This window comes from Pseudomonas sp. 05N36, from assembly GCF_056397385.1.
Genome location: NZ_JBFTNH010000009.1, coordinates 56,450 through 113,387, shown reverse-complemented (window position 1 = coordinate 113,387; position 56,938 = coordinate 56,450). Strand labels below are relative to the sequence as shown.

53 protein-coding genes and 1 tRNA gene (2 of these 54 cut by a window edge) are annotated in these 56,938 nt (G+C 59.1%); 30 read left to right on the top strand and 24 right to left on the bottom strand.

Annotation, left to right across the window (positions count from 1 at the left end):
* Positions 1-1,337, top strand: partial view of an exodeoxyribonuclease I gene (gene sbcB / locus AC1DIH_RS14025; protein ID WP_477772115.1) — the 3' portion only. It extends 91 nt beyond the left edge of the window; the window shows 1,337 of its 1,428 coding nt (coding positions 92-1,428); its start codon lies beyond the left edge, outside the window; it ends in the stop codon at positions 1,335-1,337.
* A gap of 99 nt (positions 1,338-1,436) precedes the next feature.
* On the opposite strand, the gene mvaT is transcribed toward sbcB, so the two are convergent.
* Positions 1,437-1,811, bottom strand: coding sequence for a histone-like nucleoid-structuring protein MvaT (gene mvaT / locus AC1DIH_RS14020; RefSeq protein WP_005790963.1), 375 nt, complete (start codon positions 1,809-1,811; stop codon positions 1,437-1,439).
* 340 nt (positions 1,812-2,151) lie between these two features.
* On the opposite strand from mvaT, the gene purU reads away from it, so the two are divergent.
* Positions 2,152-3,000, top strand: coding sequence for a formyltetrahydrofolate deformylase (gene purU, locus AC1DIH_RS14015; protein WP_427531717.1), 849 nt, complete (start codon positions 2,152-2,154; stop codon positions 2,998-3,000).
* 80 nt (positions 3,001-3,080) lie between these two features.
* Positions 3,081-3,287: a hypothetical protein gene (locus AC1DIH_RS14010; RefSeq protein WP_477772114.1), complete on the top strand. Its 207-nt coding sequence runs from the start codon at positions 3,081-3,083 to the stop codon at positions 3,285-3,287.
* Positions 3,288-3,332: 45 nt separating this feature from the next.
* On the opposite strand, the gene AC1DIH_RS14005 is transcribed toward AC1DIH_RS14010, so the two are convergent.
* The 5 genes from AC1DIH_RS14005 to AC1DIH_RS13985 form a co-directional block, all read right to left on the bottom strand.
* The gene (locus AC1DIH_RS14005) at positions 3,333-4,328 is read right to left on the bottom strand and encodes a lysylphosphatidylglycerol synthase transmembrane domain-containing protein (protein WP_477772113.1); all 996 of its coding nucleotides are present in this window, start codon (positions 4,326-4,328) and stop codon (positions 3,333-3,335) included.
* The gene (locus AC1DIH_RS14000) at positions 4,325-5,101 is read right to left on the bottom strand and encodes a DUF2334 domain-containing protein (protein ID WP_477772112.1); all 777 of its coding nucleotides are present in this window, start codon (positions 5,099-5,101) and stop codon (positions 4,325-4,327) included. Before AC1DIH_RS14000 ends, AC1DIH_RS14005 begins: the two co-directional genes overlap by 4 nt.
* Positions 5,094-6,182, bottom strand: coding sequence for a glycosyltransferase family 4 protein (locus AC1DIH_RS13995; RefSeq protein WP_477772156.1), 1,089 nt, complete (start codon positions 6,180-6,182; stop codon positions 5,094-5,096). The genes AC1DIH_RS14000 and AC1DIH_RS13995 overlap by 8 nt, the downstream gene beginning before the upstream one ends.
* 216 nt (positions 6,183-6,398) lie before the next feature.
* On the bottom strand, positions 6,399-8,288 hold the full coding sequence (locus tag AC1DIH_RS13990; RefSeq protein ID WP_477772111.1) for a methyl-accepting chemotaxis protein: 1,890 nt from the start codon (positions 8,286-8,288) through the stop codon (positions 6,399-6,401).
* Positions 8,289-8,742: 454 nt separating this feature from the next.
* Entirely contained in the window at positions 8,743-9,198 is a 456-nt protein-coding gene (locus tag AC1DIH_RS13985; RefSeq protein WP_477772110.1) for a DUF721 domain-containing protein, read from the bottom strand.
* A gap of 306 nt (positions 9,199-9,504) precedes the next feature.
* On the opposite strand from AC1DIH_RS13985, the gene secA reads away from it, so the two are divergent.
* The 4 genes from secA to AC1DIH_RS13965 all read left to right on the top strand — a co-directional run bounded on the left by secA (position 9,505) and on the right by AC1DIH_RS13965 (position 15,271).
* Entirely contained in the window at positions 9,505-12,240 is a 2,736-nt protein-coding gene (gene secA, locus AC1DIH_RS13980) for a preprotein translocase subunit SecA (RefSeq protein ID WP_477772109.1), read from the top strand.
* A 138-nt stretch (positions 12,241-12,378) separates the two neighbouring features.
* Positions 12,379-13,596 carry a bifunctional glutamate N-acetyltransferase/amino-acid acetyltransferase ArgJ gene (gene argJ / locus AC1DIH_RS13975; protein WP_477772108.1) on the top strand — a complete coding sequence of 406 codons (1,218 nt, stop codon included), beginning with the start codon at positions 12,379-12,381 and terminating at the stop codon, positions 13,594-13,596.
* Positions 13,597-13,697: 101 nt separating this feature from the next.
* Positions 13,698-14,330, top strand: a complete 633-nt coding sequence (locus AC1DIH_RS13970) for a glutathione S-transferase family protein (protein WP_477772107.1) — start codon at positions 13,698-13,700, stop codon at positions 14,328-14,330.
* On the top strand, positions 14,327-15,271 hold the full coding sequence (locus AC1DIH_RS13965) for a Nudix family hydrolase (RefSeq protein ID WP_477772106.1): 945 nt from the start codon (positions 14,327-14,329) through the stop codon (positions 15,269-15,271). Before AC1DIH_RS13970 ends, AC1DIH_RS13965 begins: the two co-directional genes overlap by 4 nt.
* Before the next feature lie 130 nt (positions 15,272-15,401).
* Here the strand turns inward: AC1DIH_RS13965 and AC1DIH_RS13960 are convergent, their stop codons facing one another.
* Genes AC1DIH_RS13960 through AC1DIH_RS13950 form a run of 3 tightly spaced genes read right to left on the bottom strand, consistent with a single transcriptional unit; the run spans position 15,402 to position 18,988 of the window.
* Positions 15,402-15,983 (bottom strand): cob(I)yrinic acid a,c-diamide adenosyltransferase, encoded by a 582-nt coding sequence (locus tag AC1DIH_RS13960; protein WP_477772105.1) that lies wholly within the window; start codon positions 15,981-15,983, stop codon positions 15,402-15,404.
* A 2-nt stretch (positions 15,984-15,985) separates the two neighbouring features.
* Positions 15,986-18,025 carry a sensor histidine kinase gene (locus AC1DIH_RS13955; protein ID WP_477772104.1) on the bottom strand — a complete coding sequence of 680 codons (2,040 nt, stop codon included), beginning with the start codon at positions 18,023-18,025 and terminating at the stop codon, positions 15,986-15,988.
* A 45-nt stretch (positions 18,026-18,070) separates the two neighbouring features.
* Positions 18,071-18,988: a putative 2-dehydropantoate 2-reductase gene (locus tag AC1DIH_RS13950; RefSeq protein WP_477772103.1), complete on the bottom strand. Its 918-nt coding sequence runs from the start codon at positions 18,986-18,988 to the stop codon at positions 18,071-18,073.
* A gap of 142 nt (positions 18,989-19,130) precedes the next feature.
* Here AC1DIH_RS13950 and AC1DIH_RS13945 point away from each other — a divergent pair, with 142 nt between their 5' ends.
* Both AC1DIH_RS13945 and AC1DIH_RS13940 read left to right on the top strand, forming a co-directional pair.
* Positions 19,131-19,616, top strand: coding sequence for a YajQ family cyclic di-GMP-binding protein (locus AC1DIH_RS13945; protein ID WP_019693270.1), 486 nt, complete (start codon positions 19,131-19,133; stop codon positions 19,614-19,616).
* A 139-nt stretch (positions 19,617-19,755) separates the two neighbouring features.
* Entirely contained in the window at positions 19,756-20,592 is an 837-nt protein-coding gene (locus AC1DIH_RS13940; protein ID WP_477772102.1) for a mechanosensitive ion channel family protein, read from the top strand.
* A 243-nt stretch (positions 20,593-20,835) separates the two neighbouring features.
* Here AC1DIH_RS13940 and AC1DIH_RS13935 read toward each other — a convergent pair whose 3' ends face one another.
* A complete protein-coding gene (locus tag AC1DIH_RS13935; RefSeq protein ID WP_477772101.1) occupies positions 20,836-22,167 on the bottom strand; it encodes an OprD family porin in 1,332 nt (443 codons plus the stop codon).
* 926 nt (positions 22,168-23,093) lie between these two features.
* Between AC1DIH_RS13935 and AC1DIH_RS13930 the strand changes: the two genes are divergently transcribed.
* On the top strand, positions 23,094-23,519 hold the full coding sequence (locus AC1DIH_RS13930) for an HIT family protein (RefSeq protein ID WP_477772100.1): 426 nt from the start codon (positions 23,094-23,096) through the stop codon (positions 23,517-23,519).
* 3 nt (positions 23,520-23,522) lie between these two features.
* The gene (locus AC1DIH_RS13925) at positions 23,523-23,729 is read left to right on the top strand and encodes a SlyX family protein (RefSeq protein ID WP_427531689.1); all 207 of its coding nucleotides are present in this window, start codon (positions 23,523-23,525) and stop codon (positions 23,727-23,729) included.
* Between the two features lie 96 nt (positions 23,730-23,825).
* On the opposite strand, the gene AC1DIH_RS13920 is transcribed toward AC1DIH_RS13925, so the two are convergent.
* The gene (locus AC1DIH_RS13920; protein ID WP_427536117.1) at positions 23,826-24,428 is read right to left on the bottom strand and encodes a cold shock domain-containing protein membrane protein; all 603 of its coding nucleotides are present in this window, start codon (positions 24,426-24,428) and stop codon (positions 23,826-23,828) included.
* A 657-nt stretch (positions 24,429-25,085) separates the two neighbouring features.
* Here AC1DIH_RS13920 and AC1DIH_RS13915 point away from each other — a divergent pair.
* The 18 genes from AC1DIH_RS13915 to nadA all read left to right on the top strand — a co-directional run bounded on the left by AC1DIH_RS13915 (position 25,086) and on the right by nadA (position 39,559).
* Positions 25,086-25,433, top strand: coding sequence for a ribbon-helix-helix domain-containing protein (locus tag AC1DIH_RS13915; RefSeq protein WP_477772099.1), 348 nt, complete (start codon positions 25,086-25,088; stop codon positions 25,431-25,433).
* A 167-nt stretch (positions 25,434-25,600) separates the two neighbouring features.
* Positions 25,601-25,822, top strand: coding sequence for an FmdB family zinc ribbon protein (locus AC1DIH_RS13910; RefSeq protein WP_010457489.1), 222 nt, complete (start codon positions 25,601-25,603; stop codon positions 25,820-25,822).
* A 108-nt stretch (positions 25,823-25,930) separates the two neighbouring features.
* Positions 25,931-27,706, top strand: a complete 1,776-nt coding sequence (aspS, locus tag AC1DIH_RS13905; RefSeq protein WP_427531683.1) for an aspartate--tRNA ligase — start codon at positions 25,931-25,933, stop codon at positions 27,704-27,706.
* A 128-nt stretch (positions 27,707-27,834) separates the two neighbouring features.
* Positions 27,835-28,581 (top strand): YebC/PmpR family DNA-binding transcriptional regulator, encoded by a 747-nt coding sequence (locus AC1DIH_RS13900; protein ID WP_019693261.1) that lies wholly within the window; start codon positions 27,835-27,837, stop codon positions 28,579-28,581.
* Positions 28,582-28,739: 158 nt separating this feature from the next.
* Positions 28,740-29,264 carry a crossover junction endodeoxyribonuclease RuvC gene (gene ruvC / locus AC1DIH_RS13895; protein ID WP_019693260.1) on the top strand — a complete coding sequence of 175 codons (525 nt, stop codon included), beginning with the start codon at positions 28,740-28,742 and terminating at the stop codon, positions 29,262-29,264.
* Between the two features lie 118 nt (positions 29,265-29,382).
* A complete protein-coding gene (gene ruvA / locus AC1DIH_RS13890) occupies positions 29,383-29,991 on the top strand; it encodes a Holliday junction branch migration protein RuvA (RefSeq protein ID WP_054593714.1) in 609 nt (202 codons plus the stop codon).
* Complete coding sequence (gene ruvB, locus AC1DIH_RS13885) at positions 29,992-31,053, top strand: Holliday junction branch migration DNA helicase RuvB (RefSeq protein WP_477772098.1); 1,062 nt, start codon at positions 29,992-29,994, stop codon at positions 31,051-31,053. It begins immediately after the preceding gene.
* A gap of 138 nt (positions 31,054-31,191) precedes the next feature.
* On the top strand, positions 31,192-31,659 hold the full coding sequence (gene ybgC / locus AC1DIH_RS13880; RefSeq protein WP_103315013.1) for a tol-pal system-associated acyl-CoA thioesterase: 468 nt from the start codon (positions 31,192-31,194) through the stop codon (positions 31,657-31,659).
* Entirely contained in the window at positions 31,649-32,344 is a 696-nt protein-coding gene (gene tolQ / locus AC1DIH_RS13875; RefSeq protein WP_427531677.1) for a protein TolQ, read from the top strand. Before ybgC ends, tolQ begins: the two co-directional genes overlap by 11 nt.
* Positions 32,345-32,367: 23 nt before the next feature.
* Entirely contained in the window at positions 32,368-32,820 is a 453-nt protein-coding gene (gene tolR / locus AC1DIH_RS13870) for a protein TolR (protein WP_162174768.1), read from the top strand.
* Positions 32,820-33,899 carry a cell envelope integrity protein TolA gene (gene tolA / locus AC1DIH_RS13865; protein ID WP_427531675.1) on the top strand — a complete coding sequence of 360 codons (1,080 nt, stop codon included), beginning with the start codon at positions 32,820-32,822 and terminating at the stop codon, positions 33,897-33,899. Before tolR ends, tolA begins: the two co-directional genes overlap by 1 nt.
* Before the next feature lie 17 nt (positions 33,900-33,916).
* A complete protein-coding gene (gene tolB / locus AC1DIH_RS13860) occupies positions 33,917-35,197 on the top strand; it encodes a Tol-Pal system beta propeller repeat protein TolB (protein WP_477772155.1) in 1,281 nt (426 codons plus the stop codon).
* Positions 35,198-35,249: 52 nt separating this feature from the next.
* Positions 35,250-35,747, top strand: coding sequence for a peptidoglycan-associated lipoprotein Pal (gene pal, locus AC1DIH_RS13855; RefSeq protein ID WP_019693252.1), 498 nt, complete (start codon positions 35,250-35,252; stop codon positions 35,745-35,747).
* A gap of 6 nt (positions 35,748-35,753) precedes the next feature.
* Positions 35,754-36,587, top strand: coding sequence for a tol-pal system protein YbgF (gene ybgF / locus AC1DIH_RS13850; protein ID WP_477772097.1), 834 nt, complete (start codon positions 35,754-35,756; stop codon positions 36,585-36,587).
* Between the two features lie 169 nt (positions 36,588-36,756).
* Positions 36,757-37,404: a 7-carboxy-7-deazaguanine synthase QueE gene (gene queE, locus AC1DIH_RS13845; RefSeq protein WP_477772096.1), complete on the top strand. Its 648-nt coding sequence runs from the start codon at positions 36,757-36,759 to the stop codon at positions 37,402-37,404.
* A gap of 1 nt (position 37,405) precedes the next feature.
* Positions 37,406-38,098 (top strand): 7-cyano-7-deazaguanine synthase QueC, encoded by a 693-nt coding sequence (gene queC / locus AC1DIH_RS13840; protein ID WP_477772095.1) that lies wholly within the window; start codon positions 37,406-37,408, stop codon positions 38,096-38,098.
* Between the two features lie 63 nt (positions 38,099-38,161).
* Positions 38,162-38,237: transfer RNA gene (locus AC1DIH_RS13835), tRNA-Lys, on the top strand.
* 263 nt (positions 38,238-38,500) lie between these two features.
* Entirely contained in the window at positions 38,501-39,559 is a 1,059-nt protein-coding gene (gene nadA, locus AC1DIH_RS13830) for a quinolinate synthase NadA (protein WP_054593706.1), read from the top strand.
* Positions 39,560-39,716: 157 nt separating this feature from the next.
* Here nadA and AC1DIH_RS13825 read toward each other — a convergent pair whose 3' ends face one another.
* The 12 genes from AC1DIH_RS13825 to arcD form a co-directional block, all read right to left on the bottom strand.
* Positions 39,717-40,205, bottom strand: a complete 489-nt coding sequence (locus AC1DIH_RS13825; protein ID WP_019693244.1) for an RDD family protein — start codon at positions 40,203-40,205, stop codon at positions 39,717-39,719.
* 97 nt (positions 40,206-40,302) lie between these two features.
* Positions 40,303-40,515, bottom strand: a complete 213-nt coding sequence (locus tag AC1DIH_RS13820; RefSeq protein WP_007931076.1) for a cold-shock protein — start codon at positions 40,513-40,515, stop codon at positions 40,303-40,305.
* A 401-nt stretch (positions 40,516-40,916) separates the two neighbouring features.
* Positions 40,917-42,041: a glycine cleavage system aminomethyltransferase GcvT gene (gcvT, locus tag AC1DIH_RS13815; protein ID WP_477772094.1), complete on the bottom strand. Its 1,125-nt coding sequence runs from the start codon at positions 42,039-42,041 to the stop codon at positions 40,917-40,919.
* Between the two features lie 41 nt (positions 42,042-42,082).
* Positions 42,083-43,459 carry an L-serine ammonia-lyase gene (locus tag AC1DIH_RS13810; protein WP_477772093.1) on the bottom strand — a complete coding sequence of 459 codons (1,377 nt, stop codon included), beginning with the start codon at positions 43,457-43,459 and terminating at the stop codon, positions 42,083-42,085.
* 203 nt (positions 43,460-43,662) lie between these two features.
* Complete coding sequence (gcvP, locus tag AC1DIH_RS13805) at positions 43,663-46,512, bottom strand: aminomethyl-transferring glycine dehydrogenase (RefSeq protein ID WP_477772092.1); 2,850 nt, start codon at positions 46,510-46,512, stop codon at positions 43,663-43,665.
* Between the two features lie 9 nt (positions 46,513-46,521).
* Entirely contained in the window at positions 46,522-46,905 is a 384-nt protein-coding gene (gcvH, locus tag AC1DIH_RS13800; protein WP_477772091.1) for a glycine cleavage system protein GcvH, read from the bottom strand.
* 426 nt (positions 46,906-47,331) lie between these two features.
* The gene (locus AC1DIH_RS13795; RefSeq protein ID WP_477772090.1) at positions 47,332-48,840 is read right to left on the bottom strand and encodes a sigma-54-dependent transcriptional regulator; all 1,509 of its coding nucleotides are present in this window, start codon (positions 48,838-48,840) and stop codon (positions 47,332-47,334) included.
* 114 nt (positions 48,841-48,954) lie between these two features.
* Positions 48,955-49,314, bottom strand: coding sequence for a DUF5064 family protein (locus tag AC1DIH_RS13790; RefSeq protein ID WP_477772089.1), 360 nt, complete (start codon positions 49,312-49,314; stop codon positions 48,955-48,957).
* A gap of 57 nt (positions 49,315-49,371) precedes the next feature.
* A complete protein-coding gene (arcC, locus tag AC1DIH_RS13785) occupies positions 49,372-50,301 on the bottom strand; it encodes a carbamate kinase (RefSeq protein ID WP_054593698.1) in 930 nt (309 codons plus the stop codon).
* A gap of 152 nt (positions 50,302-50,453) precedes the next feature.
* A complete protein-coding gene (locus AC1DIH_RS13780) occupies positions 50,454-51,464 on the bottom strand; it encodes an ornithine carbamoyltransferase (RefSeq protein WP_477772088.1) in 1,011 nt (336 codons plus the stop codon).
* Positions 51,465-51,535: 71 nt separating this feature from the next.
* Positions 51,536-52,792, bottom strand: a complete 1,257-nt coding sequence (gene arcA / locus AC1DIH_RS13775) for an arginine deiminase (protein WP_477772087.1) — start codon at positions 52,790-52,792, stop codon at positions 51,536-51,538.
* Positions 52,793-52,838: 46 nt separating this feature from the next.
* A complete protein-coding gene (gene arcD / locus AC1DIH_RS13770) occupies positions 52,839-54,266 on the bottom strand; it encodes an arginine-ornithine antiporter (RefSeq protein WP_477772086.1) in 1,428 nt (475 codons plus the stop codon).
* 496 nt (positions 54,267-54,762) lie between these two features.
* Here arcD and AC1DIH_RS13765 point away from each other — a divergent pair, with 496 nt between their 5' ends.
* Positions 54,763-55,626 carry a DNA-3-methyladenine glycosylase family protein gene (locus AC1DIH_RS13765; RefSeq protein WP_477772085.1) on the top strand — a complete coding sequence of 288 codons (864 nt, stop codon included), beginning with the start codon at positions 54,763-54,765 and terminating at the stop codon, positions 55,624-55,626.
* Between the two features lie 143 nt (positions 55,627-55,769).
* On the opposite strand, the gene AC1DIH_RS13760 is transcribed toward AC1DIH_RS13765, so the two are convergent.
* Positions 55,770-56,938, bottom strand: the 3' portion of a protein-coding gene (locus AC1DIH_RS13760) for a CoA transferase (RefSeq protein ID WP_477772084.1). It continues 181 nt past the right edge of the window; 1,169 of the gene's 1,350 nt are visible here — the last part of the coding sequence; the start codon falls outside the window, past its right edge; its stop codon occupies positions 55,770-55,772.

Below are 56,938 nucleotides of genomic sequence, written 5' to 3'. Positions count from 1 at the left end.
TCGAGCTCAACGAGATCGACGAGCCGGTCAATCTCTACTGCCAGCCGAGCGACGACATCCTGCCTCACCCGGCGGCATGCGTGATTACCGGCATCACCCCCGGCCGCCTGGCCGAGCAAGGCCTGAGTGAGGCCGACTTCATGACCCGGGTTCATGCGCAGCTCGCGGCCCCCGGAACCTGTGGTGCCGGTTACAACACCTTGCGCTTCGATGATGAAATGACCCGTTACAGCCTGTACCGGAATTTCTTTGATCCGTATGCGCGGGAGTGGCAGGGCGGTAACAGTCGCTGGGATCTGATCGATGTGGTGCGCGCGGCGTACGCGTTGCGCCCGGACGGAATTGTCTGGCCTGAAGAGGAAGGGCGCGTCACGTTGAAACTCGAACGCCTGACCGCCGCCAATGGCATCGACCATGGCCAGGCTCACGATGCGTTGTCCGATGTGCGCGCGACGATTGCCCTGGCGCGGTTGATTCGCGACAAGCAGCCAAAACTCTACGACTGGCTGTTCAAGCTGCGCAGCAAGCAGAAGGTCATGGATCAGATCCGTCTGTTGCAACCGATGGTGCATATCTCCGGGCGTTTCTCGGCAGCTCGCAGCTATGTCGGGGTGGTCTTGCCGTTGGCCTGGCACCCGCGCAATCGCAACGCACTGATTGTCTGTGACCTGCATCTCGACCCGCAGGGGCTACTCGACCAGGACGCCGAGACCTTGCGTCAGCGTTTGTACACTCGCCGCGAAGATCTGGCCGAAGGCGAATTACCGGTGCCGCTCAAACTGATTCACATCAACCGTTGCCCGGTGGTGGCTCCGTTGTCAGTGTTGCGCGCCGAAGACCGGCAACGATTGCAACTGGACATGGCGCAGTATGAGGCACGCGCACTGCGTCTAAGTGACGCACAGGAAGTATGGCGAGATAAAGTTCTGGCCATTTATGCCCGCGAGGATTTCACGCCGAGCGAGGACCCCGAACAACAGTTATACGACGGCTTCATTGGTGATCGGGACCGGCGTTTATGCGAACAAGTCCGAAATGCGGAGCCGATGCAATTAGCGCAAGAGCAATGGCCGTTCGATGATGAACGTTTGCCGGAATTATTATTTCGTTATCGTGCCCGTAACTTTCCCGAGACCTTGAGTCATGAGGAGCACGAGCGCTGGAAATTATTCTGTCAGCAACGTTTGTCAGACGCGCAATGGGGAGCGCCCAATACCTTGCAGGGGTTTAATGAGGCAATGGCGCAATGGTCGCTTAGTGCTACAGCGATTCAGCAACAGGTACTGGACGAGTGGCGTGAGTATGTCGACTCATTACGCAAGCGTTTGGAGCTTTGAAACAATCTGTACAAATACCTGAACGCGGGGCATAAAAAACGCCAGCGGACGCTGGCGTTTTTGGGTGCTCGCAAATGAACCTGCGAAGCGGGTTGCGGCTTAGCCCAGCAGGGTAGCCCAGCCTTCAACCACGTCACCGCCCCACTTGGCTTTCCACTCTTTCAGCGTCTTGTGGTTGCCACCTTTGGTTTCGATGACTTCGCCGTTGTGCGGGTTCTTGTATTGTTTAACCTTGCGAGCACGCTTGGTGCCGGTAGTTTTTACAGCGCCGCGTGGTGCTTTAACTTTGGACTCTGGATCCAGCAGGGCGATGATGTCGCGCAGGGACTTGGAGTATTCGCCCATCAGGGTACGCAGTTTGCCTTCGAATTCCAGCTCGGTTTGCAGTTTGTCGTCTTGGGACAGGTTCTTCAAACGGGCTTGCAGCTCTTTGATAGCTTCTTCGGTGGCACGGTATTCGTTGATCAAGGACATGAGGACTACCTTATGTTGGGCGCTGGATGACAGGGTACAGTGGCGCAATAATAGTCAGGGTGTTTCATCAAGTAAACATTTAAGCCGGCTTTTATTTAATTTAATTAGAGTGTTCAGCAAAAAAAGCCTCACGCCGCTGTTAAAACATGTCAGGGTTTCATCACAGATACTCACAAAAGCCCGCTTGCGTATTTCGCCAATAGAATATTGTTGAGCGTTCAGAGGCCGCCAATCGGTAGGGCGAGGCAGTGCATTACCGGGCCTGGTGTCAGGAGTACTGCAGTTTTGCTGCGCAATCGCTAGAATGGCGGCCTTTGCGAAGTTCTGGAGTTTCCCCCCCATGCGCACTTTTCGGCTAGTGATTGCTTGCCCGGACCGCGTCGGTATCGTTGCTAAAGTCAGTAACTTTCTGGCGTCACACAATGGCTGGATCACTGAAGCGAGCCATCACTCGGACACGCTCAGTGGCTGGTTCTTCATGCGTCACGAAATTCGTGCCGACTCGCTGCCGTTCGGCCTTGAGGCGTTTCGTGAGGCCTTTGCACCGATCGCCGAAGAGTTCTCGATGGACTGGCGCATCACTGACACTGCGCAGAAAAAACGCGTGGTATTGATGGCCAGCCGCGAATCCCACTGCCTGGCCGACTTGCTGCACCGCTGGCACAGCGACGAGCTGGACTGCGAAATCTCCTGCGTGATTTCCAACCATGACGACCTGCGCAGCATGGTCGAGTGGCATGGCATTCCTTATTACCATGTGCCAGTGGACCCGCAGGACAAAGAGCCGGCCTTTGCCGAAGTGTCGCGCTTGGTCAAACAGCATGACGCCGAAGTGGTGGTGCTGGCGCGTTACATGCAGATCCTGCCGCCGGAACTGTGCACCGAATACGCCCACAAGGTGATCAACATTCACCACAGCTTCCTGCCATCGTTCGTCGGCGCCAAGCCGTACCACCAGGCGTCGATGCGTGGCGTGAAACTGATCGGTGCGACCTGCCACTACGTGACCGAAGAGCTGGACGCTGGTCCGATCATCGAGCAGGACGTGGTGCGCGTGAGCCACAGCGACAGCATCGAAGACATGGTGCGTTTCGGCCGTGACGTCGAGAAGATGGTCCTGGCCCGCGGCCTGCGCTATCACCTGGAAGACCGCGTGTTGGTGCATGGCAACAAGACCGTAGTGTTCTGATTGATCGGTACTGATTGAAAAAAACAGGGCCTGAGCGTTCAATCGCTTCAGGCCCTTTTTTTCGGAGTGAGGTAGGGGAGATGGCTGATCCACTGGATAAGGCAACATCCAAAGCCCCCGCGACATTGGGCGAGGGGTGCCTGAGTCGGTACGACCCGGATGAGCTGAGCCCTGAAGACGGCACGGAGTTTCCCGGCGCTGCGCAATTGTGGGAGCAGTTGAAGCCAGTCGCTGACGATGAAACTGCGAGCCCTGAAAAGACTTCGAGCGCAACACTTAACCTGTAGCAGCTGCCGAGCCCGCGAGGCTGCTGCTACGGATTGCGTACTAGCCTAAGCCTGTTTGAACTTCATCAATTTGTTCAGCAGTGGTTTCCCGGCCATCACCAGGAACACCGGTGCGCCGGCCAGCAAGTAGAAGTAATAGGTCACTGCTCGCCAGATCAGAATCGCGGCCGCCGCCGTCGATTTTCCCACCATGGGCGCCAACAGCGCTGCCGACGTCAGTTCCGCCGCGCCGGCACCGCCCGGCAACAGGCTGAACTGCCCGGCGCTGAGTGAGAGCATCTGGATCAAAAAGCTCCAGGCCCACTGAAGATCCGTGCCCAGCCCCCGCAAAGCCAGATACAACACGCTGTAGCGCAGTAACCAGTGCACGCAAGTCAGCGCAAATACGCTGATCAGTGTGCGTGCAGGCAACTTGAGTGTTTCCGTGAAGGCCGCAAGAAAGTGCAGCAGCTTGCGTGCCCAGCGGCGCCGGGTGGCAGCGTTGAGCTTGAAGTGCTTGAGCACGCGCCCGCTGAGGCGAATCAGCAGGCGATGGTAGCGTGCCACCATCACGCAACTGAACAGGCCGCCGACCATCGAAATGGCGCTGAATGTCAGCATCCACTCCAGATTCCGACTCAGGTGCTGAAACAGCGCATACACCACGATGGCGATCAGCGCGCAGAGAAAGAACAGCAAATCGCTCAACTGATCCATGGCGAACACCGCACTGCCATGGGCCGGGCGCACACCATGGCGGGCCAGCAGGGCCATCAGTGTCAGCGGTCCACCGCCGCCGCCCGGGGTCGCGCAAATCGCGAACTCGGTGGACATCACCACCCCAAGGCATTTCAGGCGGCCTATCCGGCTGCGCTGTTCACCCAGCAACAAGCGCAAGCGTATTGAGTTGGTGAACCAGCAGAGCAGGATCATGCCCGGCATCGTCAGCAACAATGTCGGCGGAAAGTGCTGCAGCCGTGGCCATAGTTCATTGGCGCCGAGCAATAGCGGAATCAGCACCGCGCAGAGCAGGGCGGCGACCAGCCACAGGACGCGACTCATGCGGCGCGACCGACCTGAGCGCTTTGCGTGCGCAGCCACCGGGCCTTGGTCATTGGCACTCGGCCGTCATTGAGCAAGCGTTCGAGGGTCTGCAGCCAGTAAGTGCGGGAGAACTCATGGCGCAGGTCGACCGGGTGTACGCCCAGGCGAATCACCGGGGCGTGCTGCCAGCGCAGTTCGCGTTGAGCGCTGACAATCTTCGACACACCACGACGCCAGGCACTGCGCGCGCTCCAGACCAGGCCTGGGGCGTTGACCCGGGAGAAATCCGGCAGGCGATACAGGTGCTGCGGATCACTGGTATAGCTCAGCGGTAACTGGCACAGGGCCTGACGCGTGCCTTCGCTCATCAGCCAGGCCGGTGCAACAAACCCCTCCAGTGGCCAGTTGTAACGGCTGAACAATTCGATCCCGGCGAGCAGGCGGGCCAGCGCAGCCGGTTGCGAAAGACTGTAGAACTCGCCTTCATGGGTGTAGACCCGGCGCATGAACCAGTCACGGGGGCGCGCCGTTGGCGGGCTGTCATCGCAATGGTAGTAGCCGTGAAGTGCCAGTTCGTCACCGCGCTCGATGCGGCGGGTCAGCATGCTCCGAAAATCCGGATGGCTATCGAGGTGGTGGTGTTTATGAAAGTCGGGGACGACCAGCCAGGTCATCGGCACTTCACCGAGCGCGTCCACCGCTTCGACAAACGGCTGATAGTCGGCCCAGCTTTGCGGGGTGACGTCATGCAGCACCAGTAGCAGGCTGGGCGTGTTCATGGCGTCAGCCATTGCTCAGCAGCGACAAAGGGGCGCCGAGGACTGCGTAATAGTGACCCAGCAGGCTGTTGACCACTGAATCCCAGGCGTAATGCTGTTCGACATGGCGGCGGGCGGATCGACCGAGATCGTTATGCTGAGCAAACAGTTCGCGCACTGCGTTGGCCATCGCCACTGGATTGTTGGGGGCGCAAAGTATGCCGCAGCGCTCGTTGATGATTTCGGTGAAGGCGCCCGCTGCCACTGCGACCACTGGAATGCCACAGGCCATGGCTTCGAGAACGACCAGGCCAAAGGTTTCCTGATCGCCTGCATGCAGCAAGGCATCGGCGCTGGCCATCAGCCGGGCCACCTGTGGTGCAGGGCAGAACTCATCGATCAGCGTGACGTTATCCGGTACCTGTGCCGACACCGAGGTGCCGACCAGCAGCAGGTGATAACGGTTTCCCAGACGCTTCATGCAATTGAGCAGGACGGGAATGTTTTTCTCCTTGGAACCTCGCCCGGCGAATATCAGCAGTCGAGTGTCTTCGGCGATCTTCAGCTTCGCCCGCAGATCCGGGTCACGGGCGTCTGGATTGAAGGTTTGCAGGTCCACGCCCAAGGGTTGGACGTAAACGTTTTTGACCCCAAGCCCCATGAGCTTGTCGGCCATGATCTGGCTCGGCGTCAGCACCCGGTCAAAGTTGCCGTACAGCTTGCGGATATACGCTTCGACATTCGGCGTGACCCAGTTGCCCACCCGGTTGCTCGCCAAATGCGGCAAGTCGGAGTGATAGAAGCCAATCACTGGAACATCCAGTTCGCGCCGCGCATCCAGTGCTGCCCAGGCTGTCAGGTAAGGATCGCCGACTTCTATCAGGTCCGGTTGCAGATCGTGCAGGGCATTGCGCCAGGGCGTCAGTCGTAGCGGGAAGCGATAGCCTTTGCCGAAGGGCAGGGCCGGGGCGGGCACCGTGTAGACACCGTCCTGCTCGCTCCGCCGTGCTCCCGGGACCAGCAAGCTGTGACGAATCCCCGGCTTGCGGCCCAGGCGGCGGTGCTTGGCATCCAGATAAGTCCGCACGCCACCGCTGGCCGGTGCGTAGAACATGGTGATGTCAGCGATATGCACGATAACCCTCCGTTCTATCCATTGTTCTCCTTAGGGATGACCCTTATGAAGAATAGATGTTCGGTTGGGGATGTGTGGCGGGGTGTCAGTGAGGTGTTGTGGTGGTTGACAGGCCGCTATCGCGAGCAGGCTCCCACAGGTTCACTGCGAACCTTTGTGGGAGCGAGCCTGCTCGCGATGGGGCCAGATCAGGCGCTAGATACGGAAACTGCCTACCAACTGCTTCAACCGCGCCGCTTGCTGCTCAAGATCGGAACAGGCGCGCAACGTCGATTGCAGGTTTTCCACGCCTTCCTGATTCAGCGTGTTGATTTCGCTGATGTCGACGTTGATCGACTCGACCACGGCGGTTTGCTCTTCGGTGGCGGTGGCCACTGACTGGTTCATGCCGTCGATCTCGCCGATGCGCAAGGTCACGCTGTTCAGGCGCTCCCCGGCGAGGTTGGCGATCTCGACGCTGTCCTGGCTGTGACGCTGGCTGTCGCTCATGGTGCTGACCGACTCGCGGGCGCCGACTTGCAGCTCCTCGATCATCGTCTGAACTTGCTGCGCCGATTCCTGGGTGCGGTGCGCCAGGTTGCGCACTTCGTCGGCAACCACCGCGAAACCACGCCCGGCTTCGCCAGCCCGCGCCGCTTCAATCGCCGCGTTGAGGGCCAGCAGGTTGGTTTGCTGGGAGATGCTGGTGATCACTTCGAGAATCTGCCCGATGTTCACGGTCTTGCTGTTCAGCGACTCGATGTTGGTACTGGAGGCGCTGAGCATGCTCGACAGCTGATTCATCGCCGCAATGCTGCGGTCGACCACTTGCTGGCCGTCTTCGGCCAGGCTGCGGGCATCGCTGGCCTGGTGCGAGGCCTGCGCCGCGTTACGGGCGATTTCCTGAGCCGCCGCGCCCAACTGATTGATCGCCGCTGCCACGCTGTTGGTCCGGCTCGATTGTTCGTCAGAGTTGAGCATTGACGAGTTCGATGCGCTGACCACTCGCAGAGCGACTTCGTTGACGTGCTCGGTCGCCGACGACACTTCGCGGATCGAACCGTGGATCCGCTCGACGAAGCGGTTGAACGCACTGCCGAGGATGCCGAACTCGTCCTGGCTCTGGATGGTCAGGCGGCGGGTCAGGTCGCCTTCACCGTCGGCAATGTCCTGCATCGCGCGGGTCATGACGTGCAATGGCTGGATCAGGATACGGATCAGCATCCCGAGCAAGGCGATGATGATTGCCACGGCAATGACCGTGGCAATGATCGCCGAGGTACGGAAACTGCTGAGCATCGCGAAGGCTTTGTCTTTGTCCACCGACAGGCCGACGTACCAGTTGACCGATGGCAGGCCTTTGATCGGCGTGAAGGTGACGATGCGGGTTTTGCCGTTGACCTCGACTTCACTGATGCCGCCACCGATACGCGGGGTGTTCGTCGGGTAAGCCTCGCTGAGGGATTTCATCACCATGGTTTTGTCGGGGTGAACCAGGATCTTGCCATCGGCGCTGACCAGGAAGGCGTAGCCCATGCCACCAAAGTCACGCGCGGTCAGGGTCTCGATCAGGGTTTGCAGGCTCAGGTCACCGCCGACCACTCCCACGCTTTGTCCGGCTTTTTTCGAGGCGGTGGCGATGGAGATGATGGTCTGGCCGGTCGCCGCATCGATATACGGTTCGGTGAGTGTCGAGCCGTTGCTGTTTACTGCGCCTTTGTACCAAGGGCGAACTCTTGGGTCGTAGCCGTCCGGCATCTTGGAGTCCGGGCGGTTGATGAACGTGCCGCTGGCATCGCCCAGGTATCGGGCCATGAAGGTCGACGCCAGGGCATTTTGCTCAAGCAGGTTGGCAACGTTGTCGTGTTCAGGGTTGAGGGCGATGTTCTGGGCCAGGTTTTCCACCATGAGAATCCGCCCGGCGAGCCAGGACTGGATATTGGAGGAAGTGACATCGCCCATCTCATGCAGGTAATTGTCCAGGTCCTGGCGAATCGCGTTGCGCTGTAGATAGTCGTTGTACAGCGTGAACGAAGCGAAGGCGGCAATGACGATGAGCGCGGCGGCAAGCAGGATCTTGTGGCTGAAGCGCAGGTTTTTGTTCATGGCTTGGGGTGTCCGCTGAGGTCTTATTGTTGGGGCGTGTTGCTTTGAAAAGCGCGCAAACCGGGCGCTGTCGCACATAAGCTGATATTTGCGACTGTTCTTAGGGAGTTATCGGACCCGATTTTTCAGTCTGGTCTCTTGCTTGGATCTATCGGCTGCGCCGGACCAAAGCTTAACCAGAAGCGACGAAATGCCTGACTCATTGCAATTCGTTATCGGCGCAGGCCTTGAAGTCGGCGATGCGACAGGCGGTCAATCAGCTGGGGTGGCAACGGGGCTGCGGCTTGATGGGCTCGTTGCCGGGCGGCAGCAAACGCCGCTGACTATCTTTTGGATGCGCGCGGTCAAAATGTGGGAGCGGGCTTGCTCGCGAAGACCATCGATCAGTCAGCATTAATGTTGAATGTTGGACCGCTTTCGCGAGCAAGCCCGCTCCCACATTATGAAATGTGTGTCAGGTCTTGGGTTTTGCGTGCGCCGCCAGTCGTTCCAGCGCTGCACGCAATTTCGGATCGGTGATGCCATCGGCCGTAGCCTGAATGGTCGCCGCCGCATCGCTCGACAGATCCATGGTGTGGCCGGCGGCCCCTTGCTGCACGGTCGGTGGTTGCACCTTGAACAGGATTCGCGTCAGGCTGGCGAATTCGTCGAACATCTGTAATTGCCGTTGCAGACGCTTCTGTTGATACCGCAGGCGGGTTGCCCAGTGACCGTCAGTGACGATCAGCAACAGGCTGCCCTCGCGCCACGACGCCACATGACAATGTTCACGGGCAGCCGGCTGCAGCTGGCTTTCCAGCAAACGCTGTAGATGACCCAGGCGTTGTGCGTGGCCGAAAATGGCTTTTAACGGTTTGGCTTCGCGAAGCAGAACGGCGGGTGCTCTGGCCGTAAGAGGGCGAAATGCCATGATCAGACACCTGAAGTAACAGAGCCGCCATGGTAGCAGAAAGCACTGGATGCACCCGAGCCATTGCTTTGTGAGCGCTTTACTCATTAAATCAACGAGTAACTTCTGGCGTGAATGGCTTGAAGTTCAGCAAAATGCCCTTATTTTAAGTGAGCCCCGTAACAGCGCCGTGCATGCATCGTGGAACAACGCCACTTTCCTCACCATCGTTTCCGGGTAGAATGCTCGTTCGCATGCGGCCATGAGGGCTGCACGGGCGACTCACGGGGCCGCCCTCCATCCCTTTGTGTGGAAGATCCTGCCGATATGTTTGCACCTTTGTTAAAGAAACTTTTTGGAAGCAAGAACGAGCGTGAAGTCAAACGCATGCTCAAGACGGTACAGATCGTCAATGCCTTCGAAGAGCAAATGGTGGCCCTTTCGGACGATCAACTGCGTGCCAAGACCGATGAGTTCAAGGCCCGTATCGCCAAAGGTGAAAGCCTCGACAAACTGCTGCCCGAAGCTTTTGCGGTTGCCCGCGAAGCCGGCAAGCGGATTATGGGCATGCGCCACTTCGACGTTCAGTTGATTGGTGGCATGACCTTGCACGAAGGCATGATTGCCGAAATGCGTACCGGTGAAGGCAAGACCCTGGTGGCGACACTGGCGGTTTACCTGAACGCGCTGTCCGGCAAGGGCGTGCACGTTGTGACCGTGAACGACTACCTGGCTCGTCGTGACGCCAACTGGATGCGTCCGCTCTACGAATTCCTCGGCCTGAGCGTTGGCGTGGTGACGCCGTTCCAGCCGCCGGAAGAGAAGCGTGCTGCCTACGCCGCCGACATCACCTACGGTACCAACAACGAATTCGGTTTCGACTACCTGCGCGACAACATGGCGTTCAGCATGGAAGAAAAATTCCAGCGTGAACTCAATTTTGCCGTGATCGACGAAGTCGACTCGATCCTCATCGACGAAGCCCGTACCCCGCTGATCATTTCCGGTCAGGCCGAAGACAGCTCCAGGCTCTATATCGAGATCAACAAACTGATCCCGCAACTGGAACTGCATATCGAAGAAGTGGAAGGCGAAGTCACCAAGGCCGGTCACTACACCATCGACGAGAAGACCCGCCAGGTCGAACTCAACGAAGCCGGTCACCAGTACATCGAAGAAGTGCTGACCCGTATCGGTCTGCTGGCTGAAGGCGAGAGCCTGTACTCGGCGCACAACCTGGGCCTGCTGACCCACGTTTACTCCGGTCTGCGCGCGCACAAACTGTTCAATCGCAACGTCGAATACATCGTCCAGGACGGTCAGGTCGTACTGGTCGACGAACACACCGGTCGTACCATGCCGGGTCGCCGTCTGTCCGAAGGTCTGCACCAGGCCATCGAAGCCAAGGAAAACCTGAACATCCAGGCCGAAAGCCAGACCCTGGCGTCGACCACGTTCCAGAACTACTTCCGTCTCTACAGCAAGCTGTCCGGCATGACCGGTACGGCGGACACCGAAGCGTTCGAATTCCACCAGATCTATGGTCTGGCGGTGATGGTCATTCCACCGAACAAGCCGCTGGCACGTAAAGACTACAACGACCTGGTGTTCCTCACTGCGGACGAGAAGTACGCGGCCATCGTTGCCGACATCAAGGAAAGCATGGCTCAGGGCCGTCCGGTTCTGGTGGGCACCGCGACCATCGAAACGTCCGAGCACATGTCCAGCCTGCTGGTGAAGGAAGGCATTGAACACAAGGTCCTGAACGCCAAGTTCCACGAAAAAGAAGCTGAAATCATCGCTCAGGCCGGTCGTCCGGGTGCATTGACCATCGCCACCAACATGGCCGGTCGTGGTACCGACATCCTGTTGGGCGGTAACTGGGAAGTGGAAGTCGCCTCCCTCGAGGATCCGACGCCCGAGCAGATTGCCCAGATCAAGGCCGACTGGCAGAAGCGTCACCAGCAAGTGCTCGAGTCGGGCGGTTTGCAGGTGATTGCCTCCGAGCGTCACGAATCGCGCCGTATCGACAACCAGCTGCGGGGTCGTGCCGGTCGTCAGGGTGACGCCGGTTCCAGCCGTTTCTACCTGTCGCTGGAAGACAGCCTGATGCGCATCTTTGCCTCTGACCGGGTGAAGAACTTCATGAAGGCCCTGGGCATGCAGCCTGGCGAAGCGATCGAGCACCGCATGGTGACCAACGCCATCGAAAAGGCTCAGCGCAAGGTTGAAGGCCGTAACTTCGACATTCGCAAGCAACTGCTCGAGTTCGACGACGTCAACAACGAACAGCGTAAAGTGATCTATCACATGCGTAACACGTTGCTGGCCGCTGACAACATCGGCGAAACCATTGCCGACTTCCGTCAGGACGTGCTCAACGCAACGGTCAGCGCGCACATTCCGCCGCAATCGCTGCCTGAACAGTGGGACGTCGCCGGTCTGGAAGCGGCCCTGCAAAGCGACTTCGGGGTGACACTGCCGATCCAGCAATGGCTCGACGAAGACGATCACCTGTATGAAGAAACCCTGCGCGAGAAGCTGATGCACGAGCTGCTGGCGGCGTACAACGAGAAAGAAGAGCAGGCGAGCGCCGAAGCGCTGCGTACCTTCGAGAAGCAAATCGTATTGCGCGTACTGGACGACCTGTGGAAAGACCACCTGTCGACCATGGACCACCTGCGTCACGGCATCCACTTGCGTGGCTATGCGCAGAAGAACCCGAAGCAGGAATACAAGCGCGAGTCGTTCACGCTGTTCTCCGAGCTGCTGGATTCGATCAAGCGCGACTCGATCCGTGTGCTGTCGCACGTTCAGGTTCGCCGCGAAGATCCGGTCGAAGAAGAAGCGCGCCTGCGTCAGGAAGCCGAGGCATTGGCCGCACGCATGCAATTCCAGCACGACGAAGCCCCTGGCCTCGAACAGCCGGAGTTGTTGGGTGAGGAGGTCGATGTGGCCCTTGCTGCCGCTCCAGTGCGTAACGAACAGAAACTGGGTCGCAACGAACTGTGCTACTGCGGTTCGGGCAAGAAGTTCAAACACTGTCACGGCCAGATCAACTAAGATTTCTGCCAGACATTGAAATACCCGCGCCGCGACCGGCATCAGCCGTCGCGGCGTTTTACCATTTAAAACACCGGTGCCAGGTTAAAAAGAACAGGGCGACGACGGTGCAGACATTACATTAAGAGGAGCGCTTTCATGGCTGTTGGTCTTGGTCCTTTGCCAACGTTGCACCCGGTTGCCGGTTTTGAACTCGGTATCGCTTCGGCCGGCATCAAGCGCCCCGGGCGCAAAGATGTCGTGGTCATGCGCTGCGCCGAAGGTTCCACGGTGGCCGGTGTGTTCACGTTGAACGCCTTTTGCGCGGCTCCCGTTATTCTGGCCAAGCAACGTGTACAAGGCCCGGTACGTTACCTGCTGACCAATACCGGCAATGCCAACGCCGGTACCGGTGAGCCTGGTTTGGCTGCCGCCGAGCGCACCTGCGCCAAGCTGGCTGAATTGACCGGCGTCGACGCAAGCCTGGTGCTGCCGTACTCCACCGGCGTGATCGGCGAACCGCTGCCGGTCGAGAAGATCGAAGGCGCGCTGCAAGCTGCCCTCGACGACTTGTCGGAAAACAACTGGGAGGCTGCGGCCACCGGGATCATGACCACCGACACCCTGCCAAAGGGTGCGAGCCGGCAGTTCCAGCATGAAGGCGTGACCATCACCGTCACCGGTATCAGCAAAGGCGCCGGGATGATTCGCCCGAACATGGCGACCATGCTCGGTTACATCGCCACCGACGCCAAGGTTTCTCGCGAAGTGTTGCAGAACCTGTTGCTGGACGGCGCCAACAAGTCGTTCAACCGCATCACCATCGATGGCGACACCTCGACCAACGACTGCTGCATGCTGATCGCCACCGGTAAAGCCGCACTGCCGGAAATCACCGAGGCCAGCGGTCCTCTGTTCGCGGCGCTGAAGCAGGCGGTGTTTGAGGTGTGCATGGACGTCGCCCAGGCCATCGTTCGCGACGGCGAAGGCGCGACCAAGTTCGTCACCGTTGAAGTCAACGGCGGCGGCACTCACCAGGAGTGCCTGGACGTCGGTTACACCGTGGCGCATTCGCCATTGATCAAGACCGCGTTGTTCGCTTCCGATCCAAACTGGGGTCGTATCCTGGCAGCCGTTGGCCGTGCCGGTGTGCCGAACCTGGACGTGAGCAAGATCGACGTGTTCCTGGGTGAAGTCTGCATCGCCAGCCGCGGTGCCCGCGCCGCGACTTACACCGAAGCCCAGGGCTCGGCGGTGATGCAGCGTGAAGAAATCACCATTCGTATCGAGCTGGGTCGCGGTGATTGCAGCGAAACCATCTGGACCACCGACCTGTCCCACGAATACGTGAAGATCAACGCCGAATACCGCACGTAACTCCCGTTAGACCGAGTCGCTGCAATCGCGAGCCTGCTCGCGATGACGGTCTGTCAGTCACCACAAGACTGGCTTGTTCATTTCATCAAAAGGTCCTGAACATGAGCTACCACCTGATCATCGGCGACAAACTGTATTCCTCCTGGTCCCTGCGCGGCGCTTTGGCGCTGGAACTGGCCGGCGCGACCTACACCGAAGAACTGATCAAGCTGAACCAGCCGGACACCCGCGAGCGCCTGCTCAAGCATTCGCCGACTGGCAAAGTCCCGTTGCTGAAAACCGAACACGGGACCATTGCCGACTCGTTGGCCATCGCCGAGTACCTGGTCGAGCGTTTCCCGAACGCCAACCTCTGGCCGAAGGACATCGCCGCCCGCGCCCAGGCTCGTTCGGCGTGTGCGCAGATGCACAGCGGCTTCTTCGCCATGCGTGGCAATATGCCGTTTGACCTGAGCCACGATGCGCCGTTGTCGCCAATGCCGCCTGAAGTGCAGGTGGAGATCGAGCGGATGCTGGCGTTGTGGGCTGAATGCCGCGCGGTCGCAACCGAACCCGGTCCGTTCCTGTTCGGTAGCGTAAGCCTGGCAGATGCCTTCTTCGCCCCCATCGCTGTGCGCTTGCGCACCTATCAAGTCGCGTTGCCAGCGGTGGATGCCGCCTATGTCGAAGCGATTTATCAATGGCCAGCCTTCAAGGCCTGGCAGAAAGCCGGTTTAGAGGAAGTAGTGCGGTGAAACGAGTTCATGTAGCAGCGGCTGTCATCCGTGATGCCAGCTGCAAGATCCTCATCGCTCGCCGCGCCGATACCCAGCATCAGGGCGGCCTGTGGGAGTTTCCCGGCGGCAAGGTCGAGGACGGCGAAGCGGTGCAGGCCGCGCTGTCGCGCGAGCTGCAGGAAGAGTTGGGCATTGTGGTCAGTGCCGCTCGGCCATTGATCAAGGTTCAGCATGACTATCCAGACAAGCAAGTGCTGCTGGATGTCTGGGAGGTCTCGGCGTTTACCGGCGAACCTCATGGCGCCGAAGGCCAGCCTCTGGCATGGGTGACGGCGCGTGAACTGCGCGACTACGAGTTCCCGGCCGCCAACCAGCCGATCGTGGCGGCTGCGCGTCTGCCAGGCGACTATCTGATTACCCCGGAAGGCCTGGAAACGCCGGCCCTGCTGCGCGGTATTCAGAAAGCCATCGCCGGCGGGATCAAGCTGATCCAGTTGCGCGCCCCGAATGGCTACGACCCGCAATACCGCGATCTGGCGGTGGATGCCGTGGGGTTGTGTGCCGGCAAGGCGCAACTGATGCTCAAGGGCCCGTTCGAGTGGTTGGGGGATTTCCCGGCCGCCGGTTGGCACATCACCGCCGCGCAGCTGCGCAAATACGCCAGCGCCGGGCGCCCGGTGCCAGCCTCGCGCTGGTTGGCAGCGTCCTGCCACAACGCTGAAGAGCTGAGTCTGGCGGAGCAGATGGGCGTGGACTTCGTCACCCTGTCACCGGTTCAGCCAACCCAGACTCATCCGGATGCGTCTCCACTCGGCTGGGAGCAGGCCTCGCAGTTGATTGCAGGGTTCAGCAAACCGGTGTTTCTGCTCGGTGGCGTGGGGCCTGCCGAACGGCAGAAAGCCTGGGAAGCGGGAGCGCAGGGCGTGGCGGGGATTCGGGCGTTTTGGCCTGAGGCCTGATTCTGCGGCGATGCTACCGGCGCCATCGCGAGCAAGCTCGCTCACACATTGGATTTGTGTACACCTCGATCCACTGTGGGAGCGAGCCTGCTCGCGATGACGGCCTGCTAGGCACCAGATCTTTAGCTGACTAAACCTTGGGCTTGGCCGCCGCCTGCCACAAAATCTCGGCAATCCCCTGGCGCTTGGCAATCAGCCGGGCCGCCACAAACAACAGGTCCGACAAGCGATTGATGTACGCCAGGCCAACCCCGGCCAAAGGCTCCAGCGCATTCAGATGCTGGCAACGTCGCTCGGCACTGCGCGCCAGGCTGCGGCAGACGTGGGCTTGCGCAATCAAGGCTGAGCCGCCGGGCAGAATGAAGTTCTCCAGCGGTCCCAATTCTTCATTCCAGACATCGATCGCCGCTTCCAGGCGTTCGACTTCTGCGGCATTCAAAGCCTGATACACCGGCATTGCCAGTTCGCCCCCCAGATCGAACAACCGGTGCTGACACGGCTCAAGCACCTCAATCACCTCCGCCAGGCCAGGATGAGCGTGGCATTGCTCGGCCAAGCCAGCCAACAACAATCCCAACTGACTGTTCAGCGTATCAACTTCGCCGATGGCCTCGACCCGTGGATGGTCCTTCGGCACGCGGCGACCGTCGCCAAGCCCGGTTTCACCTTTGTCGCCGGTGCGGGTGTAAATCTTCGACAAACGAAAACCCATGCTTAGCGCTCCAGTTGTTTGAGTTCGTGAGAGGCGAGCGGGGTGGCGCCCGCCAATGGCAGGCGCAAGGTGAAGCACGTGCCTTGGCCGAGGGTCGATTGCACTTCCATCTGACCCTTGTGGTTGTTGGTGATGATGAAGTACGACACCGACAATCCGAGACCGGTGCCCTGGCCGATTTCCTTGGTGGTGAAGAAAGGTTCGAAGGTGCGTTTGCGTACGTTCTCGCTCATGCCTACGCCGTTATCTTCGACCTGGATTTCCGCCCACGGCGGGTTCAGTCGGGTGCGCAGTATGATGCGTCCCGGCTCTGTGGCGTCTTCGCGTTGGTGAATCGCCTGGGCAGCGTTTTTCAGCAGGTTGAGCAGCACTTGTTCGAGCTCGTTGGCGGTGCCGGGGACTGGCCCCAGCTGCGGGTCGAACTGACGAATAATGGCCTGGCCCTTGAAGTCGAAGCCGATGGCCAGGTCGAAGTCGTTGCTGGCGATCTCCACGGCTTGATCGATCAGTGCCGGCAGGTCGCACGGGGCCATTTGGCGGTTGCTGCGACGACTGAAACTGAGCATGTGGGTGACGATCTTCGCCGCCCGGGCGCCGGCCTGTTGAATGCCGTCGAGCAGTTGCGGTACTTCGCGGCTTTGCAGGTAGCGATTGACGCTGTCCAGTTCGATGCCGATCTGTTCGGCGGTTTCGATGTTCTTCGGCAGGTCGGCCGATAAGCGCCGGCGAATGTTCTGCACGTTGTGCAGGATCGCTCCCAGGGGGTTGTTGATTTCGTGCGCCATGCCCGCGGCGAGGCCGCCGACCGAGAGCATCTTCTCCGACTGCACCATCATTTCTTCGAGGGACAGGCGCTGGGTAATGTCATCGATCCGGATCACCACGCCGCGTCCGGCACCGCCCATCAACGGATAAAAGGTCAGCGCGTAATGCTTGGGCTCGTCATCCTTGACCCAGGTGACGCGTTCGATCTTGACCACGCTGTGCTGCTCGACGGTTTCCTTGAGCTGCGGCAGGAACGGTTTCAGCGGTTCAAAGGCGAGGAAGATCGGCTGGTTCAGCGCTTCGTCAAGGCGCGTACCGGAAAGCGCGCTGGCTTCCTGGTTCCATTGGGTCACGTAGAGCTGTTCATCGAGGGCGATCAGCGCCGAAGGCATCGAGTCGATGATGCTGTTGAGGTAGTTCTGGAAGCCGGTGAGCTTCTTCTCGATCTTGCTCCGCACCTGGACTTCCAGTTCCAGTTTGCGGTTGGTATGACGGGTTTCTTCGGCCAGGCCCTGGGCCTGGTCGTAGGCGGCCTGGGAGTCGTCCCGCGCGCGCTTGAGTTGTTGTTCTCGGGCTTCGATGCGCGAGAGCATGGTGTTGAAGGCTTCGGCAAGGCTGCCGATTTCGTCGTGGTTACCGCGAGAGGCACGCAAGGCGTAGTTTTCTTCGCGAGTTACCTGCCGGGACAACTCTTCGAGCTCATGAATTGGTCGGGTGATCAGGCGTTTGATCTGCCGGGCAATCACCAGCCACAGCAGCACGCTGAAAATCAGAATCCCGAGGCTGGCGGTCAGGGTGCCGGTGTAGAACGCCATCGGTAATTCGCTGCTGGCCACCAGCAGCAGATGGCCGGGCGCCTCGCCGGGGCGCAACAGAGTGATCAACTGATTACTGCGAAACTCGGTGGCCTGCCAGGCCTCGATATTTCGATAGTGCTCGGGCAGCTTGAGTTTGTCGCCGTGCTGCACCTGAGCCAGACGCAGGCCTTTGCCGTCATACAGCGCCGCGGCTCGCAGCGGTGAATAGCTGTTGAGCTCGATGAGCAGCCGTTGGGCTTCTTCGGGAGAGTTGAGCGCCTGGGCGGTGATGGACGGGCTGGCTACCAGCCGGCCGATGGTCTGCAAGGCCTGCGGGGCCATGCTTTCCTGGGAGATCCAATAGGCGGCGCTGATAAAGGTCAGGTTGGCCACCAGCAACACGGTGGTCAACAGCACCAACAGGGCGGCCAGCAGTTTCTGGCCGACCGGCAGGTTTTCAAGGCGCTGGCGCAATGGCATTGGGGTCGTCGCTAAAAAGGAACAGGAAGGCAGCGTAGCCGTTGCTCAGTCGCTGGGCAATCCGCGTGCGTGCAGGTGCGTAATCAGCCGCTGCTGCAATTGGTTGAGGTGCGGCAGCACCAGTTGGTGCCTCGACGCAACGGTGCAAGCGTGCCCGAGCAAGTAGCTGATCTCGGTTCGGCGTTGACTGGCGACGTCCTGGTACATCGACGAGAAGTTGGCCGCAGTCGCTTGAATCACCCGCTCGACTTCCTGTTGCAGGTTTTGCGCGGCCGCGGGCTGACCGCAATGCTCCAGCAGCTCGCTCAGCTCGGCGCAGAGGGTGGCGACCTCGCAATGATGCTGTTGCAAGCCGCCGTTGCGGCAGTCATGCAGCACGGTCAGGGGGTTGATTGCGCAATTGAGCGCCAGTTTGCGCCACAAACGGGTCAGGATGTCCGTGCTCCATTCGTGGGGGATGCCGGCGGCGCTCAGGTCATCCAGCCAGATCGGCGGGGTAGGGTGGCTGGCATCGCCGAGCCAGGTGTACCCATGGCCGGCAAACACCACGCGCCAGTCGTCATCGCGAAACGCGCCTTCGGTGCTTGAGGCGAAGATGCAGCGCGCCTGTGGGACGCGTGCGGCGACGGCGTCCTGACTGCCGAGGCCGTTCTGCAACAGAATCAGCTCGGCATTGGGTGCAAGACGCGCTGCCAGTTGCGCCACCGCGCTTTCGGCGTCGTAGGCTTTGCAGGCCACCAGCAAGCGGTCTATCGGACCCGCGCTGTCGACAGTTTCGCCGGGAATCGCATACTGCTGCGCTTCGCCCTGTTCGACCAAGGTCAGCCCACCGGCGGCCTGATAGGCCTGCAAGCGCGCCGTGTCGCGCAGAATCAGTTTCACCGGCAGGCCCGCCCGTGCCAGTCGCGCGGCCCACAGGGTGCCAAGACTGCCGGCGCCAAGGACGTGCCAGGTGGTCGACATCAGTTTTTTGCTCGGATTGGCAGGCGCATGTGAGGCTCGCAGCGTAGGAAGGTAAAGACCCGTTATAATCAGCGCGGATTTTAACCGCAAGCCAGGCGTGCTCCATCACTATTGAGCGTGCCCTTTTTATTGGAGAGATTACATGCCGTCGTTCGACGTGGTATCCGAACTGGACAAACACGAACTCACCAACGCGGTCGAGAACGCCGTCAAGGAACTCGACCGTCGTTATGATTTGAAAGGCAAGGGCAGCTTCGAGTTCAAGGAAAAGGACCTGACTGTCAACCTGACCGCCGAGGCCGACTTCCAGCTGGAAGCGATGATCGAGATCCTCAAGCTGGCTTTGGTCAAGCGCAAGATCGATGTGCAATGCCTTGAGGTAAAAGACGCCTATGCTTCCGGCAAGCTGATGAAGCAGGACGCCGTGCTCAAGGAGGGCATCGACAAGGAGCTGGCGAAGAAGATCGTTGCTCACGTCAAAGACGCCAAGCTCAAGGTCCAGGCCGCCATCCAGGGCGAGCAGGTACGGATCACCGGCAAGAAGCGTGACGACCTGCAGGAAGCCATTGCGGCACTGCGTGCCAAGGAATTTGGCATGCCGCTGCAGTTCAACAACTTCCGCGACTGATCAGTCTTCAGGGAACCTGCGGGCGATATTGACGTCCGAGACCCATGTAACGGCAGAAACGATTGGGCCATCTTTACTGGCTCGGTCTTTCTGCCGTGCAGTTTTTACGTGCCGGGTAGCCGGGAATCAGGAGAGATAAATGGACATAAATGCTGAAGTGGACAACCTGGTCAAGGCTTCCCAGGCCTGGATCCCGATGATCATGGAATACGGCAGCCGTGTGCTGCTGGCGGCCGTTACCCTGGCCATTGGCTGGTGGCTGATCAACAAGCTGACCCACAAGGTTGGCAAACTGCTGGCCCTGCGCAACGCCGACCTGGCGTTGCAGGGGTTTATGAGCAGCCTGGCGAACATCATCCTCAAAGTGCTGCTGATGGTCAGCGTCGCATCGATGATCGGTGTTGAGACCACCTCGTTTGTCGCGGCCATCGGTGCGGCGGGCCTGGCGATCGGTCTGGCGTTGCAAGGCAGCCTGGCGAACTTCGCTGGCGGGGTGCTGATTCTGTTGTTCCGTCCGTTCCGTATCGGTGACGTGATCGAAGCCCAAGGCATTACCGGTACCGTCGACAGCATTCAGATCTTCCACACCTTGCTGCGCACCGGTGACAACAAAACCGTCATCGTGCCCAACGGTAATCTGTCGAACGGCATCATCACCAACCACAACCGTCAACTGACCCGTAAAGTGGTGTTCGACATCGCTGTGAATTACGACGCCGATTTGCAGAAGGCGCGTGAGGTGCTGCTGGAATTGGCCAAGGATGAGCGCGTGATGGCTGATCCTGCGCCGGTAGCGGTAGTGTCGACCCTGGGCGACAGCTCGATCACGGTTTCTTTGCGCGTCTGGGTGAAAACCGCGGACTACTGGGATGTGATGTTCAAGTTCAATGAACACGCCCGCGATCGTTTGAAGGCGGCAGGAATTGATATTCCGTACCCGCAACGGGTAATTCGTATGGTTCAGGAAACGGCGTAACCAATGCCGGTTTATTACTTGGCCTTTTGGTCAAGTGTCGGTAACGAACTCAAGGGGCGATAAGCCCCTTGAGTGTTTTTACAGTCTGCTGTTGTGTTGTTCTGAAAGCGGAATAGAGTGCTGGCTTATTATTAGCTGGCTATTTATTGAAGTTGATTTCGTATTGCCATAAAGCAGGCACAAAAAAAGGCYCATCAGTGATGGGCCTTTTTTATATCAATCGAACAACTGTAGCCGTAGCGATTACAGGATGTTCAGCGGGTACTCGGTGATCAGGCGGAACTCGTTGATGTTGCCTTCAGCCTGGTCATTGTTGCCTCTGTGCCACGCTTGGCGAGCACGGAAGGACAGGTCTTTCAGAGGGCCAGCCTGGACAACGTATTTGGCTTCCAGGTTGGTCTCGTTGTGACGACCGTCTTCGCCGTAGCCGTAGGCACGGTAAGGGCTGTCAGCAGCCATTTTGGTGCCGTCGATGCCTTGACCGTGAGCATAACGAACCATGAAGCTCAGACCTGGTACGCCGTATTCGGCCATTTTCAGGTCATAACGTGCCTGGATGGATTTTTCTTCTGGACCGTTGAAGTCAGAGTACTGAATCGAGTTAGCCAGGAAGATCGAGTCGCCACCACGGTTGTTATCGCCTACACCGATGTAGTCGAATGGGGTATCACCGTGAACCTGTTGGAACGCCAGAGTAACGGTGTGTGCCTTCAAGAAGGAGTAGGCAGCCGCCAGCGAGTAGGTGGTGTTGTCGATTTTGCCTGCTTTCGCTGCGCCGGTATCGTTGGTCTGATACAGGTTGAAGTCGAAGTTCAGGGACTGGTCGGTCGCCAACGGAATGGTGTAGTTCGCGTTACCGTAGTACTGGGTCCAGGTGTCCTGGAACTTGGCACCGTAGAGGGAAACGCTCAGGTTGTCGTTGATGCCGTATTTACCACCCAGGTAATCGGCGCTCTCAACCATCGTGTTCGCGTATTGAGTCCACAGGTTGCCTTGGAGCGAGGTTTTATCCTGGCTGCTGCCGGCGTAGAAGTGACCTGCTTCAAGATCGAGGTCTTTGATTTCGCTGCTCTGCAGTTGGAAACCACGAGCAGTCTGTTGGAACAGACGGCTGCCGCCAACGGCGAATACTGGAGCAGTGGTAGGCGTCTGGTCGCCGAATTTCAGCTCGGTTTTGGAGATGCGAACTTTAACTGCCGCGCCTGCTTTACCGAAGCTGTTGTTGTTGTCGCCATTGGCTTGGCGGCTCAGGTTGCCGGAGCCAGACTGAGAGTCGGTACCGTCAAGTTTGAAGCCTGCATCGCCGAAGCCTTCGACGGCCACGCCAACAGTACCTTGGGTGTAGCCGGAACTGAATTTACCCAGAACACCTTGGGTCCAGTCGATCGCGTCGTTAGCACCGTTTTTCTTGTCGCGGTTGAAGTAGTAGTTCTTCAGTACCACGCCAGCCGAGGCGCCTTCAACGAAACCTTTTGCGCCAGCCTGGTCGGTTACAAACGGTTCGGCCATAGCGACTTGGGTGCCGGTAGCTGCAGTAACAGCCAGGGCGATCATGCTCCACTTCATCACGCGCATCGTGATTTGCTCCTTTGGTTTTAGAAGAGTACTGCCGTCCCACCTGATTTATTATCTGGGCGGCTCTTTCTTTTTTGTGTCGGCGCAAACTTATATCACGCCGACAATATTGGCGATACTTGCGTATCTAACCTTTCGGCTTCTTTACGGCCCTGTCGCAAAATGCGCTGTAGAGGTCGTAATTACACAAATTTTTTGCCTTCGGACTGACAACTTCAGTGTTGTTTTCCAAGGCTTCAATATCAGAAAAAGAAATCCTTGTCTTGCACTTGAAGCTCCCTGGGCAGCCATGCCGCTATTGTTATGAGCCTTAAGGTTCCGACTTCCAGCGGATGCCTCACAGGCGATGTGTGTACGAATGCAACAAGCGTGCACAAATCGGTTTTTTGTTGCCGATTTTTTCAGAATCCCCTGTCTTAATGACTAAAACCTCATAAAACCGGGGCTTTCAAGGCCGATTTGTTTGAGCTTGACGCCGTGGTTCTTCTAGTGTTGCACCATCAAAGAGCATGGGTATTAGCACACAAATGTTACTGGTTCACCCTTGCGGGTGAGTAGACGGCGGATGCTCGACGTTTTCAGCGTAGACGCACTGTGCAAATTTGGTGCAAGAAATTTCCAAGATTGTACGAAATTCGTACAGCGAAGTCCTCGAATGCGGGTTCACATCCTCGGGTAGGTCGTTGATTTTTTGACGAAGTGCCGAGGTCTGGTGCTGGGTTGGTGCGTTGACAGTAGAAATGTTCAGTGCCGGGGCGCTCGTGCGTTGAACGTTTATATCGGGTCGCCCGGATCGAGGGCTGTGCGCCCTGTTTTTTCGCAGTGATCCGTGCCGCGTTCGCGGGTATGCTGCTGGTATATACGGGCGGTTAGCCTTCGGGCTGGGCGCTAAACTGAGTCTCATGCAGAGTGCGGGAGTGCGCGCGGTGTTCGCCTTAGATCCACGACTTGAACAAGACACCCTGCCGATTGGGGATTTCCCTCTAAGTCGGTTGTTGCTATCCAATGATTCGAATTACCCCTGGTTCATCCTGGTGCCGCGTCGTGAGGATGTCAGCGAGTTGTTTCAACTGGATGTCGCCGACCAGCAGCAGTTGTGGCGGGAAACAACCGAGTTGGCCGAAACGCTCAAGGATTCGTTCGACGCCGACAAGTTGAATGTCGCGACCCTGGGCAATGTTGTCAGTCAACTGCACATGCATGTCATTGTGCGTAAGCGCAATGATGCCGCCTGGCCAGCCCCGGTTTGGGGCAAACACCCGGCCAAGCCTTACAGTGCCGAAGAAGTCGCAGTAATCCGCGAACGGCTGCGTTTGGTTTTGACCGATGACTTCACGTTTCTGGAGGGCTGAACCATGAACCTGGAAGAGCGCATTACCGAACTGGAAAGTCGTCTGGCGTTTCAGGATGACACGATTGAAGCGATGAATGATGTGCTGGTGACACAGCAGCGAGTGGTCGAGCGCTTGCAGTTGCAAGTGGAAGCGTTGTTCAAGCGCCAGGAAGAAGCGGCCGGGCAGTTCGAGTCCTTTGAAGAAGAGGCTCCACCACCGCATTACTGAGTGCTGGCCGGGGCGACACATCGGCAGGCGATAAAAAAACCGCGATGCAGCCAGGCTGCATCGCGGTTTTTTAGTGTGGGCGTAGCGGAACTTACATCAGCGACGCGGCAACGCGGCGATCACGTCTTCAGCTTGCAGGCCCTTGTCACGGTTCATGACAGAGAACTCCACGCGCTGGCCTTCGACCAGGACGCGGTGACCTTCACCACGGATTGCACGGAAGTGCACGAAAATATCGTCTCCGGAATCGCGAGAAATGAAACCGAAGCCTTTGGAGGTGTTGAACCATTTGACGGTGCCGGTATCACGATTGGTCATGTCGTAATTTTGCGTAGCGGCGGCAGGAGAGGATTTATAAAAGCTGATGGCCAGGTGCAGAAGTACGGCGATCAGGGCGACGATGAGGCTAAGCAGGACTGCGGGCTGACCACCAATGACCGGCATCGGTGCGAGGAGGGTCAGGGTTTGCACGACAACGGCAAGCACCAGCAAGGCGCTGACCAGATTTTGCAGTTGGTGACGTGGACCTTTGTTCCAGTAAGGGATAACCGGAGCGAGGGTCAGGTTGAGCAAGCCGAAGAACGCCAGGTACAGCGCGTCAGGTTGTTGCAGGTAAGGTACGGCTTCGGTTCGCAAGCTAGGGATGAAGGACAGCAGCAGAGCCGCTGCGCCCGTTAGCAGGTGGACGATTTTCAACATTTTAATTAACTCACGTTAAGACGGATCACAAGGAAGAGCTGATTGAGCACGGTTCGCTTCTGAACAATGGGAGGCGCTGGACACGTGCCCGGTATCAGCCTATGCGCTGCACCCAGGGAAATAGAGGCAGCGACACGCCTCTATTTAACAGCAAAGCCCAGGCCTTCTCAAATCAAGTGCAGAGGGCGCGGCGATGGGGGGGGGAGGCGGTTTGCGCGGTACTGTCTGCAGGTGTTGCCTGAAGGCTTGTTCTAGAGAGCTCGATCGGCTTTTTGGCTTGCTGCGGGCAGAGAAAATGCCTTGAGCTCGCGGATTCAGGGTGTTTTTCTTCTTATAGAGGGGAAAGAGGTGCGCGAGTGCCAGAGGGTGCCCGGCGCCGTCAGTGCTTCTCCTGTCCGTGGTCTGAGATGCTTCTCTGATAGGGCGACGTCCGAGCATTTTTCGGCTGTTTTCGCGCCGTGGCTTTGACTTTTCCCGCGCTGAAATTCTGCTTTATAGGCAGATGTAGGACCGTGTTAACGGTCTCCCTACAGTTGTTGGCTTGTCCTACGTTGATGGTCATAAAGTCATCTGGATATAACTATCCGCCTGCGTTTCTATAAGGAAACAGAGGGTTGCTCTCGTTGAAAGCAAGTATGACAAAGGAGTGTCAGCAGTATGAGTCGAGGAATAGGGCAGGGGACAATTGAAGTCGCTCGGTTTCAAGATGTAAGGCAGGTGGGGAAGAGAGATCCTTTTGTTCGGGAGTTTGATATGGGGTTGGCGCGTCCATTGTCCCGATCGGTCCGTTTGAATGGATTTGCCACCTGTTTGCGCCTTGAGCAGGTCTATTGGGACATTTTGGCCAGGATGGCGAAAATCAACTGTTGCTCGGTGAGCGCTTTGCTTTCCTACGTTGATAGAGAGGTGCACCTGCGTCATGGCGGGGTGAAAAATTTCAGCGGGCTGGTGCGGGTGGTGTGCGTTGTACACAGTTTGAATGAGGACGCCTGTAGCGTTGAATGACGTGCCGCTCGGTGATGGGGACGGCTCGTGTGGTCAGGCGTCACCCGAATGAGCATGTGCCTGTGCAGCGTTACGGCTGCACAGGCTCGATTTAATGGATATAATCCCGCCCTTTGCCGCGAAACCCGACGTTTGCGCGGTGATAATCTGATTGCCGAGACAACCCCATGCCGATGTACGACTATCAATGTGCTTCCTGTGGTCATCAGTTGGAAGCCATTCAGAAGATCAGCGCAGCACCGTTGGTCGACTGCCCTGCCTGCCAGGCACCCGAATTGAAAAAAATGCTGTCCATGCCAGGTTTCCGCCTCAGCGGCACCGGCTGGTACGAGACCGATTTCAAAACCGGTTCGAAGAAGAATCTGGCCGGCGGCGACAAAGCTGACTAAGTTGAACGACACGCGTGAGCTCTTGCATCATCAGGCACCTTATTGAAGTGCGGTGGTGCGGCAAGGCCTCCAAACGAATTTCGAATTACGAGAAGTGAAACCACTACCATGATGCGCAGCCATTATTGCGGCCAACTGAACGAAAGCCTGGAAGGTCAGGAAGTTACCCTTTGCGGATGGGTCCACCGTCGTCGTGACCACGGCGGGGTGATCTTCCTCGATATCCGTGATCGTGAAGGTCTGGCCCAGGTGGTGTTCGATCCGGATCGCGCCGACACCTTCGCCGCCGCCGACCGTGTGCGCAGCGAATACGTGGTCAAGATCACCGGTAAGGTGCGCCTGCGTCCAGCCGGTGCCGGCAACGCCAACATGGCTTCGGGCATGATCGAAGTACTGGGCTACGAGCTGGAAGTATTGAACGAAGCGGAAACCCCGCCGTTCCCGCTCAACGAGTTCTCCGACGTTGGCGAAGAAACCCGCCTGCGTTATCGCTTCATCGACCTGCGTCGTCCGGAAATGCTCGAGAAGCTGCGCCTGCGTTCGCGCATGACCACCAGCATTCGTCGCTACCTGGACGAGAACGGCTTCCTCGACGTCGAGACGCCGATCCTGACCCGTGCGACCCCGGAAGGTGCGCGTGACTATCTGGTGCCGAGCCGTACTCACGCTGGCAGCTTCTTCGCCTTGCCGCAATCGCCGCAGCTGTTCAAGCAACTGCTGATGGTCGCCGGCTTCGATCGTTACTACCAGATCGCCAAGTGCTTCCGTGACGAAGACCTGCGTGCCGACCGTCAGCCGGAATTCACCCAGATCGACATCGAGACCAGCTTCCTCAACGAAGCCGAGATCATGGGCCTGACCGAAGGCATGATCCGCAACCTGTTCAAGGAAGTGTTGGGTCTGGAATTCGGTGAGTTCCCGCACATGACCTGGGACGAGGCCATGCGTCGTTACGGTTCCGACAAGCCGGACCTGCGTAACCCGCTGGAACTGGTCGACGTTGCCGACCAGCTCAAGGAAGTCGACTTCAAGGTCTTCAGTGGCCCGGCCAACGACCCGAAAAGCCGTATCGCCGCTCTGCGCGTTCCAGGCGGGGCGAGCATGCCGCGCAGCAAGATCGACGACTACACCAAGTTCGTCGGCATCTACGGTGCCAAGGGCCTGGCGTACATCAAGGTCAACGAGCGCGCGAAGGGCGTTGAAGGCCTGCAGTCGCCTATCGTCAAAAATATCCCTGAAGCCAACCTCAATGTGATCCTCGATCGCGTTGGCGCGGTTGATGGCGACATCGTGTTCTTCGGTGCCGACAAGGCCAAGATCGTCAGCGAAGCGCTGGGCGCACTGCGGATCAAGGTCGGTCACGACCTGAACCTGCTGACCTGCGAGTGGGCACCGATGTGGGTTGTCGACTTCCCGATGTTCGAAGAGAACGACGACGGCAGCTTCACCGCCTTGCACCACCCGTTCACCGCACCGAAGTGCACGCCAGAAGAGCTCGAAGCCAACCCGGCGACCGCTCTGTCCCGTGCCTACGACATGGTGTTGAACGGCACCGAGCTGGGTGGCGGTTCGATCCGTATCCACCGCAAGGAAATGCAGCAATCGGTCTTCCGCCTGCTGGGTATCAGCGAAGCGGAACAGGAAGAGAAATTCGGCTTCCTGCTCGACGCCCTGAAATACGGCGCGCCGCCGCACGGTGGCCTGGCTTTCGGTCTCGACCGTCTGGTGATGCTGATGACCGGCGCCCAGTCGATCCGTGAAGTGATTGCCTTCCCGAAAACCCAGAGCGCTGCCTGCGTCATGACTCAGGCTCCTGGCCTGGTCGATGCCAAGGCGCTGCGCGAGCTGCACATTCGCCTGCGCGAACAGCCTAAGGCTGAGTAAAACTGAGCACCCTGGCGCATCGCTGATGCGCCAGGGCGCCAGATCCAGATTGTGTTGCCCGCTCGCCTTCATGGGCGTGCGGGCATTGTTTTATAGAGAATTGTTTTAAAGAGAATTCGGAGCGAGTTATGGCGGGTCATTCCAAGTGGGCGAACATCAAGCACCGCAAAGAACGTCAGGATGCCAAGAAGGGCAAGATTTTCACCAAGTGGATTCGTGAACTGACTGTCGCGGCCCGTCAGGGTGGCGGTGATCCGGGCTCCAACCCGCGTTTGCGTCTGGCGCTGGACAAAGCCCTTGGCGCGAACATGAGCCGTGACATCATCGATCGCGCGGTGGCTCGTGGTGCTGGCGCTGCCGACACCGACGACATGGTCGAATTGAGCTACGAAGGTTACGGTCCGGGTGGCGTGGCGGTGATGGTCGAGTGCATGACCGACAACCGCAACCGCACCGCAGCGGCTGTTCGTCACGCTTTCAGCAAGTGTGGCGGCAACCTGGGGACCGACGGTTCGGTGGCCTACCTGTTCGAGCGCAAGGGGCAGATTTCCTTCGCGCCGGGCGTCGACGAAGACGCATTGATGGAAGCCGCCATGGAAGCCGACGCCGATGACGTGGTCACCCACGAAGACGGCTCGATTGACGTGTTCACTTCGTTCGCCGGCTTCTACTCGGTTCGTAACGCCCTGGAAGCTGCTGGCTTCAAAGGTCACGACGCGGAAATCGTCATGCTGCCGACCACCAGTGCCGAACTGGACCTGGAAGGCGCCGAGAAGATCCTCAAGCTGATCGACATGCTCGAAGACCTGGATGACGTGCAGAACGTTTATTCCAATGCGGATATTCCGGAGTCGGTGGCCCAACAGCTCGGTTAAGGGCGACCAAGATCCAATGCGGGAGCGAGCCTGCTCGCGAATGCGGACTTTCAGGCAGCATCGTTGCTGAATATGAAATCGCCTTCGCGAGCAGGCTCGCTCCTACATTTGGTATTCGCTGCTTTTACTACCGTGCTTTTACTTAACCCGCAGGCGTTATGACTTTAATTCTTGGTATCGACCCCGGTTCGCGCATTACCGGTTACGGCGTGGTACGCGATACCGGTCGTGGCTGCGTGTACGTGGCCTCGGGCTGCATTCGTACCGGCAGCGGCGAGTTGCATGAGCGGCTGCAAATTGTTTACCGCGGTGTGCGTGAAGTCATCCAGACCTACGGCCCGGTCACCATGGGCATCGAAAAGGTCTTTATGGCCCGTAACGCTGACTCGGCCCTGAAGCTGGGCCAGGCCCGCGGCGCGGCCATCGTTGCCGGTGCCGAAGAAAACCTCGAAATCGCCGAATACACCGCAACCCAGGTCAAGCAGGCAGTGACCGGGACGGGCGCGGCGAATAAAGAGCAGGTGCAGATGATGGTCATGCACATGCTGAAACTGACCAGCAAACCGCAAATCGATGCCTCGGACGCCCTGGCAATCGCCATTTGTCATGCTCACACCCGTTCCAGCCTGTTACCTCATGGTCTGGGAACGGCTCGCAGTCGTGGCGGTCGCCTTCGCCTCTGATCTGATAGCATCAGCCCACTCATTTTATCCGTTGAGCGTTTTGTGCCTGTTTTGTCGGCCGCCACGCTCACTTTGGTACTCGTCAGCCAGATCTGGCCAACGCTYAAGGATYTGAAACGTGATTGGACGYTTGCGCGGCACCTTGGCTGAGAARCAGCCGCCGCACCTGATTCTGGATGTAAATGGTCTGGGCTATGAGCTGGAAGTGCCGATGACCACGCTTTATCGACTGCCGTCGGTCGGAGAGCCGATTACCTTGCACACCCATTTGGTTGTGCGTGAAGACGCCCAGTTGCTCTACGGTTTCATTGGCAAGCGTGAGCGCGATTTTTTCCGTGAACTGATCCGCCTCAATGGCGTGGGCCCCAAGCTGGCGCTGGCCTTGATGTCGAGCCTTGAAGTCGATGAGCTGGTGCGCTGCGTGCAAGCGCAGGACACGTCGGCGCTGACCAAGGTGCCGGGCGTCGGCAAGAAGACCGCCGAGCGTTTGCTGGTGGAGCTCAAGGATCGTTTCAAGGCCTGGGAAACCGTGCCAAGCATGTTCGCCCTGGTGCCGAATCAGCCGGATGCGCCAATACCGGTGGCCACTGCGGAAAATGACGCAGTGAGTGCGTTGATTTCCCTGGGCTACAAGCCGCAGGAGGCCAGCAAGGCGATTTCTGCCATCAAGGAGAAAGGCTTGAGCAGTGAAGACCTGATTCGTCGCGCCCTGAAGGGAATGATTTAAGTGATTGAAGCTGATCGTCTGATCGCCGCCACGGGTGGTCCCCGTGACCGCGAAGAAGTCCAGGACCGTGCGATTCGTCCCGTCAGCCTGGCCGAATACATTGGCCAGCCGACCGTTCGCGAGCAGATGGAGTTGTTCATCCAGGCTGCCCGCGGGCGTAACGAATCCCTCGATCACACGCTGATCTTCGGTCCGCCGGGGCTGGGTAAAACCACCTTGGCCAACATCATTGCCCAGGAAATGGGCGTGTCGATCAAAAGCACCTCGGGGCCGGTCCTCGAGCGTCCGGGTGATCTGGCGGCGCTGCTGACCAACCTCGAACCGCATGATGTGTTGTTCATCGACGAGATCCATCGGCTGTCGCCGATTGTCGAAGAAGTGCTGTACCCGGCCATGGAAGACTTCCAGCTCGACATCATGATCGGTGAAGGGCCGGCGGCGCGTTCGATCAAGCTCGACCTGCCACCGTTCACCCTGGTCGGCGCTACTACCCGCGCCGGGATGCTGACCAACCCGTTGCGTGACCGCTTCGGTATCGTTCAGCGCCTGGAGTTCTATAGCACCGCGGATCTGGCGACCATCGTCAGCCGTTCGGCGAACATCCTCGGCTTGCCGCTGGACCCGGAGGGCGCCTTTGAAATTGCGCGTCGGGCCCGTGGTACGCCGCGTATTGCCAACCGTCTGTTGCGCCGGGTGCGTGACTTTGCCGAAGTCCGGGCGAAGGGGCATATCACTAAACCGATTGCCGATCTGGCGCTGAACCTGCTGGACGTCGACGAGCGTGGCTTCGATCATCAGGACCGGCGCTTGCTGCTGACCATGATCGAGAAGTTCGATGGCGGCCCGGTCGGGGTGGACAGTCTCGCGGCGGCGATCAGCGAAGAGCGGCACACCATCGAGGACGTGCTGGAGCCCTATCTGATTCAGCAGGGCTATATCATGCGGACCCCGCGTGGTCGGGTCGTGACCCGGCATGCGTACCTGCATTTCGGTTTGAATATCCCGTCTCGGTTGGGTGAAATGCCCGTGCCAGACGAGCTTCTTGATGCGGTAGACGAATGACGACCTCTGCGTGCCGACTTATTTCGGCTTTGTGCGGTCCTACGGGGCTGCGATTGCCGATCTTTCGCACGAAAGTCGTTGGAGAATGAAAAACAGTTGCCTGGCCGGATTGGCAACCTGAGGAGTAACCACTAGAGTATGCGCGCGCAAAACGGGCTTGAGCCGTTCGCACATCGTTGTCGCGTTTATTACGAGGACACCGATGCCGGCGGCATCGTGTATTACGTTAATTACCTTAAGTTTATGGAGCGGGCTCGAACCGAGCGGCTACGGGAGCTGGGCTTTGCCCAATCGCAGCTTGCTGGTGAGGACCTGTTGTTCGTCGTGCATTCCAGCGAAGCGCGCTATCACGCGCCGGCGCGACTGGACGACGAGCTTCTGGTAAGTGCAGAAGTAATCGAATTGAACCGCGTCAGCCTGCGCTTTAAACAGCAGGTCAGGCGAGCCGCGGATAATGCACTGCTCTGCGAAGGGCAGTTTTTGGTGGCCTGTGTGCGCACCCATAGTTTGAAACCCCGGGCCATTCCCGAAGCTCTACGTGCGGCCTTTGCCGACGTGAGCGGCGCGGGTACACACTCAGAGCAGGAGATAAAGCGTGGAAGCTAACGTCGTCGACCATTCCTCCATGTGGAGCCTGGTCAGCAATGCCAGCGTTGTGGTGCAGTTGGTAATGCTGATCCTGGTAGCCGCATCGGTGACCTCGTGGATCATGATCTTTCAGCGCAGCAACTTGTTGCGCGCCGGTCGACGTGCCCTGGAGAGCTTTGAAGAGCGCTTCTGGTCCGGCATCGACCTGTCCAAACTCTACCGTCAGGCCGGCAGCAACCCTGACCCGGATTCCGGCGTAGAACAGATCTTCCGTGCAGGTTTCAAGGAATTCTCCCGTCTGCGTCAGCAGCCAGGCGTTGATCCGGAAGCGGTCATGGAAGGTGTGGCACGTGCCATGCGCGTGGCCATTTCCCGCGAAGAAGAAAAGCTCGAGCAGAGCCTGCCGTTCCTTGCGACCGTCGGTTCCGTCAGCCCGTACATCGGCCTGTTCGGTACAGTCTGGGGCATCATGAACTCCTTCCGTGGCCTGGCAACTGCCCAGCAAGCGACCCTGGCCACCGTGGCTCCAGGTATTGCCGAGGCACTGGTTGCAACGGCCATCGGCCTGTTCGCGGCGATTCCGGCCGTTATCGCTTACAACCGTTTCTCTGCCCGCAGCGAAACCTTGCTCGCCCGTTACTACACCTTCGCCGACGAGTTCCAGGCGATCCTGCACCGCAAAGTGCACACCAGCGAAGAATAAGCAGGTAATTCCCAATGGCTTTAATCGCTCGAGCTCGCAAAAAGCGCAAGCCGGTTGCCGAGATGAACGTGGTGCCTTACATCGACGTGATGCTGGTACTGCTGGTCATCTTCATGGTGACCGCACCGATGCTCAATCAGGGCGTGAAAGTTGATCTGCCCAAGGTTTCCAGCGAAGCCTTGCCGCAAGACAACAACACCCAGGTCCTGACCATTTCGATCAAGGCTGACAAGACCTATTACTGGAACCTTGGCAGCGAAGTCGACACCGATAAGCAGCAGGACAGGGCCATGACCCTGCCGCAGATGACCAGCGCCGTGACCAAAATCATCAGCGCGGGTAATGAAAACGGCAAGCACACCCAGGTCTTCATTCGTGGCGACAAGAGCGTCGATTACGGCTCCGTCATGGGGGCCATGGGTGGGTTGCAGAAAGCCGGGGTCGGTAATGTTGGCTTGATTACCGAGGCGCCCTGATGCAGCAACAGCGAGAGCCGACAGCCTCGGAAAGCTACTTCTGGCCTAGTGTCTGGGCGATCGGCCTGCACGTGCTGGTATTTGGCATGCTGTTCGTCAGTTTTGCCATGACCCCGGAGTTGCCGCCGGCCAAACCGATCGTCCAGGCGACCCTGTACCAACTGAAATCGAAAAGTCGGGCGACTACCCAGACCAATCAGAAGATTGCGGGTGAAGCGCAGAAATCCGCTGCGCGCCAGACCGAAGTCGAACAGATGGAACAGAAGAAGGTCGAGCAGGAAGCGGTGAAGGCTGCGGAACAAAAGAAAGAAGCGGCGGCTCAAAAAGCCGAGGAAGCCAAGAAGGCCGACGAGTCGAAGAAAGCGGAAGAGGCGAAAAAGGCTGATGAAGCCAAGAAAGCCGATGAAGCGAAGAAGACCGCCGAAGCCAAAAAGGCCGAACAGAAACAATTGGCTGATATAGCCAAGAAGAAAGCTGAAGAAGAAGCCAAGAAAGCCGCTGAAGAAGAGGCCAAGAAAGAGGCTGCTGAAGAAGCGAAGAAAAAGATAGTCGAAGACGCGAAGAAGAAAGCCGCGGAAGACGCCAAGAAGGTAGCTGAAGCAAACGAGGCGAAGAAGAAAGTCGCCGAGGAAGCGAAGAAGAAAGCTGCTGCCGATGCTGCGAAGAAAAAATCGCAGGAAGCGGCGCGTAAATCTGCCGAAGAGAAAAAGGCTCAGGCCCTGGCTGATTTGCTTTCCGACACGCCGCAGCGTCAGCAGGCCTTGGCCGATGAGCAGGGCGATGAAACCGCGGGCAGTTTCGATGATCTGATTCGTGCTCGGGCAGCGGAAGGTTGGGCTCGTCCTCCTTCGGCCCGCAAAGGCATGACGGTCGTGCTGCAAATCGGCATGTTGCCTGATGGTACGGTGACTTCGGTCGGCGTGGCCAAGTCCAGTGGCGATGGTCCGTTTGACGCTTCGGCTGTAGCGGCGGTCAAGAATATTGGACGTTTGACAGAAATGCAGGGAATGAAGCCGAGCGATTTCGCTCCCTATCGTTCATTCAAGATGACATTCACACCTGAGGATCTAGCCTTGTGAGAAACCTTCTTCGAGGAATGCTTGTCGTTATTTGCTGCATGGCAGGGATAGCGGCAGCAGATGAAAAGAACATTCTGGTCACCAGCGGCAGTGACCGGGCAACACCGATTGCGGTCGTTCCATTTGGCTGGCAGGGCGGTAGTGTCCTGCCGGACGACATGGCGGAAATCATCGGTAACGACCTGCGCAACTCGGGTTACTACTCGCCGATTCCGAAGCAGAACATGATCAGCCAGCCGACTTCGGCCAGCGAAGTCATCTACCGTGACTGGAAGGCCCTGGGCGCCCAGTACATCATGGTCGGCAGCATCGTTCCGGCGGGCGGTCGCCTGCAGGTGCAATACGCACTGTTCAACGTCGCGACCGAGCAGCAAGTGCTGACCGGTAGCGTGTCGGGTGGCGTCGATCAACTGCGCGACATGGCGCACTACATCTCCGACCAGTCGTTCGAAAAACTGACCGGCATCAAGGGCGCGTTCTCCACACGCCTGCTGTATGTAACGGCTGAACGTTTTTCGGTGAACAACACGCGCTACACCCTGCAGCGTTCGGACTACGACGGTGCTCGTGCCGTGACCCTGCTGCAATCGCGTGAGCCGATCCTGTCGCCGCGTTTCGCTCCTGATGGCAAGCGCATTGCCTATGTGTCGTTCGAGCAGAAGCGTCCGCGCATTTTCATGCAGAACATCGACACCGGTCGCCGCGAGCAGATCACCAACTTCGAAGGCCTCAACGGCGCGCCAGCCTGGTCGCCGGATGGTTCGCGCCTGGCGTTCGTGCTGTCCAAGGACGGCAACCCGGACATCTACGTGATGAACCTGGCTTCGCGTCAGATCAATCGTGTGACGGCTGGTCCTGGCATCAACACCGAACCGTTCTGGGGCAAGGATGGTTCGACCATTTACTTCACCTCCGACCGTGGCGGCAAGCCGCAGATCTACAAGACCAACAGCAATGGTGGTGGTGCGGAGCGTGTGACCTTTATCGGTAACTACAACGCCAACCCGAAACTGTCGGCTGACGAAAAGACGCTTGTCATGATTCACCGTCAGGATGGCTTCACCAATTTCCGGGTGGCGGCTCAGGATTTGCAGCGCGGTAGTGTAAAGATCCTGACAGACACCAACCTAGATGAGTCAGCCACTGTTGCGCCCAACGGCACCATGGTAATCTACGCCACCGCCCAGCAGGGCCGGGGAGTCTTGATGCTCGTGTCCATCAATGGACGCGTAAGGCTCCCGCTTCCTACCGCTCAAGGCGAAGTCAGAGAACCTTCCTGGTCCCCTTACCTGAACTGACGCGGCGCTACACGTTTTACTTAACACATTGGGGTTCATTAGGAGTTTCACGATGGAAATGCTGAAGTTTGGTAAGTTTGCTGCGCTGGCCCTGGCCATGGCTGTAGCTGTAGGTTGCTCGTCCAAAGGCGGCGACAACGCCGGTGCAGGCGCTGTAGATCCAAACGCTGGTTACGGCGCTAACACTGGTGCAGTTGACGGCTCCCTGAGCGAAGAAGCTGCTCTGCGCGCAATCACCACCTTCTACTTCGAATACGACAGCTCGGACCTGAAGCCAGAAGCCATGCGCGCTCTGGACGTTCACGCCAAAGACCTGAAAGCAAACGGCGCTCGCGTTGTTCTGGAAGGCAACACCGACGAACGTGGTACTCGTGAGTACAACATGGCACTGGGCGAGCGTCGTGCGAAAGCCGTTCAACGCTACCTGGTACTGCAAGGTGTTTCCCCAGCTCAGGCGGAACTGGTTTCCTACGGTAAAGAGCGTCCAGTTGCTACTGGCCACGACGAGCAGTCCTGGGCTCAAAACCGTCGCGTCGAACTGCGTAAGTAATTCGTCATGCGAACGTGCCGTCGTGCTGTAACTGTTCTGGCTCTCAGTCTCGCACCGCTTGCGGTGTGGGCTGCGGTTCCTGTGGTCGATGACAACTCCGGTTATAACAATAGCGGGAGCAGTTATCCGCCTGCGGGTTACGGTACGAACGGCGCCTATGCCGGGGGAGGGGTTACGGCCCCTGCCTCGGCGCAGGGCGTGCTGTTCAACCAACTGCAACAAATGCAGGAACAAATCGCGCGGCAACAGGGGGCGATCGAAGTTCTGCAAAATGATATAGCGCGCATGAAGCAGGAAAACCTGGAGCGATACCAGGATCTTGATCGGCGTATTGGAACCGGCGGTGCACCCGCTGCGGCTCCTCAAAATTCTCCAGCCGGCGGCGATATGAATAATGCCGCCGGTGCAGCTGCAGGTGCGAGTGCTGCCACTCAAGCCCCTGCGGCCAGCAGCGAACCGGGTGATCCGGCGAAGGAAAAGCTCTATTACGATGCGGCCTTCGACCTGATCAAAGCCAAGGACTTCGACAAGGCCAGCCAGGCATTTGCGGCATTCCTGCGCAAATACCCGAACAGTCAGTACGCGGGCAATGCCCAATACTGGTTGGGCGAAGTGAACCTGGCCAAGGGCGACCTGCAAGGCGCGGGTCAGGCGTTTGCCAAGGTTTCGCAGCTGTACCCCAAGCACGCCAAAGTGCCTGACTCGCTGTACAAGCTCGCTGACGTAGAGCGCCGCCTGGGTCATACCGACAAGGTCAAAGGCATTCTGCAGCAGGTGGTTTCCCAGTACCCGGGTACTTCCGCCGCTCAGCTGGCCCAACGCGATCTGCAGCGCATGTAAGGCTGTTTGACCCGTTTACAAGAAACCCGCGCTTGCCGCGGGTTTTTTCGTTAGAATTCACCCCCCTTTTTTATGAAACACCGCTTTTAGGGATCTGCGCGTTGGCGGGGTTCCTTTAAGTGCCTGACGGAGGCGGACAGCCTGTTTAGCTGTTACGCCCGTGGCGACTATGCAAGACACATTGAGAATTACCGAAGTTTTTTACTCGTTGCAGGGTGAAACGCGGACTGCCGGGCTGCCCACTGTATTTGTGCGCCTGACCGGTTGCCCATTGCGTTGCCAATACTGCGACAGCGCCTATGCCTTCACTGGCGGCACCATTCGCCCACTCGACGATATCCTCGAGCAAGTGGCCGGCTTTCGTCCGCGCTACGTCTGTGTCACCGGCGGTGAGCCGTTGGCACAACCTAACGCCATCCCTTTGCTCAAGCAGTTGTGTGACGCCGGTTACGAGGTGTCGCTGGAAACCAGTGGCGCGCTGGATATCTCCGCAGTCGATCCACGGGTCAGCCGAGTGCTCGACCTGAAAACACCCGGGTCGAAAGAAGCGCACCGCAACCTCTATGAGAACATCGCGCTGCTGACGGCCAACGATCAGGTCAAGTTCGTGATCTGCTCGCGCGAAGACTACGACTGGGCGGTGTCCAAGCTGATTCAGTACGGTCTCGACCAGCGTGCCGGTGAAGTCCTGTTCTCGCCGAGTCACCATGACTTGAGCGCGCGCGAGCTGGCTGACTGGATTGTTGCGGACAACCTGCCGGTGCGCCTGCAATTGCAGCTGCACAAATATCTTTGGAACGACGAGCCGGGGCGCTGAAATGGCTGAACAACTGAACACTACTGAAAAACGTGCGGTCATCCTGCTGTCCGGCGGCCTGGACTCGGCAACGGTCGTGGCGATGGCCCGTGCTGAGGGCTACAGCTGCTACACCATGAGTTTCGACTATGGTCAGCGCCACCGCGCCGAGTTGCAGGCTGCCGAACGTGTGGCGCGCGATCTGGGCGTGATCGAGCATAAGGTGATTGGCCTGAACCTGAACGGCATTGGTGGCTCGGCATTGACCGACAGCTCCATCGATGTGCCTGAGGCGCCAAGTGAAGGTATCCCGATCACTTACGTGCCGGCCCGCAATACGGTGTTCCTGTCTCTCGCATTGGGCTGGGCCGAAGTGCTCGGCGCGCGCGATATTTTCATCGGCGTGAATGCGGTGGACTATTCCGGTTACCCGGATTGCCGTCCCGAGTTCATCGAAGCCTTCGAGCGCATGGCCAATCTGGCGACCAAGGCCGGGGTAGAGGGGAACGGTTTCCGTATTCAGGCACCGCTGCAAAACCTCAGCAAGGCGCAAATTGTCCAGGCGGGCGTGAAGCTTGGCGTCGACTATGCACTGACGGTTTCCTGCTATCAGGCAGACGATAACGGCCGTGCATGCGGCAAGTGCGACAGCTGCCGTTTGCGTGCAGAAGGCTTCCTGGCGGCCGGAATCAGCGACCCAACCGTTTATTTTTGATTTATTTCAAATTAGGTGTTGAATAGTCCTTAAAAATCAGTATTATACGCGCCACCACACAGCGGGTCGTTAGCTCAGTTGGTAGAGCAGTTGGCTTTTAACCAATTGGTCGTAGGTTCGAATCCCACACGACCCACCATTTTAAAAAATCTGGAAGGCCCACGTAAGTGAGGATTTCCGGGTTTTTTTTTGCCCGCGATTTGAGCTCGGCTCAATTCGAGTGCAGCTCCGCGCGACACAGGTCAGAATGATCTTTTGCATCTCGGGGATATTCTGTAGCCTTGCGCAGCTTCAACGCTGTCCATGCCTGATGAATACTCACTCTCCCGGCGGTACCTTCTGTGGTCCGGAGCCGGGTGTATACTCGACTTTCGCGCGAAAGCGCCTGTAGGTCTTGCGATAATGACGCAAATTTCAGAACGCCTTCTGGTACAAGCCCACCTCGACGCCAAACAGCCAAAACCGCTGAGCGCCGAAGAGCAAGCCCATTACCGCGCCGCCATCGCCGCCGAGCTCAAGGCTCAGGACGCGGTGCTGGTTGCCCACTTCTATTGTGATCCGATCATTCAGGCCCTGGCCGAAGAAACCGGTGGCTGCGTTTCCGATTCGCTGGAAATGGCCCGCTTCGGCAACGCTCACCCGGCAAAGACCGTGGTGGTTGCCGGTGTGAAGTTCATGGGCGAGACGGCAAAAATCCTCAACCCTGAAAAACGCGTGCTGATGCCGACCCTGGAGGCGACCTGCTCGCTGGACCTGGGTTGCCCGGTCGACGAGTTCTCGGCGTTTTGCGATCAGCACCCGGAGCGTACGGTGGTGGTATATGCCAACACCTCGGCAGCGGTGAAGGCGCGGGCGGACTGGGTGGTGACCTCCAGCTGCGCGCTGGAGATTGTCGAGAGCCTGATGGATAACGGCGAGACGATCATCTGGGGCCCGGACAAACACCTGGGCACCTACATTCAGCGCAAGACCGGCGCCGACATGCTGCTCTGGGACGGCGCCTGCATCGTTCACGAAGAGTTCAAGGCCAAACAGCTGGAAGACATGAAGGCCCTGTATCCGGATGCCGCGATTCTGGTGCACCCTGAATCGCCGACAGCGGTGATCGAGTTGGCCGACGCGGTGGGCTCCACCAGCCAGCTGATCGCCGCTGCGCAAAGCCTGCCGAACAAGACCCTGATCGTTGCGACCGACCGCGGCATTTTCTACAAAATGCAGCAGCTGTGCCCGGACAAGGTCTTTATCGAGGCGCCTACCGCCGGCAACGGCGCGGCATGCCGCAGTTGCGCGCATTGCCCGTGGATGGCGATGAACACCCTCGAGCGCACGCTACAGTGCCTGCGTGAGGGCTCAGGCGAGATCTTCGTCGAGCCGGCGCTGATCCCTCAGGCAATTCGCCCGCTCAAGCGCATGCTCGACTTCACCGCGGCAGCGCGGATGAAGCTGGCGGGTAACGCCTGATCATCTGTGGCGAGGGAGCTTGCTCCCGCTCKGCGGCGTAGCCGTCGTAAAGTCCTGGATGCACTTTTAACCGGCAAATCGAGTTGGCAGTTTTAGGGGCGCTTCGCGCCCCAGCGGGAGCAAGCTCCCTCGCCACAGGGTTCGGAGTTTCGAGGGGTTATTTTTTCTTCTTCGGGATCCGCACCAGCTGGCTGTTGGAGTACATGTCGTGCCAGCTGCGCTGCTGTTTGTCGAAGAGTACCCAGAAGAACCCCAGGCCTGCGCACAGCAAGGACGCGATCGACACCACAAAGCGCAACAGCGCCTGCCACAGGCTGATCGCCGAACCGTCGGCGTTCTGTACGCGGATGCACCAGACTTGCATGCCGAGGGTCTGACCGGACCAGGTCCAGAATTTGGCGAAGAAGCCAAACAGCACGAACAACAGGATGGTTGAAAAAAGCGGATCGCCATCCAGTGCGCCGGCCTCGGTCAGGGCGCGCATCTTCTCTTCGCCGATGATTGCCATCTGCACCATCTTGTAGATACCGCCGGTGACGATAAGCAGGGCGGTGCACAGCAAGAAGTCGTAGAACATCGCTGCCAGGCGACGGCCCAGGCCGGCGATAGGGAATTCACCCTGGGGGCTTAGCAGGTGTTTCGACATGGAGTGGCTCTCGGCTGGAAAAAGAAGCCATTTTACGGAATTACGCGTACAAAAAAGCCCCTGATGTCAGCATCAGGGGCTTTTTCGTTACAGAAGATCAGCCTTCTGCTTGTACTTCGTCAGCTTGCATGCCTTTCTGGCCCTGCACAGCGATGAAAGTGACTTTCTGGCCTTCTTTCAGGCTCTTGAAGCCGTTGCCCTGAATGGCACGGAAATGCACGAACAGATCCGGACCGCTTTCTGGAGTGATAAAACCAAAACCTTTCTCGTCGTTAAACCACTTGACGGTGCCGCTCTGACGTTGGGACATTTCTTATTTCCTTTGACGCAAAAATTGATGACAGCCTCTTTCTCATGAAAGAGTACTGGAGCTGGTTGCAGGAGAGTAAGAGGCGTCGAGCGGGATGTAGCTAACTTGTAGGCTACTGCCCAGGTCACGATTCCAAGCGACCCATGCAAACACAGTGAACAAACTCTACGCCAACTACGGGAGAAAAAACAAGCCCCGTGGAAGCCGCGTATTGCTTGGCTTGATGGCTGTTTCACAGGATGGATAATGCTGCTTATTCGATAGTGTTGTTCAATTGTTTTCGATTGATATAAGTCAAGTTCACAATCGAAGTGCCTGATCCAGGTATGCACTGTTTTATGGCGGTTGCGTTACAGATTAGTGCACTGTTACGCAACCGCGTTACTTATAGGAACAGTCAATCAACCACGATAGTAGCGTTGTGGAACAAATGGCATTTTGCTTACAAGCAAAGGCACCTTTTTCCCACGTACAATCGCCCAAACCTGGGTATCGAGTGCGATGTAAGCACTGTCGAGGTAACCCATGGCCAAAGGGCCACCCAAGGTCGGCCCGAAGCCGCCGCTGCAGACGCTGCCGATGATTTCGCCTGCTTCGTTGACGATTTCCGCACCTTCGCGCACCGGCGTGCGTTCCTGAGGCAGCAGGCCGACGCGTTTACGGCGGACACCGTTTTGTTGCTGGGCGAATACGGTCTCGGCGCCCGGGAAACCACCGGCACGCGCACCGTCGGCACGTCGTGGCTTGGAGATGGCCCACAGCAGGCTGGCTTCGATCGGTGTGGTTTCGGTGTTCATGTCGTGGCCGTAGAGGCACAGGCCGGCTTCCAGGCGCAGCGAGTCACGGGCGCCGAGGCCGATGGCCGCGACTTCCGGTTCGGCCAGCAAGGCCCGAGCGAGGGCCTCGGCATCGGCGGCCGGCACGGAGATTTCGAAACCGTCTTCACCGGTGTAGCCCGAACGGCTGACAAAGCAGTCGACGCCGAGCAAGGTCACGCGGGTGAACTGCATGAACGTCATCTGCGCCACTTCAGGGGCCACACGCGCGAGCACGGTCACTGCGGCCGGGCCTTGCAGGGCGAGCAGGGCGCGTTCTTCGAACAATGGCTCGATGCTGCATTGATCGCCGATGTGCTGGCGCAGGTGCGCCAGGTCCTGATCCTTGCAGGCGGCGTTGACCACCAGGAACAACTCGTCGTTCCCGAGGTTGGCGACCATCAGGTCGTCGAGGATGCCACCGTTCTGGTTGGTGAACATCGCATAGCGCTGCATGCCCACTGGCAGGTCGATGATGTCCACCGGCACCAGGGTTTCCAGGGCCTTGGCGGCGTTGGCACCGGTCAGGCGGATCTGGCCCATGTGCGAGACATCGAACAACCCGGCCTGATCACGGGTGTGCTGGTGTTCTTTCATCACGCCCAGCGGGTACTGGACCGGCATGTCGTAGCCGGCGAATGGCACCATGCGCGCACCGAGTTCGATGTGCAGCGCGTGCAGCGGGGTTTTCAACAGTTGTTCGGTGGACATATGCAGCTCCTGAAAATTGCACTGATGCAGATACGTTCGCATCAGCACTCGATAATGTTGACCGCCAAACCGCCACGGGCGGTTTCCTTGTATTTGCTTTTCATGTCGGCACCGGTCTGGCGCATGGTGCGGATGACCTTGTCGAGGGAGACGAAGTGCTGACCGTCGCCGCGCAGGGCCATGCGCACCGCATTGATGGCTTTGACCGAGCCCATGGCGTTGCGCTCGATGCACGGCACTTGCACCAGCCCGCCAATCGGGTCGCAGGTCAGGCCGAGGTTGTGTTCCATGCCGATTTCGGCGGCGTTTTCCACTTGCTGCACCGTGCCGCCGAGCACTTCGCAGAGCGCGCCGGCAGCCATTGAGCAGGCCACGCCGACTTCGCCCTGGCAACCGACTTCGGCGCCGGAGATCGAAGCGTTTTCCTTGTACAGAATACCGATGGCGGCGGCGGTGAGCAGGAATCGCACCACGCCGTCTTCGTTGGCACCGGGGATGAAGCGCATGTAGTAATGCAACACTGCGGGGATGATCCCGGCTGCACCATTGGTGGGCGCCGTGACCACACGCCCACCGTTGGCGTTTTCTTCGTTGACCGCCAGCGCATACAGGTTGACCCAGTCGAGCACCGACAATGGATCGCGCAACGACGACTCCGGGTTCTTGCACAGTTGTCGATGCAGCGCCGCCGCACGACGCTTGACCTTCAAGCCTCCGGGCAGAATCCCTTCGTTACGGCAGCCGGCAGCCACGCAGTCCTGCATCACTTGCCAGATCTTCAGCAGGCCGGCGCGGGTTTCCGCTTCCGGGCGCCAGGCGCTTTCGTTGGTCAGCATCACCTGGCTGATGGACAGCCCATAAGTGGCGCAATGGCCGAGCAGGTCCTTGGCGCTTTTGAACGGGAAGGTCAGCGGCGTCGCGTCCTCGACGATACGGTCGGCGCCGGCAGCGTCTTCGTCGACCACAAAACCGCCACCGACCGAGTAATACTCGCGGCTGCGGATCTGGATGCCGGCCGCATCGAAGGCACGAAAGATCATGCCGTTGGGGTGATAGGCCAATGGCTTGCGAATCATCGCCAGGTGCAGTTTTTCATTGAATTCGATGACGTGCTCACCGAGCAGGTTCAAGCGACCGCTGCTGCGAATCTCGAGCAGGCGGGCGGCGATGTTCTCGGTGTTCACGGTGTCCGGGTGTTCACCTTCCAGACCCAGCAACACGGCCTTGTCGCTGCCGTGGCCTTTGCCAGTGGCGCCGAGCGAGCCGTAGAGCTCGACTTTGACGCAGATAGTGGCTGCCAGCAGGTTTTCACGACGCAGGCCTTCGACGAAGCGCGCAGCGGCGCGCATCGGACCGACGGTGTGGGAGCTGGAGGGGCCGATGCCAATCTTGAACAGGTCGAACACGCTTAACGACATGGTTGTTCTCCGGTTTCTTGTTATAGGAATTGACCGATCATGACGGTGGGCTCTGATCCCTGTGGGAGCGAGCCTGCTCGCGATAGCGGACTGACATTCAACAAAGATGTCGACGGATAGACCGCTATCGCGAGCAGGCTCGCTCCCACAAGAGATATGCGGTGTTTTTGAAAGTGGGGCGGGATTAGCCGCCCCACTCAGGTTTAAGCGTAGCTTTCGATCGACGGGCAGGCGCAAATCAGGTTGCGGTCGCCGAACACGTTGTCGACCCGACCGACCGGTGGCCAGTATTTGCCTTCGATCAACGAAGCGACTGGATACACCGCTTGCTCACGGCTGTACGGGTGAGTCCACTCGCCAACGATTTCCGCAGCCGTGTGCGGGGCGTTTTTCAGCGGGTTGTCGTCCTTGTCCAGGGTGCCGTTTTCCACTGCGCGGATTTCTTCGCGGATGCGGATCATGGCGTCGCAGAAGCGGTCCAGTTCTTCCTTGGATTCGCTTTCGGTCGGCTCGATCATCAACGTGCCGGCCACCGGGAACGACATGGTCGGTGCGTGGAAGCCGAAATCGATCAGGCGCTTGGCCACGTCATCGACGCTGATGCCGCTGCTGTCTTTCAGCGGACGCAGGTCGAGGATGCATTCGTGGGCGACCAGACCGTTGCTGCCGGTGTAGAGCACTGGGTAGTGTTCTTCGAGGCGACGGGAAATGTAGTTGGCGTTGAGGATCGCCAATTGCGAAGCCCGCTTGAGGCCAGCGCCGCCCATCATGCGGATGTACATCCAGGTGATCGGCAGAATGCTCGCGCTGCCGAACGGTGCCGCGCAGACCGCGCCTTCCTTGCGTTCCATGGCCGCGTGCCCCGGCAGGAACGGCGTCAGGTGCGATTTCACGCCAATCGGGCCAACACCCGGGCCGCCACCGCCGTGCGGGATGCAGAACGTTTTGTGCAGGTTCAGGTGCGACACGTCGCCGCCGAACTTGCCCGGTGCGCAGAGGCCGACCATGGCGTTCATGTTGGCGCCGTCGATGTACACCTGGCCGCCATTGTCATGAATGATCCCGCAGATTTCGCGGATGCCTTCTTCGAACACGCCGTGGGTCGATGGGTAGGTGATCATCAGCGCGGCGAGGTGCTCGCGGTGCTCGATGGCTTTGGCGCGCAGGTCTTCGATGTCGACGTTGCCGCGAGCGTCGCAGGCGGTGACGACCACGCGCATGCCGGCCATGTTGGCAGTGGCCGGGTTGGTGCCGTGGGCCGACGACGGGATCAGGCAGATGTCGCGGCGCTCTTCGCCACGGCTCTGGTGGTAGGCGCGGATCGCCAGCAAGCCAGCGTATTCGCCTTGGGAGCCGGCGTTCGGTTGCAGCGAAATTGCGTCGTAACCGGTGGCAGCGCAGAGCATTGCTTCCAGTTCGTCAGTCAGTTGCTGGTAACCGGCGCTTTGCTCTGCCGGGGCGAACGGGTGCAGGGCGCCGAATTCGGCCCAGGTCACCGGGATCATTTCACTGGCGGCGTTGAGTTTCATGGTGCACGAACCCAACGGGATCATGGTGCGATCCAGCGCCAGGTCCTTGTCGGCGAGCTTGCGCAGGTAGCGCATCAGCTCGGTTTCCGAATGGTAACGGTTGAACACCGGGTGGCTGAGGATCGGCGATTGACGCACCAGTTCAGCCGGGATGCGGCTTTGTACCGAGGCGGCCAGCGCGGCGAAGTCCGGCAGGGCTTTGCCGTCAGCCAGCACGCTCCACAGGGTTTCGATGTCGGCTTGGGTGGTGGTTTCGTCGAGGGACAGACCCAGACGCTCGCCATCGATGACACGCAGGTTGATGCGCTGGGCGCGGGCCTTGTCGTGCAGGGCCGCGGTGTTGGCGCCGGTGGCCAGGGTCAGGGTGTCGAAGAAGTTTGCTTGCTCAACGTTCAGACCCAGTGCGCTCAAGCCTTTGGCGAGGATCGCGGTCAGGTGATGAATGCGGTTGGCGATCTGCGTCAGGCCTTTAGGCCCGTGATACACGGCGTACATGCTGGCGATGTTGGCCAGCAGCACTTGGGCGGTGCATATGTTGCTGGTGGCTTTCTCGCGACGGATATGTTGCTCGCGGGTCTGCATGGCCAGGCGCAGGGCCGGCTTGCCGAAACGGTCCACGGAGACGCCGACCAGACGGCCCGGCATGTCGCGCTTGAACGCATCCTTGGTGGAGAAGTAGGCCGCGTGCGGGCCACCGAAGCCCAACGGTACGCCGAAGCGTTGGGCGCTGCCGATGGCCACGTCGGCGCCGAACTCGCCCGGCGGGGTCAGCACGGTCAGGGCCAGCAGGTCAGCGGCGACTGCGACCAGCGCATTGGCAGCGTGGAAGCGTTCGGTCAGCTCGCGGTAGTCGAACAGGTCGCCGTTGCTCGCCGGGTATTGCAGCAGAGCGCCGAAGAACGTGCTGACATCGGTCAGTTCGCGTTCGTCGCCGACCACCACGTCAATGCCCAACGGCTCGGCACGGGTGCGCAGCACATCCAGGGTTTGCGGGTGGCTGTGGATCGAGGCGAAGAAAGCGTGGCTGCCCTTGTTCTTGCTCAGGCGTTTGCAGAAGGTCATGGCTTCAGCAGCGGCAGTGGCTTCGTCCAGCAGGGACGCGTTGGCGATCGGCAGGCCGGTCAGGTCGCTGATCAGCGTCTGGAAGTTCAGCAGCGCTTCCAGGCGACCCTGGGAAATTTCTGGTTGGTACGGGGTGTAGGCGGTGTACCAGGCCGGGTTTTCCAGCAGGTTGCGCAGGATCGGCGATGGCGTGTGGCAGTTGTAGTAGCCCTGGCCGATGTAGGTCTTGAACAGTTGGTTCTTGGCGGCGATGGCTTTGATCGAGGCCAGGGCCTCGGCTTCGCTCAAGCCGTCTTCCAGTCCGAGAACGCTGGTGCCTTTGATGCTGTCGGGGATGACGCTGGCGCTCAGGGCTTCCAGCGAGTCAAAGCCGAGGCTGTTGAGCATGGCTTGCTCATCGCCAGCGCGCGGGCCGATGTGGCGCGCGATGAATTCGTTGGCGGTGCTTAGATTGATAGTCATTGCGGCTCCTCAGGCTTCGGCGTTGGCTTTGATCAGACGGTCGTAAGCGTCCTGATCCAGCAGTTTGGCGACAGCCGAGGCGTCGACAGGCTTGAAGCGGAAGAACCAGCCTTCGCCCAGCGGATCTTCGTTGACCAGTTCAGGGCTGCTGTCCAGCGCCGGGTTCACTTCCAGCACTTCACCGTCCAGTGGCATGTACACGCCGCTGGCAGCTTTTACCGATTCCACGGTGGCTGCTTCAGCGCCTTGTTCGTAGGACTGCAGCTCAGGCAGTTGTACGAAAACCACGTCGCCCAAGGCGTTCTGTGCAAAGGCGGTGATGCCGACCGTAACACTGCCGTCAGCTTCGGTGCGCAGCCATTCGTGATCTTCAGTAAAACGCAACTCGCTCATGGAAACTCCTCAGGGCCAGACTCGTCTGGTGGACGCGATTGAATGCTCGTGCAGGGCAGAGCTGAATAGCCAGATACATAGCAAGAACGCGGCCAATGTTTTTTAATTGTTATAAATCAATAGGTTGATGATTATTTTGGGCGAGGTGAAAAACACGACTGTAGCGAAATCGCTACAGATTGAGGCGTGTAAAAAAGCCTATGGGGATCAAAGCCTTGCGTAGCGCAGTTTAAATGGGTGTGTAGCGAAATCGTTCCGCTGTAGCGCATTCAGTACAGGTGGAGGTCGTTTTTGAAGTAAGTCGCGCAGTGGTGGCTAACCCTGTGGGAGCGGGCTTGCTCGCGAATGGCGCGCCACGGTCATTCAGATACACCGCGTTATCGTTCTTCGCGAGCAAGCCCGCTCCCACATTTGACCGCGTCAGGTTCAGGCCTTGCCGGGAATCCCGTACTTGCGCAATCGATGGGCGATGGCGGTGTGGGAGGTTTGCAAGCGGCTGGCCAGTTGGCGGGTCGAGGGGTAGTTGACGTAAAGCTTTTCCAGCAGGGTTTTCTCGAACGCTTCCACGGCCTGCTCAAGGCTGTCGACATCCACGTCGCTTTCGCGCGCCACGGAGGTGCCGGCGATGTCCAGGTCGCCGATGTCCACCAGGCTGCTTTCGCAAATGGCTGCGGCGCGGAAGATCACATTCTGCAATTGCCGCACATTGCCCGGCCAGCGGTTGCCAAGCAGGGCCGGGTAAGTGCCGGGCGCCAGGCGACAGACCGGGCGCTGGATCTGTGTGCAGGCCTGCTGCATGAAGTAGCGGGCCAGCAACAGGATGTCCTGACCGCGCTCACGCAGCGGCGGGACTTCGACGTTGAGCACGTTGAGGCGGTAGAACAGGTCTTCACGGAACGCGCCCTCGCTGACCATTTTTTCCAGGTCGCGGTGAGTGGCGCTGAGGATCCGCACATTGACCTTGACCTCGCGATCGCCACCGACCCGACGGAAGCTGCCATCGTTGAGGAAACGCAACAGTTTGGCCTGCAAGTACGGCGACATTTCGCCGATCTCGTCGAGGAACACGGTGCCCTGGTTGGCCAGTTCCATCAGGCCTGGCTTGCCGCCACGCTGAGCGCCGGTGAAGGCGCCGGGGGCGTAGCCGAACAGCTCGCTTTCGGCGAGGTTCTCCGGCAATGCCGCGCAGTTCAATGCCAGGAACGGCGCGCTGTGTCGGGCGCTGATCGCGTGGCAGGCGCGGGCCACCAGTTCTTTGCCGGTGCCGGTTTCACCCTGGATCAGCAGCGGCGCATCGAGCGCCGCCACCCGTTGTGCACGGGCCTTAAGGGTGCGGATCGCCGGGGATTCGCCGAGCAACGCATCGAAACCTTCGGCGTGATCGTGGTGCAACGCCGAGAGCTGCTCACCGATGCGATTGGGTTGGTACAAGGTCAGCAGGGCGCCGGCATCGGTGATGGGCGTAGCGTCCAGCAGCAAGGTCTGGCCGTTGACGGTGATCTCGCGCAACGGCAGACGAAAGCCGTTTTCCAGCAACGTATCCAGCAACGCCGGATCGCTGAACAGCTCGGCGACGCTTTCCCCGGCGGGTTCACGGCCGTACAAGGCGATCAGCGCCGGGTTGGCCAGCAACACGTTGCCCGCGCTATCGAGGGCCAGCACCGGGTCGGTCATCGCCGCCAGCAACGCGTCGAGTTGCAGGTGCCGACGTTGGCCGGGAAGAATGTCGACCACCGTCACCGCTTGCACGCCGCGCACGTTGAATAGCGCATCGCTCAGCTCTTCGAGCACTTGCGGGCTAAGGGTCGGCGCATCGATGTAAACGTTCGGTGGAACCATTTCCACCGCATCCAGATTGAGATTGCGCCCACCGAGCAAGGCCAGGACTTCCTGGGTTATGCCGACGCGGTCGATGAAGCTGACGTGGATACGCATGGGACGGTTCAGTGTTCTGGAGTGCGGAGGGTGGCAAGTATGCCTTGGGGCGGGCTAATGGTGAAATCCTGCGCAGGACTTCACCTCAACACCGCTCCGACAGGGACGTGCGGGTTATTCCAGATGTTCGGGCTTCACCGGATCCCCGGATTTCACGTCAAGCTGCTTGCGTACGTCCTTGAACATTTCGTCGTAGTACTTGTGCAGCGAGCTGATGTTGGCCGTCTTGGGCATGCCGTACTTCTGTGCGATGCGCGTGGCATGTCGGGCAAAGTCGAAGGCCTGGTCTTTGGCCAGGAAGAAGTCTTCCTTCAGGTCCTTGCCCTCGACCGAGCCATGCACGGTGAAGAGCATGCCCTTGCCTTCCTTGGGATCTGTGGTGACCTCATAGTCAATGCACAGGTTGTAGCTGAAGTCGTCCTTGTTCAGTGCATGGCGCTCGATGTGCAAGTGACCGGGCTCAAATATGGCCATGGACATCTCCTTCAAAGGCGTTGAAACGGGGCAGGTTCAAGTCCTGCCCGGTTGGATTTACAGGTAAGTGATACCAGGTTCAGCCGTGCTGATTCGGGTGCCGGCCCTACCCTGGACGATCGCTTCGATGTCCGAGAGTGAACCGATCACCGCGACTTTGCCAGTGTTGCGGGCGAACTCGCAGGCAGCCTGGACCTTCGGCCCCATGGAGCCAGCGGCAAAGTCGAGTTTTTCGATGTCGTCCGGGTGGGCCCGAGCGATGGCTTTCTGGGTCGGCTTGCCAAAGTCGATAAACGCGGCGTTGACGTCGGTGGCGATCACCAGCAAGTCACTTTCCAGTTGTTCGGCCAGCAGCGCCGAGCACAGGTCTTTATCGATCACTGCTTCAACGCCCTTGAGCTTGCGGTGCTCGTCGTACATCGTCGGAATGCCGCCACCGCCTGCGCAGATCACGATGCTGCCTTTTTCCAGCAGCCACTTGACCGGGCGGATTTCGAAGATGCGCTTGGGTTTCGGGCTGGCCACCACGCGACGGAACTTGTCGCCGTCCGGGGCAATGGCCCAGCCTTTTTCGGCGGCGAGTTTTTCTGCTTCGGCCTTGGAATAGACCGGGCCGATGGGCTTGCTCGGGTGTTGGAACGCCGGGTCATTGGGGTCGACTTCGACTTGGGTCAGCAGGGTCGCGAAGGGCACTTCGAAGTCCAGCAGATTGCCCAGTTCCTGTTCGATGATATAGCCGATCATCCCATCGGTTTCAGCACCCAGCACGTCCAGCGGATAAGGGCTGACAGAGGTGTAGGCGGCCGCCTGCAACGACAGGAGGCCGATTTGCGGGCCATTGCCGTGAGCGATCACCAGTTGGTTGCCGGGATGGATCTTGGCGATCTGTTCGGTGGCGACGCGGATATTGCCGCGTTGATTGTCCGCGGTCATGGGTTCACCACGGCGGAGCAGGGCGTTACCGCCCAGTGCAATGACGATACGCATAATGCAATCCTTTCAAAAAGAGAGCGAGCAACTCGTTCTCCTGTGGGAGCGAGCCTGCTCGCGATAGCGGTATATCAGCCAACATCCAGGGTGAATGTCAGTCCGTAATCGCGAGCAGGCTCGCTCCCACAAAGAGCAAACCGTGTTGATCGTTAAATATCCGCCAGCGCCGAGACCAGGATCGCCTTGATGGTGTGCATGCGGTTTTCCGCTTGCTCGAAGGCGATGTTGGCGGGCGATTCGAATACTTCTTCAGTCACCTCAACGCCATTGGCCAGGTGCGGGTAGCGCGCCGCGATATCCTTGCCGACCTTGGTTTCGCTGTTGTGGAACGCCGGCAGGCAATGCATGAATTTCACCCGGGGATTGCCCGAGGCTTTCATCATTTTAGCGTTGACCTGGTACGGCAGCAGTTGTTCGATACGCTCGTCCCACGCTTCGACCGGTTCACCCATCGACACCCAGATGTCGGTGTGGATGAAGTCCACGCCCTTGACGGCTTCTCTCGGGTCTTCGGTGATCGTGATGCGTGCACCGCTTTCTTCAGCGAAGGCTTTGCACTGATCGATGAAGTCCTGATGGGGCCACAGCGCTTTCGGCGCGCCGATGCGCACGTCCATGCCGAGTTTGGCGCCGATCATCAGCAGCGAGTTGCCCATGTTGTAGCGCGCGTCACCGAGGTAGGCGTAGCTGATGTCATGCAGCGGCTTGTCGCTGTGCTCGCGCATGGTCAGGGTGTCGGCGATCATTTGCGTTGGGTGGAACTCGGCGGTCAGGCCATTGAACACCGGCACGCCTGCAAACGTGGCCAGCTCTTCGACGATCTCCTGTTCGAAGCCGCGGTACTCGATGGCATCGAACATCCGCCCGAGAACGCGGGCGGTGTCTTTCATGCTTTCCTTGTGGCCGATTTGCGACGACACCGGGTCGATGTAGGTGACGTGAGCGCCCTGGTCATGGGCCGCGACTTCGAATGCGCAGCGGGTGCGGGTCGAGGTTTTTTCGAAGATCAGCGCGATGTTCTTGCCTTTGAGGTGCGGCTGTTCGGTGCCGGTGTACTTGGCGCGTTTCAGGTCGCGGGACAGGTCCAGCAAGTAATGCAGTTCACGATTGGTGTGGTGCATCAAACTCAGCAGGCTGCGATTACGCATGTTGAAAGCCATGATGTGGATCTCCTTGGGTTTCGGTTATCCCCAAGGCCGGTGCTCTGTAAGCCCCGGCCAAGGTTTGAAAGTTAGTAGTCGATCGGGTCGCGGATGATCGGGCAGGTCATGCAGTGGCCGCCGCCACGGCCGCGGCCGAGTTCGCTGGCGCTGATGGTGATGACCTCGACCCCGGCCTTGCGCAGCAGGGTGTTGGTGTAGGTGTTGCGGTCGTAACCGATTACCACGCCGGGTTCCACGGCCACCACGTTGTTGCCGTCGTCCCACTGTTCACGTTCGGCGGCGAAGCTGTTGCCGCCGGTTTCGACGATGCGCAGGGCCTTGAGGTTGAGCGCGGCGGCCACGGTGTCGAGGAAGCTGGTTTCTTCGCGGCGGATATCGATGCCGCCCGGTTTGCTTTCGTCAGGGCGCAGGGTGAAGGCCACAATCTGGCTGACCACTTCCGGGAAGATCGTCACCAGGTCGCGGTCGCAGAAGCTGAACACGGTGTCCAGGTGCATCGCCGCGCGGGATTTCGGCAGGCCGGCAACGATTACCCGCTCGACCGCATTGTGCTTGAACAGGTTCAGTGCCAGTTGGCCAATGGCCTGACGGGACGAGCGTTCGCCCATGCCGATCAACACCACGCCGTTACCGATGGGCATCACATCGCCGCCTTCCAGTGTGGCGTTGCCGTGCTCCTGATCCGGGTCGCCGTACCAGACCTGGAAGTCGGCGTTGGTGAACTCCGGGTGGAACTTGTAGATCGCGCTGGCCAGCAAGGTTTCCTGACGGCGCGCCGGCCAGTGCATCGGGTTCAGCGTGACGCCGCCATAGATCCAGCAGGTGGTGTCGCGGGTGAACTGGGTATTCGGCAGCGGCGGCAGAATGAAGCTGGAGTGCCCGAGGAAGTCGCGGAACATTTCGATGGTCTTGCCGCCGAAGCTGTTGGGCAGGTCATCGGCCGACACGCCACCAATCAGGAACTCGGCGATCTTGCGCGGCTCGAGGCTGCGCAACCAGGCGCCGACTTCGTGGACCAGGCCGACACCCACCGAGTTGGCGGTGATCTTGCGCTCCAGGATCCAGTCCAGCGCTTCTGGGTTGGCGACGATGTCGGTCAGCAGGTTGTGCATTTCCAGCACATCGATATCGCGCTCGCGCATTTTGGTGACGAAGTCGAAATGGTCACGCTTGGCCTGGGCCACCCACAGCACATCATCGAAAAGCAGTTCGTCGCAGTTGTTCGGGGTCAGCCGCTGGTGAGCCAGGCCTGGGGAGCACACCATGACTTTGCGCAGTTTGCCGGCTTCGGAATGTACGCCGTACTTAACTTTTTCCGTGGTCATTACAGATCCTCCAGATAACAAAACAGTCGAGTGTTACAAGCGGGAGCTACAGGGTCAGGAAGCCGTCGTAGAGTCCGTAGGCCGCCACCAGCGCGCCAATGACTACCGCGGTGAAAATCAGCTTCTCGATGTTGGTGAAAACCGCTTTGCCCAACTCGCGCTTGGCCTTGGCGAACAGGATTGCGCCGGGGGCATAGAGCAGGGCGGACAGCAGCAGGTATTTGATGCCGCCTGCGTACAGCAGCCAGATCGCGTAGATCAGCGCAATGGCACCGATGATCAGGTCTTTCTTGCGTTCGGCCAGGGCGTTTTCGTAGCTCTCGCCGCGTACCGCCAGCAGCAATGCATAGGCCGCCGACCACAGGTAAGGCACCAGAATCATCGAGGTGGCGAGGTAGATCAGTGACAGGTAGGTACTGGCCGAGAACAGGGTGATGATCAGGAAAATCTGCACCATGACGTTGGTCAGCCATAAGGCATTGACCGGTACCTGTTTGGAGTTTTCCTTACGCAGGAACGCCGGCATGGTGTGGTCCTTGGCGGCGGCGAACATGATCTCCGCACACAGCAGCACCCACGACAGCAATGCCCCCAGCAACGAGATGACCAGGCCGACGCTGATCAGCACCGCGCCCCAGTGACCGACAACGTGTTCAAGCACGGCGGCCATCGACGGGTTTTGCAGTTTGGCCAGTGCTGGCTGAGTCATGATGCCCAGCGACAGCACGTTCACCAGCACCAGGAACAACAGCACGGTGATGAAGCCGATGACGGTGGCTTTACCGACGTCCGAACGCTTTTCAGCACGGGCCGAGAAGATGCTCGCGCCTTCGATGCCGATGAACACCCAGACGGTGACCAGCATCATGTTGCGCACCTGGTTCATGACGCTGCCCAGGTCAGGGTTTTTCAGGCCCCAGATGTCGGCGGTAAAGATGTCGAGTTTGAAGGCGAAGATCGCGATCAAGACGAACAGCACCAGTGGCACGACTTTGGCGACGGTGGTCACCAGGTTGATGAACGCCGCTTCCTTGATCCCGCGCAGCACCAGAAAGTGCACGGCCCACAGCAGCAGCGAAGCGCCGATCACCGCCGCCACGGTGTTGCCTTCACCGAAGATCGGGAAGAAGTAGCCCAAGGTGCTGAACAGCAGAACGAAGTAGCCGACGTTGCCTAGCCAGGCACTGATCCAGTAACCCCAGGCGGACGAGAAACCCATGTAGTCGCCGAAACCGGCCTTGGCGTAGGCGTAGACACCGCCATCGAGGTCAGGCTTGCGGTTGGCGAGGGTCTGGAAGACGAACGCCAGGGTCAACATGCCCACGGCGGTAATGGCCCAGCCAATCAGCACTGCGCCGACATCGGCACTGGCGGCCATATTTTGCGGCAAAGAGAATATCCCGCCCCCAATCATGGAACCCACTACCAGAGCGACTAATGCGCCGAGTCGTAGTTTTCCAGAAGATTCAGACATGCATGACTCCATTGCCGGAGAAGAGAAGCCACACTCTAAATCCGTTCGCTGACAGGGCAGCTGATCTGGATCAGTTGATGGCCACATTCCATTGTTAATGACGGATGTGTGAATACTTCCTGAATAGAGCGTGTGTGCCACAAGAAGCCTGTTCCAGAGGGCTTTCTATAAATTAACCGGGGATGGCTGCTAATGGCTGCGAGCCTTGAAGCTAGTTGTTTTTTCAGAATGCGCAAATTTTGCACATCTGTTTTCAGTACAGAGTTTATGTATCTTGGGTAAGGCACAAAAACCGGCAAAGTGCCTTCATGGCATAGATGAGGGTGTTCTGAATAAGCATTGTTTTTTGCCGTTATTTTATTAACGTCATGCCACGTTGCCTATTTAATGAAATGAACACTTGTTATGGTTTCAAAACATGACAAACAGTCGATTCGAGATGAGAGGTAGGGATGTTGCAACCGGCGCAAACGCTTCGATTCGGCGGGCTGGTGCTGTGAGGCTGTTGCTCGACTATCAGCCGCCTTATGACTGGCCGGCGATGCTCGGCTTTTTGTCGGCGCGGGCGATTGCCGGGATGGAGTCGGTGGTCGATGGTGTGTACTCGCGCAGCATCAGCCTGAACGGTGTGCATGGCACGTTTTCGATTACGCCAGCGGCTGGTGATGCGCTGGCAGTGAGGCTGGATTTTCCTGATGCGTCAGCCACGCCTGAAGTCATTGCGCGGTTGCGGCGGATGTTCGATCTGGACGCAGACTTGCCACGTATTCATCAGCAACTGACGGTTGATCCGTTGATGGCAAGGTTGATTGCCGAGCGTCCCGGCTTACGGGTGCCGGGGACGTGGGATGGGCTGGAACTGGCGATTCGCGCGGTGCTGGGTCAGCAGATCACGGTCGGCGCCGCGATCAAGCTGGCGGGTAAGCTGGTGGCGCAGTATGGCGAACCGTTGTCTGCGCCGTTGTCAGGATTGACTCATGTGTTTCCTCACGCGGCGGTGTTGGCGGCAGCGGATCTGGCGACGTTGGGAATGCCGAAAAGCCGTGGGCGGACGTTGTCGGGTGTCGCGCAGGCATTGCTTGACGATCCCTTGCTGTTTGAACCGGGGCGGGACGACGGCGTCGCGCGATTACTGGCATTGTGGGGGATTGGCGATTGGACGGCGCAGTACATCGCGTTGCGACAGATGCGCGAGATGGATGCATTTCCATCAGGGGATGTGGGATTGATCAACGCGCTGGCGGCGCTGGAAGGCGGGCCGGTGACACCGCGTGATTTGTTGGCCCGTGCCGAGGCTTGGCGCCCGTGTCGGGGGTATGCGGCGCAGGTGTTGTGGACGTCGTTGGTTCGGGCTGACTGAAATTGTCTCGACAGTTGCGTTGACTGTTCGATCGTCATCGCGAGCAGGCTCGCTCCCACACTGGATTTGTTTCAGGCATATGTTCGCGCGTACACCGGCAATTTCCTGTGGGAGCGAGCCTGCTCGCGATGGCAGTCGAACAGTCACCACCACTGCGCGCGATGGGAACCCAATTCCCCGGCCGGAATCGCCCACTGCAACGGCGTGCCGGTAATTTTCAGCGGCACATGCAACCGATGCGCCGGGCCCCAGGAGGTCTGCTCAACCAATATTCCCTGATCGCTGTCATCTTCTGCCCGTAACGCCTCATCCGTTCCCGGTCCCTGTTCAACCAGCAACTTGGCCGTGCGCGCCAGAGATAATCGTGCCGAGCCACTGCGTCCGCTACTCAATCGCTCAGCCAACAACTTGATCGCACTGGCCGCCATCAGGTAACCGGTGGCGTGGTCCAGCGCCTGAACCGGCAAGGGTGTCGGTTTGTCCGCGTGCTTCCAGCGCATCCCTGCCTCGGCGATGCCGCTGCTCATTTGCACCAGGCTGTCGAAGCCCCGGCGGTTTTGCCAGGGGCCGCTCCAGCCGTACGCATTGAGGCAAACGTCGATCAGGCCGGGGGCGAGTATCTGCCGTTCGGCGGTGCCGTAGCCGAGGCGCTCCAAGGCATTGGCGCGGTAACCGTGGAGCAGGATGTCGGCGTCCTTGAGCAGGCTTTCGAATACCCCGCGATCGACGTTGTTGTGCAGGTCGAGGCGGGCGCAGCGTTTACCCAGGGTGACTTCCGGAATCACACCCGGTTCGTTCCACTGCGGTGGATCAATGCGCAACACATCGGCACCCAACCCCGCGAGGAAACGGCTAGCAACGGGCCCGGCGAGGACGCGGGTCAGGTCCAGCACCTTGATGCCTGCCAGCGGTTGTGCGACCGAACCTTGCCAGGCTTTCGAGCACTCGCTGCTGCCGGCGGAAAAATCAATCAGCGGCTCGGCGTTGACCGCCAACCCTTGAGGGTGGGACTGCCATTGTGGCCATGAGCGCATTTCAGCGGCGCAACCACCAGCCTCGACTATCGCGTGTTCCAGCTCTCTTTTGCTCCATTGAGCGACCTTGGCGGCCATCGCGCTGCGATCAAAGCAGTGTCCCAGCACCTGCTCGGCGGCTCGGCGGTGATGGGGGGCATTGGTGTGCAGGCGAATCCAGCCATCCTGGGTCGCGTAGTCACCCGCGATGGGGTCCCACAGCGGTGGCACGTTCCAGCCGATCGGGCGGATCGAGGTGGCAAACCAGAAGGAGGCGAGGCGACGGTCGACTTCAAGGG

Bases quoted from the DNA above. Each gene is read 5' to 3' on its own strand.
- AC1DIH_RS13920 (WP_427536117.1), bottom strand. From the start codon at position 24,428: ATGTTGAAAATCGTCCACCTGCTAACGGGCGCAGCGGCTCTGCTGCTG.
- arcD (WP_477772086.1), bottom strand. From the start codon at position 54,266: ATGTCTGAATCTTCTGGAAAACTACGACTCGGCGCATTAGTCGCTCTG.
- AC1DIH_RS13790 (WP_477772089.1), bottom strand. From the start codon at position 49,314: ATGGCCATATTTGAGCCCGGTCACTTGCACATCGAGCGCCATGCACTG.
- ybgF (WP_477772097.1), top strand. From the start codon at position 35,754: ATGCGAACGTGCCGTCGTGCTGTAACTGTTCTGGCTCTCAGTCTCGCA.
- AC1DIH_RS13795 (WP_477772090.1), bottom strand. From the start codon at position 48,840: ATGCGTATCCACGTCAGCTTCATCGACCGCGTCGGCATAACCCAGGAA.
- AC1DIH_RS13915 (WP_477772099.1), top strand. From the start codon at position 25,086: ATGAGTCGAGGAATAGGGCAGGGGACAATTGAAGTCGCTCGGTTTCAA.
- queC (WP_477772095.1), top strand. From the start codon at position 37,406: ATGGCTGAACAACTGAACACTACTGAAAAACGTGCGGTCATCCTGCTG.
- AC1DIH_RS13950 (WP_477772103.1), bottom strand. From the start codon at position 18,988: ATGTCGACCACCTGGCACGTCCTTGGCGCCGGCAGTCTTGGCACCCTG.
- AC1DIH_RS13820 (WP_007931076.1), bottom strand. From the start codon at position 40,515: ATGTCCCAACGTCAGAGCGGCACCGTCAAGTGGTTTAACGACGAGAAA.
- AC1DIH_RS14010 (WP_477772114.1), top strand. From the start codon at position 3,081: ATGGCTGATCCACTGGATAAGGCAACATCCAAAGCCCCCGCGACATTG.
- AC1DIH_RS13935 (WP_477772101.1), bottom strand. From the start codon at position 22,167: ATGCGCGTGATGAAGTGGAGCATGATCGCCCTGGCTGTTACTGCAGCT.
- nadA (WP_054593706.1), top strand. From the start codon at position 38,501: ATGACGCAAATTTCAGAACGCCTTCTGGTACAAGCCCACCTCGACGCC.
- arcA (WP_477772087.1), bottom strand. From the start codon at position 52,792: ATGACCACGGAAAAAGTTAAGTACGGCGTACATTCCGAAGCCGGCAAA.
- gcvH (WP_477772091.1), bottom strand. From the start codon at position 46,905: ATGAGCGAGTTGCGTTTTACTGAAGATCACGAATGGCTGCGCACCGAA.
- aspS (WP_427531683.1), top strand. From the start codon at position 25,931: ATGATGCGCAGCCATTATTGCGGCCAACTGAACGAAAGCCTGGAAGGT.
- gcvP (WP_477772092.1), bottom strand. From the start codon at position 46,512: ATGACTATCAATCTAAGCACCGCCAACGAATTCATCGCGCGCCACATC.
- purU (WP_427531717.1), top strand. From the start codon at position 2,152: ATGCGCACTTTTCGGCTAGTGATTGCTTGCCCGGACCGCGTCGGTATC.
- AC1DIH_RS13960 (WP_477772105.1), bottom strand. From the start codon at position 15,983: ATGGGTTTTCGTTTGTCGAAGATTTACACCCGCACCGGCGACAAAGGT.
- AC1DIH_RS13990 (WP_477772111.1), bottom strand. From the start codon at position 8,288: ATGAACAAAAACCTGCGCTTCAGCCACAAGATCCTGCTTGCCGCCGCG.
- tolB (WP_477772155.1), top strand. From the start codon at position 33,917: ATGCTTGTCGTTATTTGCTGCATGGCAGGGATAGCGGCAGCAGATGAA.
- AC1DIH_RS13900 (WP_019693261.1), top strand. From the start codon at position 27,835: ATGGCGGGTCATTCCAAGTGGGCGAACATCAAGCACCGCAAAGAACGT.
- ybgC (WP_103315013.1), top strand. From the start codon at position 31,192: ATGCGCGCGCAAAACGGGCTTGAGCCGTTCGCACATCGTTGTCGCGTT.
- pal (WP_019693252.1), top strand. From the start codon at position 35,250: ATGGAAATGCTGAAGTTTGGTAAGTTTGCTGCGCTGGCCCTGGCCATG.
- arcC (WP_054593698.1), bottom strand. From the start codon at position 50,301: ATGCGTATCGTCATTGCACTGGGCGGTAACGCCCTGCTCCGCCGTGGT.
- gcvT (WP_477772094.1), bottom strand. From the start codon at position 42,041: ATGTCCACCGAACAACTGTTGAAAACCCCGCTGCACGCGCTGCACATC.
- AC1DIH_RS13810 (WP_477772093.1), bottom strand. From the start codon at position 43,459: ATGTCGTTAAGCGTGTTCGACCTGTTCAAGATTGGCATCGGCCCCTCC.
- AC1DIH_RS13955 (WP_477772104.1), bottom strand. From the start codon at position 18,025: ATGCCATTGCGCCAGCGCCTTGAAAACCTGCCGGTCGGCCAGAAACTG.
- argJ (WP_477772108.1), top strand. From the start codon at position 12,379: ATGGCTGTTGGTCTTGGTCCTTTGCCAACGTTGCACCCGGTTGCCGGT.
- ruvC (WP_019693260.1), top strand. From the start codon at position 28,740: ATGACTTTAATTCTTGGTATCGACCCCGGTTCGCGCATTACCGGTTAC.
- AC1DIH_RS13945 (WP_019693270.1), top strand. From the start codon at position 19,131: ATGCCGTCGTTCGACGTGGTATCCGAACTGGACAAACACGAACTCACC.
- AC1DIH_RS13825 (WP_019693244.1), bottom strand. From the start codon at position 40,205: ATGTCGAAACACCTGCTAAGCCCCCAGGGTGAATTCCCTATCGCCGGC.
- AC1DIH_RS14005 (WP_477772113.1), bottom strand. From the start codon at position 4,328: ATGAGTCGCGTCCTGTGGCTGGTCGCCGCCCTGCTCTGCGCGGTGCTG.
- mvaT (WP_005790963.1), bottom strand. From the start codon at position 1,811: ATGTCCTTGATCAACGAATACCGTGCCACCGAAGAAGCTATCAAAGAG.
- AC1DIH_RS13910 (WP_010457489.1), top strand. From the start codon at position 25,601: ATGCCGATGTACGACTATCAATGTGCTTCCTGTGGTCATCAGTTGGAA.
- AC1DIH_RS13925 (WP_427531689.1), top strand. From the start codon at position 23,523: ATGAACCTGGAAGAGCGCATTACCGAACTGGAAAGTCGTCTGGCGTTT.
- secA (WP_477772109.1), top strand. From the start codon at position 9,505: ATGTTTGCACCTTTGTTAAAGAAACTTTTTGGAAGCAAGAACGAGCGT.
- tolA (WP_427531675.1), top strand. From the start codon at position 32,820: ATGCAGCAACAGCGAGAGCCGACAGCCTCGGAAAGCTACTTCTGGCCT.
- AC1DIH_RS13985 (WP_477772110.1), bottom strand. From the start codon at position 9,198: ATGGCATTTCGCCCTCTTACGGCCAGAGCACCCGCCGTTCTGCTTCGC.
- AC1DIH_RS13970 (WP_477772107.1), top strand. From the start codon at position 13,698: ATGAGCTACCACCTGATCATCGGCGACAAACTGTATTCCTCCTGGTCC.
- AC1DIH_RS13995 (WP_477772156.1), bottom strand. From the start codon at position 6,182: ATGTTCTACGCACCGGCCAGCGGTGGCGTGCGGACTTATCTGGATGCC.
- AC1DIH_RS13940 (WP_477772102.1), top strand. From the start codon at position 19,756: ATGGACATAAATGCTGAAGTGGACAACCTGGTCAAGGCTTCCCAGGCC.
- AC1DIH_RS14000 (WP_477772112.1), bottom strand. From the start codon at position 5,101: ATGGCTGACGCCATGAACACGCCCAGCCTGCTACTGGTGCTGCATGAC.
- queE (WP_477772096.1), top strand. From the start codon at position 36,757: ATGCAAGACACATTGAGAATTACCGAAGTTTTTTACTCGTTGCAGGGT.
- AC1DIH_RS13780 (WP_477772088.1), bottom strand. From the start codon at position 51,464: ATGGCTTTCAACATGCGTAATCGCAGCCTGCTGAGTTTGATGCACCAC.